The organism is Pseudomonas sp. 5.2 (genome assembly GCF_059025405.1).
Genome location: NZ_JBYBHH010000012.1, coordinates 166,831 through 216,162, shown reverse-complemented (window position 1 = coordinate 216,162; position 49,332 = coordinate 166,831). Strand labels below are relative to the sequence as shown.

The following is a 49,332-nucleotide window of genomic DNA, read 5'->3' as shown; positions in this document are numbered from 1 at the left end:
GCGATAGGGCCAGTTGGAATTGTTTGCGTTATAATCTCGCCCTTTAGCCGCCATCCGCCCACGAGGCCGTTGGCGCATCTCTACCGAAAGAAGAGGCTAATCCCTTGGCATTGACGATTCTTGGCCTGTCCGGCGCCCTTAGCCATGACCCTTCCGCGGCCCTGTACATTGACGGCAAGCTGATTGCCGCCGCCGAAGAAGAGCGCTTCGTGCGTGACAAGCATGCGAAGAACCGCATGCCCTACGAGTCGGCGAAGTTCTGCCTGGAGCAGGCAGGCATCAAGCCATCCGACGTCGACGTGGTAGCCATTCCGTTCGCCCCGATCAGCCTGTTCGGCAAGGCCCGCTGGCACTATGCCAAGCGCTACTGGTATGCCCCGGACCGCGCCCTCGACGCGATCCTGATGGGCAACCGTCGCTACAAGCGCTACCGCAAGAAGATCGTCTGGTGCCTGGAGCAACTGGGCTTCGACCCGAAAAAGGTCAAGATCGAACCGGTCGAGCACCACCTGGCTCACGCCTCCAGCGCCTACCACTGCTCGGGTTTCAAGGAAAAGACCGCGATCCTGGGTATTGACGGTAAGGGCGAGTACGCCACGACCTTCTTCGGCTATGGCGAAAACGGCAAGATCCACAAGATCAAGGAATTCTTCGACCCGGACTCCCTGGGCGGCCTGTATGGAGCGATCACCGAGTTCCTCGGTTTCGAAATGCTCGACGGCGAGTTCAAGGTCATGGGCATGGCGCCGTACGGCGATGCCAGCAAATATGACTTCTCGCGCCTGGCCAGCTTCGAGAACGGCGAACTGGTGATCAACACCGAATACGCCAACGTCATCGGCCTGCGCCGCTATAAAGAGAAGGGCAAGGGTTTCTACTTCTCGCCGAAGCTGATCGAGTGGCTGGGCCCTAAGCGCGAAGGCGACATCGCCGACGAGCCGTACATCCACTACGCCGCCAGCATGCAGGCGCTGTTCGAGAAGCTGGCCCTGCAGATGATCGACCATTACCTGGGCGATACCTTGAAGCAGACCGGCAAGCTGGCCTTCGCCGGCGGCTGCGCGCTGAACGTCAAGCTCAACCAGAAGATCATCGCTCGCCCGGATGTGAAGGAGCTGTTCGTTCAGCCTGCTTCCGGTGATGCCGGTACTGCGGTGGGTGCCGCGGCCTATGTGTCCCATGCCCGCGGCGTGCCGGTCGAGAAGATGGAACACGTCTACCTCGGCCCGTCGTACTCCAACGAGGACGTGATCGCCGCCTGTGCCCGTCACCCGGACCAGCCGAAGTGGCGCAAGCTCGACAACATGCCCGAGCAGATCGCCAAGATCATGGTCGACGGCAACCCGGTGGCCTGGTTCCAGGGCCGCATGGAATTCGGCCCGCGCGCCCTGGGTGGTCGTTCGATCATCGGCTGCCCGAGCGTAGAAGGCGTGGCTGACCGCATCAACCACCAGATCAAGTTCCGCGAGCGCTGGAGACCTTTCTGCCCGTCGATGCTCGACACCGTCGCCCCGCAGATGATCAAGGTCGATCACCCGGCGCCGTTCATGACCTTCACCTTCGAAGTGGCTGAAGAGTGGAAAACCCGCGTACCGGAGGTGGTCCACGAGGACGGCACTTCGCGTGCCCAGGTGCTCAAGCGCGAATACAACCCGCGTTACTACGACATGATGAAGGCGCTGGAAAACCTGACCGGCAACGGCGTGTCGCTGAACACCTCGCTGAACCGCCGGGGTGAACCGATGATCTGCTCGCCGACCGATGCCCTGAACATGTTCTTCGGCTCGGACCTGCAGTACCTGATCATGGAAGACATCCTGGTAGTGAAGGACGGCGCGGCCGCGTATGACCAGCCGCTCTGAACCGCGCATCCTGCAGTTCTGCCATGGCTATGACGGGCCGTTTCTGGACTGTGCCCGTCAGTACGCTAGCCTGTTTCAGGGGCGTGGCTACCAGGTCACCACGGTGTTTCTCACCGGCGCCGCCGACCCGCAGGTCGCGGCCGGCTGCGCGTCGGACGAGGTGCTGTTCCTGGAGTTCAGCTCCAAGGCCGTGCGTGGGCTGAAGCTTGGCGCCATCCGTGCTTTGCGGCGGATTGCGGCTGAGCGCCATTTCAGTTTCTGCATCGCCCACCGGTTCAAGCCGATCTATGTCGCCTTGTTGGGCACTGGCCTGCCGGTGATCGGTGTGCACCACGCCTTTGGCGACTATCAGCGCAAAGGGCGGCGGCTGTTTGCCAACCTGTTCAGCAAGCGCCTGAGCCTGCTCGGCGTTTCCGATGCGGTGCGGGACGACATGCGCCGCTGCCTGCCCGCATGGCCGGCTGAACGTATCCAGACCCTGTACAACCGTATCGACATCGAGGCCCTGCAGGCTGCATTGGTGCCTCGGGACGCAGCGCGCGAGGCACTTGGCCTCGACCCTCAGGCGTGGATCGTCGGCAACGTCGGCCGCCTGCACCCGGACAAAGACCAGGCCACGCTGTTGCGCGGTTTTGCCCAAGCGCTGCCGGGGCTGCCTGCTGGCGCGCGCCTGGCGATACTGGGCAAAGGCCGCCTGGAAGCCGAGCTCAAGGCACTGGCTGCCGAGCTGGGTATCGCCGCGCAAGTGGACTTCCTCGGCCAGGTGCCGGATGCCCGCCGTTATTTCACCGCGTTCGATGTGTTCGCTTTGAGTTCGGACCACGAGCCGTTCGGCATGGTCCTGCTTGAAGCCATGGTGGCGGGCGTACCGGTGCTGGCCACGGCCTGCGGCGGTGCCCGCGAAGTGGTCGAAGGTGTGGGTGTGCTGTTCCCGCTCGGTGACGCTGGGCAGCTGGCCCAAGGCCTGAAGCACATGGCCACGCTGGATGAGCAGCAGCGCGAAGCGTGCGCCGAGCACATGCTGCAACGCCTGCGCCAGCGCTTTTCTGACCCGGCGGTGCGCGAGGCCTTCTGGCAGTTGCCGCAGGTGCGTGCCCTGGTGGCGCAGGCGTGATGCTCAATCATATCCAAGCCTTCCGCGAACGCGGCTGGCAAGTCATCGACGCCAACGCGTATGCCGAAGCCTGGGCACGATTTGGCGGCAGCGTGGCCACGCACCCGCTGGTGGTCGAGCAGTTGGCCGAGCTGGCGCAAATTCCCGTGCGCTACTTGGGTTGGCTGCAAGGCGGCGAGCTGAAGGCAGCGATCCCGACGTGGGGGCGCCACCTGGCGCTGTCCAAGGACGTGCTCAAGCGTGCGGGCAAGAAAGGCCTGTTCGACCTCGGCAACGCCGAGATCATCCTGCCGGCCGCCGCCGATGCTGGCGCGCCACTGCGCCATGCCGCGCGTTACCTGTCCGAGCTGAACCAGGGCCGCTTCACCGGGCTCAAGGCGCAGACCGAGCAGTTGGCCATGGCCCGTGCCCACGAGGACCTGTCGAAAAAGTTTCGCTACAACCAGCGCCGCGAGTTGCGTTTGCTGGAAGAGGCGGGCGGGGTGGTGCGGCCGATCAGTGACTTTGACGCCGGCCAGATTGCCGCCATGTACCGTGACCTGTTCCAGCGTCGCTGGGGCTTCCCGGCCACCGGTGCCGAGCGCATTGACGAGGTGCTCGAGCGTTTGCGCGAGTTGTTGATTGGTTCGGTGCTGTTGCTCGACGACAAGCCCATCGCGATTCAGTTGGTGTATCGCGTCGAGGCGCCCGAGTGGATCAGCGTCGAGTACGTCAATGGCGGTGTCGACCCGGAAACCAAGGCGTTCAGCCCCGGGAGCGTGCTGAGCTTCCTGAATACCCAGGCGGCCTGGGAAGACGCCCGGGCGCGTAACAAACCCCTGCGGTTCTCGTTCGGTCGCGCCGACCGCGAGTACAAGGACCGCTGGTGCAATCCCGTGCCGGTGTTTCAGGCGTGAGCCGCAAGCAGCAGTTGCTCAAGCGCCACCGGCGCAACAAGCGCCTGGGCCTGCTTGCAGGCCTGCTCGTGCTGATCGGGCTGGGTGTATTCAGCTGGTGGTGGCTGCCGCTGTTGTTGCTGCCGCTGGTGTGGGCCGCCCACGAGGCCTGGTTCGCGGACCACCTGTTCTACGCGCCCACCGAGGACTATGCCTACAACTTCGGTGAGCAGGCCCGCGCAGCCTCGGCCAGCCTGCAAAACGGCCTGTTGAAGGCCGACGCAGCGCTGCAAGGCGACGAAACCCTGGTCCTGGAGCTGCGGGTAAAGAGCACCTGGTTGGGGCGGTTTCTCGACCCGCGGGTGGAGCTGTTGGCGGATGAGCTGACGGACCGGCAGGCGTTCGAGCGCGGTGTCGACGGGGTTCGCTTCCTCAACCTGACCGGCCTGGCCGCGCCGCTCCAGGCCGGTACGCTGCGTATGCATGGCCGCCATTGCCGGCTGCAGGGCGAACCGCGCCTGTGGATAACCCCCAGCGTCGAGTTGCAGCGCCGTCGCGTGATGGTCATTGCGCCCCATGCCGATGACGCTGAGCTGGCAGCTTATGGCCTGTACAGCCAAGCCGACGAAACCTGGGTGGTCACCCTGACTGCCGGCGAAATCGAAGCCGAGCACTATCAACAGATGGGCTTGGGCAAAGCCGAGGCGGCGCGCCTCAAAGGCCGTTTGCGTGCCTGGGACAGCATTGCCGTGCCGCGCTGGGCGGGCGTGCCGGAATCGCGCTGTGTGCAGTTGGGCTACTTCTGCCTGCAACTGCCGGCCATGCAGGCCGCGCCGGATGTGCCGGCCGCTTCACGCGAAGCCGACATGGCCGATATCCGCCCGTTCCGCCAGTTCAACCCCTTCGCGCTGCCCGCCGACAGTGATGGTGCGCCGACCTGGCACAACCTGCTGGCCGACCTGCGCGCGTTGCTGGCCATGGCCAAGCCCGAAGTGCTGGTCATGCCGCACCCGCAACTCGACCCGCACCCTGACCATATCTGTGCCCAGGCGGCCGTGCTGGAAGCCTTGCAGGGCCTGGAGTGGCAGCCGCAAACGCTGCTGTGCTACGCCAACCACCTGCATGACAACGACCGCTGGCCGATGGGTGACAGTGGCGACGGTGTGGCCTTGCCGCCGCAACTGAGTGCCGACCAGCCGTGGGCGCCGTGCGCGCTGGTGCTGGGCCTGCCGACCCAACACGACAAGGCCATGGCCCTGGGCATGATGCACGACCTGCAGCCCCCAGCGCCGTTCAAGCGCCGCCTGCGCCGCCTGTTGCAACGCTGGCTGGCCGGGCGCCGGCCGTCGCCCTACGGCGAGAACGAATTCTTCCGCAAGGCCGTGCGCCGACATGAACTGTTCTGGCGGCGTGAGCTGTAGGCGCGCCCCCTGGTTGACCGCGATGGCGCTGAGCGCCCAAGGAACGCAATGAAAGTCTTATTTCTGGTGCAGAAGGAACAGCGGGCGATCCTCGACCGCCTGTACGATGGCGTCGCGGCCAACTGCGAATGTGACCTGCGCTGGCTGACCAGTGAAGACCAGCGTAACCTGCGCCGCTACTTCAAACGTGAAGTGCAGGTGGAGCGTTATGACCGCATCGTGTTCTTCCTGCGCTTCAAGCAGGAGATCCGCCAAGTGGCGTTCATCCAGACGGTGCCTAACCTGGTCATCCTCGAGCACGACGCCTACCAGAACTACATCCCCTGCAAGTACACCGGCAAGTTCAGCGCGCATTACCGCAAGCTGCCGTGGGCGCGGGTGATCAGTTCGGGCTACATGGTCAGTGAGCGCCTGCGCCAGGAAGGCTTCGACGCGGTATTCGTGCCCAAAGGCTACGATGAGCACCTGCTGACCGACCAAGGGCGTGAGCGCGACATCGAACTGGCGTTCGTGGGCAGCACCAACAGCGTTGCCTACAGTGGGCGCAAGGCGCTGCTGGACGAGCTGGGGCGGGTCGAGAACCTGGTAGTGACCCGTACCAAGTCGGGCGAGGACTACTGCAACACGCTCAACCGTATTCGTTACTTCGTCAGTGCCGACGTCGGCATGGGCGAGTACATGATCAAGAACTTCGAAGCCATGGCCTGTGGCTGTGTGTTGCTGGCGTTCGACCAGGGCGCGGAAGAAAACCGCGCCCTGGGCCTGCAAGACATGCACAACGTGGTGTTCTACGACAGCATTCCGACCCTCCAGGAAAAGCTTGGCCGTTTGCGGGCCGACCCTGCGCTGGCACAGCGGATTGCAGAAAATGGCCGCCATCTGGCGGTTTCCCGTTTCAGTTTCGGTGAAGTTGGACGTAGCATCGTCGACCACATGCGCCCTGCGCTCAGGCCTCATCCGCCGTTGTCTGCCTGGCAGCGGCTACGCCTGAAGCTGGGTATTTAAAAAGAGCTTTCGTGCCTACGGAGCGGGCGCTGGAAGTCGATTGTCGCAATGCGGAGGGAGTCCGGTGCGCTTTTCAAATGAGAGTGACGTCACGCTGGTCGTGACAAGTTGTGGGCGGTTCGATCTGCTCAAAGATACCCTTGAGAGTTTCGATCGCTACAACACCGCGCCCATTCGCGAAGTCTTCATCACCGAAGATTCAGGTGACGAGGCCGTGCATGGGGCAGTGCCGGAGCACTGGAAACCGCACTGCACGGTGTTCGTCAACCGGCCAAAACTGGGCCAGCTGCCGTCGATCGACCTGGCTTATAGCCACGTCAAGACGCCCTACATCTTCCACTGCGAGGATGACTGGCATTTCTATCGGCAGGGCTTTGTCGAAGATTCCCGGGCCATCCTGGAGGTCAGCCCCAACCTGCTGCAGGTCTGGCTGCGCAGCCATGCCCACGACCTGGCCGTGCACAGCCCCTACATCCACCTGGGCGATCGCCAGGTGATCGCGGGCGTGCCGTGCTACCCATTGCTGTCCGAGAAGGCCGACTGGCAAGCGTTTTCGCTCAACCCCGGCCTGCGTCGACTGAGCGATTATCAGCGCTGTGCGCCATTTGCCGCCTATGCTGGAGAAAAGGCGCTTTCCCGTCGCTATTCAGAGTTAAATCTGACAGCGGTCACCTTGGAGGGTGATGCAGTATTGCACACAGGATTTGGTAATCACGTGACCTTGCCGGTAGAAGTAGAGCGCAAGGCCAAACGTCGTCAACGTGATCGAATAAAGCTGGCATTGACGCTGGTGGCGGGTGCCGTAATCGGCATGGGTATCACCATTTTTGTTCAATGAAGTCGCAGTCCCACCTGACTTGAGCGGGAGAGGGGCGCTAACCCCATGAACATCGTCAATATGATGTGGGCAGGCGGTTCGCCGTACATGTCCATCCACAAGGTTCATCGACAGGTGCTGTCTCATGCGGGCCCCGATGCCAGGATCAGCAACTGGCTGCTATTAGGCAGCGGGCTTTGCTGTGGGCTCGGTTCGACCCGGGAGTGGCACATGCCACCGCGTGCGCTCAAGGGCCGGAACCTGTGGCGCCTGCTGCGCCCGTGGCTGCGCATGCGGCTGCGCAAGGCGCTGGCCGAGGCCCAGGCCGAAATCGTGCTGCTCGATGGTGTCGGCGTCGCCCGGCTGGTGCTGCCGCTGTTGCAGCAGATTCCCAACGTACGCGCCAAGGTGCTGTTCCATGGCAAGACACGGCTGACGGCAAGCGACATCCGCTTGTTGCGCACGCTGCCCGCCGAGCGCCTGAGCATTGCGGCGGTTTCCCATACGCTTGCCGAAGCCCTTGAACGTGATCTCGGCAGGCCCGTACAGACCCTGCGCATGGCGCTGGACCCACGGGCGTTCGTCGAGCCGCTGTTGAGCCGCGAGCAGGCCCGGCAAGCGCTGGCGTTGCAGCCCGGCAATGGGCAGGTGTTGGGTGCAGTGGGGCGGCTGGTCGAAAGCAAAGGCTTTGAAATGCTGATCGAGGCGTTTGCCAAGGCCGCTATCCACAAGCCTGATCTGCAACTCGCCATCATCGGTGAAGGCCCCTTGCATGCCGTGCTGCAAGCGCGCATCGACGAGTTGGGCCTGGCCGGGCGTGTGCACCTGTGCGGTCACCGTGAAGACCTACAGCAGCTCTACCGCGCGTTTGACTGGCTACTGGTGCCTTCGCGGTCAGAAGGCTTGGGGTTGGTCGTGCAAGAGGCGGTGATGGCCGATGTGCCGGTGGTCTGCAGCGACCTGTTGGTCTTCCGTGAGCAGTTGCTGGACACCGGTGGCTACCTGCCAATTGCTGACCAATCAGCCTGGGCCGCGGCGATAGAGCGCTGCAGCGTGCCCGGCGCCACAGCGCTGGCTGCCCGGCAACGCCAGGCATTGGCGCCGGAGCAGGCCTGGCAGGCTTTCCAGAACGGTTCGCAAAGCCTGCTGCGCGGTTAAGTGTTAGCGGGCCAGCAGGGCGGCCTCGAAGTCGGCGAGGGGGAACCGGTCACCCAGGTTCTCCCGCTGAATGTAGTTCACCATGTGCTGCACGTTGCGCCGAATCATGCGTGCAGACAGCGGCGGGCGCAGGAAGCGCATGTCGGCCACGTCGATCAAGCCCAGGCGCTGGTCGGGGGTGACCACGACATTGCCCAGGTGCAACGAGCGGAAGTAGACACCGCTGCGGTGCAGTTGGCGGATCAACTCGATCAACCGCGGCAGGTAAGTGTCCCAGCTGAAGTCAGCGTCGCGCGACATCTGCAGCAGCGTGCGCCCAGGCAGCGGGCGGTACAGCACCGCCGTTCTGCCGGGCAAGTCAAGCTTGTGCTGGCTGATCACCTCAAGGGTAGGAATGCCCAATTGCGCCAGGCGCGCGGCGTTGTCGACGAAGCGCTGGGAATAGGGGCGCAGCAGCGCAGATGAAATCAGTCGCTTGCGACGAAAAACCTTGAGGAAATTACCATTCTCGAGCAGGTAGACTTTGGCGCCATGGCTGTCTGCCTCTAGCACCTGTGCGCCTAGTGTCAGCTGATCGAATTCGACCTGGGTGAGCCGGGAGCATTGCATGAATAGGGCCTTGTCGTCTGGCGAGCAAAATGACCGGCAATAATGCCGAAAATAATGCGGTAGCACCATGGATGGTGTCTTTGATTCATCGGGGGAAAGGATGTTGTATGAAAAAAACTGGGCGCGCGCCTGGTTAGGATTGGGTCTGGTCTGGTTCTTGGCGGCGATTGCGCTGGCGCCCAGCAATAAGCTGTACCAGCAAGGGCTGGTGCTGTTCTTGTGGTTGCCGACGTTGCTGTTGGCGTGGTCTGCCCGGCAGGTGCTGGCTGAGGCTTGGCGGCGCCAGCCGGCGTTGTGGGCGAGCGTGCTGCTGTTGCTGGCCTGGAGCGGGATCAGTTTGGCCTGGTCGCCGTCAGAGGAACCCGGGCGCGAAATCAAGCGGCTGATTTATATCCTGGTGTTTCTGATGGCATTCCCGCTGTTGGCGCAGCGTGGTCAGCGGCGAATTCGCCACTTGTTGGCGTTTGGCAGCGGCTTGCTGGGCCTCGCCGCGCTGATCTCGATCATCAACTTCTATGGTGTGCAGGGCAACCCGCTGCCGGTACGGCTGGGGGGGATCGGCGAGATTTCGCACCCGATCCTGGGCGCTTATGTGATTGGCGCTGCCGCGCTGATGCTGCTTTACCAACCGCCGCGTCATCGCGGCCTGCAGTTGGCCTGGCTGGTGGCGCTGGCCTGCCTGGGGGCCTTCGCGGTGCTTAGCCAGAGCCGTGGCGCGGTGCTGGCCCTGGTCATCACTGTGGTGCTGGCGCCGCTGTGGTTCCGCGACCGCCACAGCCGGCTGTTCGCCATCCTCGCCATGATCGCCACCGCTGCGGCCTTCTACACCCTGTTCAGCCTGATCGCCGAGCGCGGCTCATCGTACCGCCCGGAGATTTTCCATGCGGTGCTGAACATGATCGCCGCCCACCCTTGGACTGGGCTGGGGCTGGGCGCGGCGTACGATGTGAACGCCGTTGGCCTGCACTTCGACCATACCCACAACATGTTCACCCACGTTGCCGTGGAAATGGGCCTGCCCGGCATGCTGCTGTGGGTGGCCGTGTGGCTGTACACCCTGGCTGAAATTGTCCGGGCACGCGGCACGCTGTTCGGCAAGATCCTGCTGTGCTTCTGGGTTTACTCGACCCTGGCCATGCAGTTCGATGCCGCCAGCCTCACCGGTACGCCGCGTGCAGAGTGGTTCATCAGCTGGCTGCCGGTCGGCCTGGCCATGATGTTGCCTTGGGGGCGTGCCGAAAATGACGCCTGTGGTAAAATTTCCGGTTCAACCTGAACAGCGAGCTCGATGATGGCCGAAACACCGCGAACCGCGGAGCATACCTCCAGCCTGAAGATCTACTTCCGGCTGCTGAGCTACGTGAAACCCTATGCCGGCATTTTCCTGCTGAGCATCGTCGGTTTCGTGATCTTCGCCTCGACCCAGCCGATGCTGGCCGGGATCCTCAAGTATTTCGTCGATGGCCTGAGCAATCCGCAAGCGGTGTTGTTCCCTACCGTGCCTTACCTGCGCGACCTGCAGCTGCTGCAGGCGGTGCCGCTGCTGATCATCCTGATCGCGGCCTGGCAGGGGTTGGGCTCGTTTCTGGGCAACTACTTCCTGGCCAAGGTTTCCCTGTGCCTGGTGCATGACCTGCGTGTGGAGTTGTTCAACAAGTTGCTGGTGTTGCCCAACCGCTACTTCGACAACCACAACTCGGGGCACCTGATCTCGCGCATCACCTTCAACGTGACCATGGTCACCGGCGCTGCGACCGACGCGATCAAGGTCGTGATCCGCGAAGGCCTGACGGTGGTCTTCCTGTTCGCCTACCTGCTGTGGATGAACTGGCACCTGACCTTGGTGATGGTTGCCATCCTGCCGGTGATTGCGGTGATGGTCAGCGTTGCCAGCAAGAAATTCCGCAAGCAGAGCAAGAAGATCCAGGTGGCCATGGGCGATGTGACCCACGTCGCCTCCGAGACCATCCAGGGCTATCGCGTGGTGCGCAGCTTCGGCGGCGAGGCTTACGAACAGCAGCGTTTTGGCCGCGCGAGCCAAAGCAACACCGACAAGCAACTGCGCATGACCAAGACCGGCTCGCTGTACACGCCGATGCTGCAGTTGGTGATCTACACCGCCATGGCGGCCTTGATGTTCCTGGTGCTGTACCTCCGTGGTGACTCGACCGCCGGTGACCTGGTGGCCTACATCACCGCGGCTGGTCTGCTGCCGAAACCGATCCGCCAGCTGTCCGAAGTCAGCTCGACCATCCAGAAGGGCCTCGCCGGCGCAGAAAGCATCTTCGAACAGCTCGACGAAGAGCCCGAGGTAGACACGGGCACCCTTGAGAAGGCGCAGGTAGAAGGCCGTCTGGAAGTGCGTAACCTCAGCTTCACCTACCCCGGCACCGACCGTGAGGTGCTGAGCGATATCAGCTTTGTTGCTGAACCGGGGCAGATGATTGCCTTGGTAGGCCGCTCCGGCAGCGGCAAGTCGACCCTGGCGGCGTTGATTCCGCGCTTCTATCACCACGACAAAGGGCAGATTCTGCTCGATGGCGAGGAGATCGAGAACTATCGCCTGCGCAATTTGCGTCGCCATGTGTCCCAGGTCACCCAGCACGTCACCTTGTTCAACGACACGGTCGCCAACAACATCGCCTACGGCGACCTGGCCGGTGCACCGCGCGAGGACATCGAGGCGGCGGCTGCCGATGCCTATGCCAAGGAGTTCGTCGACAAGCTGCCGAAAGGCTTCGATACCGAGGTTGGCGAGAACGGCGTGTTGCTGTCCGGCGGCCAGCGCCAGCGCCTGGCGATTGCCCGCGCGTTGCTCAAGGACGCGCCACTGCTGATCCTCGACGAGGCGACCTCGGCGCTGGATACCGAGTCCGAGCGGCATATCCAGGCCGCACTGGATCACGTGATGGAAGGGCGGACCACCTTGGTCATCGCCCACCGCCTGTCGACCATCGAGAAGGCCGACCTGATTCTGGTGATGGACCAGGGCCGCTTAGTAGAGCGCGGTACCCATGCCGAGTTGCTTCAGGCGAATGGCCATTATGCCCGCCTGCATGCGATGGGCCTGGATGAGCCGGCCAAGGCCGATATCACCTGAACCTCGTTGATCGGGGCCTCGCCGGCCCCGATTGTCACCGGAATTTTCATGGGCCCGATCTGGCCATAAAGCCGTCGCTTACCCTGTGCTAATATCCTGCCCCTGTTCATTATTTTCATATGGGTTGCCCATGAAGTTGTCCATGCCGCGTTTCGATCAAGCCCCGGTACTGGTGGTCGGCGATGTCATGCTCGACCGCTACTGGCATGGCGGTACTTCGCGTATCTCGCCTGAAGCGCCAGTCCCGGTGGTCAAGGTCGATCAGATCGAGGATCGCCCCGGCGGCGCGGCCAACGTTGCCTTGAACATCGCCGCCCTGGGCGCACCGGCGTCGCTGATCGGTGTCACCGGCCAGGACGAGGCCGCCGACAGCCTGGCCAACAGCCTGCAAGCTGCAGGCGTGCGCTCGGTGTTCCAACGCATCGCGCACCAGCCGACCATCGTCAAGTTGCGGGTCATGAGCCGCCACCAGCAGCTGCTGCGTATCGACTTCGAAGAACCGTTCGCCACCGATCCGCTGTCGTTGGGCGCGGAGGTCGACAGCCTGCTCGATGGCGTCAAGGTGCTGGTGTTGTCCGACTACGGCAAAGGTGCGTTGAAAAACCACCAGAGCCTGATCCAGGCCGCACGCGCCAAGGGTATTCCGGTGTTGGCCGACCCCAAGGGCAAGGATTTTTCCATCTACCGCGGTGCCAGCCTGATTACCCCGAACCTCAGCGAGTTCGAAGCCATCGTCGGCCGTTGCGCCGATGAGGCGGAGCTGGTCGCCAAGGGCCTGCAGCTGCTGCTGGACCTCGACCTGGGCGCCTTGCTGGTCACCCGTGGCGAGCATGGCATGACCCTGCTGCGTACCGGCCAACCCGCATTGCACTTGCCGGCCCGGGCGCGTGAAGTGTTCGATGTGACCGGTGCCGGCGATACCGTGATCTCTACCCTGGCGGCAGCCATCGCGGCCGGTGAAGAACTGCCACACGCGGTTGCCTTGGCCAATCTGGCTGCGGGCATCGTGGTGGGCAAACTGGGCACGGCGGCAATCAGCGCGCCTGAGCTGCGCCGGGCGATCCAGCGCGAAGAAGGTTCCGAGCGCGGTGTGCTGGGCCTGGAGCAACTGTTGCTGGCGATTGATGATGCGCGTGCGCACAACGAGAAAATCGTCTTCACCAACGGCTGCTTCGATATTCTGCATGCCGGCCACGTCACCTACCTGGAGCAGGCGCGGGCCCAGGGCGATCGGCTGATCGTCGCGGTCAACGACGATGCGTCGGTCAGCCGCCTTAAAGGCCCAGGCCGCCCGATCAACAGCGTCGACCGCCGCATGGCGGTACTGGCGGGGCTAGGGGCGGTGGATTGGGTGATCAGCTTCCCGGAAGGTACGCCGGAAAACCTGCTGAGCCAGGTGAAGCCGGATGTGCTGGTCAAAGGCGGCGACTATGGTATCGACCAGGTGGTCGGCGCCGATATCGTCAAGGCCTATGGCGGGACCGTGAAGGTGCTCGGGCTGGTTGAAAACAGCTCGACCACGGCGATTGTCGAGAAGATCCGCAAGCATTGATGTACCTGCGCACTGCGCGCTTGTTGTACCTGCACAATGCGCGGTCATTGTAGGAGCAGCCTTGTGCTGCGAAGAGGCCGGTGACAGCACCCTCAATCTATGGTGCTTTCACCGGCCTCTTTGCAGCACAAGGCTGCTCCTACAGGGCGCGCGCGTGAATTTATTTGTTCAGCGAGGTCCGCGCCCGCGCTAGCAGCGCCCGTGCCTTGTCGCCAAACCGCTGCAGGTGTGAAGCCCGACCTGGCTTGGCCTCCACCAAGCCCTGCTGCTTCACCCAATCCCGCCAGCGAATTCGCTCATCGGTGACCACCCAGCCTTCTTGCCGGGCAAAGCTCTCTGCCAGGTAAAGCCCGCGTGTGCTCGCCGGCACCAGCTCGTCCTTTTTCAGCGTATAGAGCTCGGCCAACGGTCGGCCTTCTTCCAATGGCATCAGGTACAGGTCTGGGCGCTTGCGATTCAGCCGGGCCACCAATTGGTCACCTTCCAGGCGTTCGTCGACATGGAACAAGCTGAGTTTTTTGGCGTCCTTGGGTACCTGCAGGCGCATGTCATAGATCAGCTGCAACGAGGCGGTCGGCAGGTGCACGTAAGCCCGCGGCCGCTCCAGCAGCATCAGCTTGCCGCAATGCACCGGCCGTGCCGCGCCAGACTCCGGCGTCAGCACAAAAGGCAGCGCTTCGCGGTAGTGCAGTGCGGCGGCGTAGGGCGCCGGTAGCCAGGTGTCGTTGAAGCGCCCGCCCAGCCAGCCTTCCGGTGTTTCCAGCAAGCACTCCTCGGCCACTTCCTGGACGGCGGTGTGCAGCGGCAAGTTGAGCTCTTGAGCGGGGACGTAGCCTGAAATCAGCTTCAGCACCACGTCGCCACGGTCCTGGCGCCGCTGGCGCACCAGTACCCAGTAATCACGGTTTTGCCAATGCAGGGTCAGGCGTACCGAAACGCCCAGGTTGGCCAGCTCGGCCACGAAACGCTGAGTGTCGGGCAATTGGATGGCCCTGCGCCGCTGTTGGGTCTGGGCGAAGTTCAGCGGCATGCCGATGCTCTGGTAGACCAGGCCTTCGGCAGTTGCCTCGACATGCAGCGGCAGTGTCTTGAAGTTGCTCGGGTTCTTGCGGATCAGCGTACGCGGCACGAGGTTCCTCCTCCTGTCGGACGCCCGCGAGGGCGGCTCAATGCTGGCCCAGAATTCGGGCCACGGTGGCCACGTTATGGGCCAGGTGCAAGGGATTGATGGTGCCGACGATAGCACTGCTGACCCCCGGGTGGGAGAACAGCAGCTCGAAACTGGCCTGCACCGGGTCAACCCCAGGCGCCAGGCAGATATGCCCGCTGGCCAAGGCTTTTTTAACCAGAATCGCCTTGCCGTGCTCGGCAGCGTAGTCCAGCACCGGGCGTTCTGCCTGCTCGTTCAGGTTGTAGGTGACCATGGCGCAGTCGCCCTGTTCCAGGGCTTTGAGGCCGCCAGCGACGGTCTTGCCGGACAGCCCGTAGCCGAGGATCTTGCCTTCCTGCTTGAGGGCGGCCAGTGTCTGGTAGACCTCTTGCTGTTCGAGGATGGCCAAGTCATTGCCGTCGGAATGCACCAACACCAGTTCGATGTGGTCGGTTTCCAGCAGGCGCAGGCTGCGTTCGACCGAGCGGCGGGTATGGGCGGCGCTGAAGTCGAAGTGGGAGAGCCCGTTGTCGAATTCTTCGCCGACCTTGCTGACGATCACCCACTCATCACGCTGGCCGCGCAGCAGCGGGCCAAGGCGCTCTTCGCTGCGGCCATAGGCCGGGGCGGTGTCGATCAGGTTGATCCCCAGTTCGCGCGCCTGGGCCAGCAGCATGCGGGCCTCGTCATCGCCGGGGATGGTGAAACCGGTCGGGTACTTCACGCCTTGGTCGCGGCCCAACTTGACCGTGCCCAGGCCCAGGGGCGAAACGGTGAGGCCGGTGCTGCCCAGGGGGCGATGGAAGTCGTGCAGGGTCGGCAGGCTCATGGCAGCAGTTGCTCCCAAGCAGGTACGCCCAGCGCAGGGCGTGGCAGGCCAGAGAGATCGGCTTGGGCACTGGGGCGTATGCCATCGCGCTCAAGCTTGGCGATTACCCGGTCGCTGAAGTCCGGGGCCAGCGCCAACTTGGTCGGCCAGCCCACCAGCAGGCGTTGCTGGTCGGCAATAAACGCGTTGTCCGGGCGTACCAGGCCCGACTGTGCCGGTTCGGCGCGGTCGACGCGCAATGTCGCCCAGCGAATCTGGCTTTGGTCGACCCACGGCAGCAGGTTGCCGATTTCCTTTTGCGCCGCGGCAATCTGCGCGGCAGGCTCACGCGCTACGCCATCGGCCTCGGCCAGGTCGCCGCCGAGGTACCAGACCCACTGGCCATCCGCCGCCGGGTGGGTGGTAATGGTGACCCGTGGCTTGGGCCCGCCGCCCAGGCAGTGTGCATACAGTGGCTTGAGGTTCGGCCCCTTGGCCATGACCATGTGCAACGGGCGACGTTGCATGGCCGGCTGGCTCAGGCCCAAGGCGTGCAGCACGTCTTCGGTGCCGGCGCCGGCGCTGAGCACGATACGTTGCGCACGGATTTCACGGTCGTCCACGCGCAGGCCAACCAGCTCGTCGCCTTCACGCAGGGGTTCGATGCGTTCGCCGGCGAGCAGGCTGTCGCCGGCCAGTTCGGCCAGGTTGGCCAGCAGGCTGGGCACGTCGATGACCAGCTCGGCCAGGCGATAGACCTTGCCCTTGAAGTCGCGGTCCTGCAGGGCAGGCGGCAGTTGCTCACCCTTGACCTGATCGACGCGGCCGCGCACGGCCTTGCTGGCGAAGAAGCTGGTGAGGTTACCGGCCAGGGTGCCGGGGGACCAGAGGTAGTGCGCGTCGGACAGCAGGCGCGTCTTGCCTAGCGGCAGCTCGCCATCGCCCGCCAAGGCCTCGCGCCAGCGTCGCGGCATGTCGGCGATCGCTTCCGAGGCGCCGGTCAGGGCGCCGTGCAGGGCGTACTTGGTGCCGCCGTGGATGATGCCCTGGGACTTGATGGTCTGCTCGCCACCCAGGCTGGCGCGTTCCACCAGCACGGTCGAATAGCCCTGGCGGCGCAACCGGGCATTGAGCCAGAGGCCTGCGACCCCGGCGCCGACGATCAGCACGTCAGTGGAAATGGCGGTTGGCATGGCGGTACCTCGAAGACTGGGACAGCTGGCAAGTATACAGCCCGCATCAATGCCCGGCAGTTTTCGAAAACAGCTGAATCACAACCACCCCGCCAACGATCATCGCCATGCCCAGCATTGCGGGCACATCCAGCTTCTGCCCGTAGATCACCAGCGCTGCCACACTGATCAGCACAATCCCCAGCCCCGACCAGATGGCATAAGCGATACCCACCGGAATGCTGCGCACCACCAGGGTCAGCATCCAGAAGGCAATGCCATAACCGACCACCATCAACAGCAATGGCAACGGCGTGCTCAGGCCCTTCACTGCTTTCATGGAGGCAGTGGCGATGACTTCGGCGCAGATGGCAATAGCGAGGTAGGTGTAGGCGTTCATGGCAATTCTCCTGTGACTGGTCGGGCATTCTAGACGCCGCCTGGATGCGGTAAAGTCATTACCCATCACCATGGGAGATAGGTTGATGGCGGATCACTGGAACCTCGACCAACTGCGCACCTTCGTCCGCGTCGTCGAGCTGCGCTCGTTCTCCGCCGTTGCCCGTGAGCAGCGCAAGGCGCAGTCGGCAATCAGCACTGCAATCGCCATGCTTGAAGCCGACCTGGGCGTGACCCTGTTCGACCGCAGCAGCGGCCGCCAGCCTAAGTTGACCGAAAACGGTACCGCGCTGTTGGAGGACGCCCGCGAGCTGCTGCGCCAATGCGAGCGCCTCGACGGCCGTGCCCTGGCCCTGATGCGTGGGCAGGAAGCCCTGCTGCGTGTCGCCCAGGACGAGGCCATGCCCTATCAACCGGTGATCGACAGCCTCGATGAACTGGCCAGCCGCTACCCGTACCTGGAAGTGCAACTGGCCAGCGGCGCCCAGGGCGATGTGGCGCGCAAGTTGGTGGAGCGGCGTGCTGACCTTGGCCTGTTCTTTCATCACGAAAGCATGCCTGCATCGCTGGAGCGTCGTGCCTTGGGCAGTGTGGAAATGGTCACGGTGTGCGCGGTCGGCCATCCACTGGCGCAGCAGGCCAAGGTCAACCGCCAGCAATTGGCGCGCCATCGCCAGCTATTGATCGCCCCGCAACAGAGTGGCTACCCCGGGGGCGAGGCGATCAGCCCGCAGATCTGGCGTGCCGACAGCTTCTACGCCATGGCCGAGCTGCTGATGCGTGGCCTGGGCTGGGCGTGGTTGCCCCGGCACGTGGTGCAGTACCCCACTTACCAGGCGCACATGGTCGAGCTCGCCAGCGAGTGGCGGCCACCGGCACTGGTCGTAGAACTGGCTTGGCGCCGTGACGAGCCACTGGGGCCTGCCGCGCAATGGCTGGCCGAGCGCTTTGCGGTGCACCTGCGCGCGATCGGGTAAACTTCGCCGCCATGAACAGAACTCTTTATACCTTGCTGTTTCACCTGGGCCTGCCACTGGTTGCGCTGCGCCTGTTCCTGCGGGCGCGCAAGGCACCGGCCTACGGCCAGCGCATCGGCGAGCGCTTTGCCTTCGGCCTACCGCCCATGCGCCAGGGCGGCATCTGGGTGCATGCGGTGTCGGTGGGCGAAAGCATTGCCGCCGCGCCCATGGTGCGGGCGCTGCTGAAGGCCTACCCAGGCCTGCCGATCACGCTTACCTGCATGACCCCGACCGGCTCGGAGCGCATTCGTGCGATGTTCGCCGATGAACCGCGTGTGCAGCATTGCTACCTGCCCTACGACCTGCCGTGGGCGGCCGGGCGTTTTCTCGACCATGTGCAGCCGAAGCTGGGCATCATCATGGAAACCGAACTGTGGCCTAACCACATTCACCAGTGTGCCAAGCGTGGCATCCCGGTGGCGCTGGCCAATGCGCGGTTGTCCGAGCGCTCGGCCCGTGGTTATGGGCGTTTTGCCAAGTTGACCCGGCCGATGCTCGCCGAGATGAACCTGATCGCGGTACAGACCGAAACCGAAGCGCAGCGCTTTCGCGACCTGGGCGCGCGCCCTGAATGCGTGCAGGTGACCGGTTCGATCAAGTTCGACCTGAAGGTCGATGACCAGTTGCTGCCGCGCGCCAAGGCGCTGCGCGAGCAATGGGGCGCCAGCCAGCGCCCGGTATGGATTGCCGCCAGCACCCATGAAGGTGAAGACGCGCTGATCCTGCAGGCACATCAGAAGCTGCTGCAGGTGCACGGCGATGCGCTGCTGATCCTGGTGCCACGCCACCCGGAGCGGTTCGATGCAGTGCATGCCCAGTGCAGCGAACAGTTCACCACCGTGCGCCGCTCTGCCGGCACCCCGGTCGATGACCAGGCCCGCGTGCTGCTTGGCGACACCATGGGCGAGTTGCTGTTCCTCTACGCCCTGGCCGACATCGCCTTCGTCGGCGGCAGCCTGGTCGCCACTGGCGGCCACAACCCGCTCGAGCCCGCAGCACTGGCTTTGCCGGTGCTCATGGGGCCGCATGTGTTCAACTTCCTGGAGATCAGCGCGATGCTGAAGGACGCCGGGGCGTTGCAGCAGATCGAAGATGCCGACGGGCTGGCCGAGGCGGTGCGGCGGTTGATCGAGTTGCCGCAGGATCGCCAGCGCATGGGCGAGGCGGGCAGGGCGGTGATGCGGGCAAACCAGGGCGCCTTGCAGCGGTTGCTGGATGGTCTTGGTGCGATTATCCGCTGAGATAGGCGATTGCTTTTTCGCGGGTAAACCCGCTCCCACAGGGTTGGTGCTTTCCTTGCGAGCTGCACGAAACCTGTGGGAGCGGGTTTACCCGCGAATGGCGCGACATCTATCTCAGGGCCTGCGCTCGAAGTTCTTCGCCGCCGCCGCCGCCAGGTCCGGTGGCAGGAAGTCCTTGTCCGGGTTGTAGTCCGGCTTCAGGTAGCGCCCGAGGTCTTGCAGGTCTTGCGGGCTCAGGGTTCCCGCCGCCTGCTTCAGGCTCAGGTTGTCGAGAATGTAGTCATAGCGGCTGTTGTTGTAATCACGCACCGAGGTGTACAGCTGGCGCTGGGCGTCGAGCACGTCGACGATGTTGCGGGTACCGACCTGGTAGCCGATTTCGGTGGCTTCGAGCGCGCTCTGGTTGGAAATGATCGACTGTTTGCGTGCCTGCACCTGTTCCACATCGGTGTTCACCGCGCGGTGCAGGTTGCGGGTGTTTTCCACCACCTGGCGGCGCAGGCTTTCGCGCTGTTGCTCGCTCTGGCTCAGGCGCTGGTAGGCCTCGCGCACTTGCGAGCTGGTCAGGCCGCCACTGTAGATGGGGATGTTCAGTTGCAGGCCGATACTGGTCTGTTCCACATCGCTGCCATAACGCACGTTTGGCTGCGCGGGCGAGTTGGTGAAGCCCAGGCTGTCGTTATCGCCTTTCTGGTATTTGGCGACCGCATCCACGGTTGGGGCATGGCCGGCCTTGCGCTGGCGCAGGGTTTCTTCGGCGGCATCGACGGCATAGTTGGTCGCCAGCAGGTTGAGATTCTGGCGGGCGGCGGTTTCTACCCAGGACTTGGCGTCATTGGGCGTAGGCACCTGGATCGGCAAGGTGTGGACCACACCCTGGATCGACGAGTACTCGCGGTTGGTCAACGTCACCAGCGCCTCGAAGGCATCCTGCACCTGGCGTTCGGCGATGATCCGGTTGGCCCGGGCCGTGTCGTAGCTGGCCTGGGACTGCAAGACGTCGGTCTTGTCGGAAAGGCCCACGTCGAAACGTTCGTTGGACTGATCGAGCTGGCGCTTGAAGGCGGATTCCTCGGCCTTGGTCGCGGCCAGGTTGTCCTGGGCCCGGAGCACCGCAAAGTAGCTTTGCGCGGTCTGCAGGATCAGGTTCTGCTCAGTGGCAGACAATTCCAGCGCCGCCTGTTCGTTGACCGCCTCGGCCGCCTGCAACTGGAACCAGCGGTCGGCACGGAACACCGGCTGCGCCAGGGTGGCGCTCCAGGAGTTGCCGCTGCGGTTGGCGGTGAGGGACGGCTCGTCGAGCTTGGTGCGGGTGTTCATCATCTCGGCACCGGCCGACAGGTTCGGCAGCAGGCCGGCGCGGGCCTGTGGGACGACTTCGCGGCGGGCGCCATAATCGGCGCGGGCTGCCGCAAGATCGGCGTTGTTGTCGACCGCTTCCTGGTAGACGCTGACCAGGTCGGTTTTAACCGTCATGGGCATTTCTGCTGCCCAGGCCATTCCGTTGGACGCACAAGACACGGCTATCGCCAGTGAGAGTTTGCGCAGCATAGAGGCAATCCTTGTACGAAATATAATTACTGAACTGTTGAGTATCGAGCGATGGGCCAGTGTAGTGCCATGCGCCCCCGGCAACAATCGCCCAGTGCGCCTTTCATCATCACCCGTATTTACCCGCTTGGCTTTGCCGACCACTCCAGTCTAGACTGCGCATGTTCTTGTCGGGGTGCCTTGAAGCAAAGGCTGAGATCGCAAAGTTGCGGATCCCGTTGAACCTGATCAGGTTAGCGCCTGCGTAGGGAACAAGATTGCTCGCCTTCCCGGGGAGCCTCTTGTGCCAGGTCCGGGAATGTCTCAGCTGCAAGCAGCTTACGGCACCCCCATGTATCTGGCACTGCACACCCGTAAAGGGGTGCGTCCGCGTCTTTCAGGTTCTCCCCGACATTCCATCCGCTAGGAAGCTGTCTGGAGAGCCCGTGATGAGCAAACAAGAAAAAACGATCAACCTCAGCGAATCGGCACAAGTCGATCAGCAGTCCGTGCAACCGTTCCCCCGTTCGCGCAAGGTCTATGTCGAAGGCTCCCGCCCGGACATCCGCGTGCCCATGCGCGAAATCAGCCTGCACGACACCCCTACCGATTTCGGCGGCGAGACCAACGCCCCGGTGCTGGTCTACGACACTTCCGGCCCCTACACCGACCCTAACGTCATCATCGACGTGCGCAAAGGCCTGACCGACGTGCGTTCGGCCTGGATCGACGCGCGTGGCGACACCGAGCGCCTGGGCGGCTTGAGTTCCGACTTCGGCCAACAGCGGCTTAACGATGCAGAGCTGGCCAAGCTGCGCTTCAACCACGTGCGCAACCCGCGCCGCGCCAAGGCGGGCGTCAACGTCTCGCAGATGCACTATGCCCGCCAGGGCATCATCACCGCCGAGATGGAATACGTTGCCATCCGCGAGAACATGAAGCTGCAGGAAGCCCGCGCCGCAGGCCTGCTTGACCAGCAGCACGCGGGCCACAGCTTCGGCGCCAACATCCCGAAAGAAATCACCCCCGAGTTCGTCCGCGAAGAAATCGCCCGCGGCCGCGCGATCATCCCTGCCAACATCAACCACACCGAGTTGGAGCCGATGATCATCGGCCGCAACTTCCTGGTGAAGATCAACGGCAACATCGGCAACAGCGCCCTGGGCTCCTCGATCGAGGAAGAAGTGGCCAAGCTGACCTGGGGGATTCGCTGGGGTTCGGACACGGTCATGGACCTGTCCACCGGCAAGCACATTCACGAAACCCGCGAGTGGATCATCCGTAACTCGCCCGTGCCGATCGGTACCGTGCCGATCTACCAGGCCCTGGAAAAAGTCGGCGGTGTCGCTGAAGACCTGACCTGGGAGCTGTTCCGCGACACCCTGATCGAGCAGGCCGAGCAGGGCGTGGACTACTTCACCATCCACGCCGGTGTGCTGCTGCGCTATGTGCCGCTGACCGCCAAGCGCGTTACCGGCATCGTCAGCCGGGGCGGTTCGATCATGGCCAAGTGGTGCCTGGCGCATCACCAGGAAAACTTCCTGTACACCCACTTCGACGAAATCTGCGAAATCATGAAGGCCTACGACGTCAGCTTCTCGCTGGGCGACGGCCTGCGTCCGGGCTCGATTGCCGACGCCAACGATGCTGCGCAGTTCGGTGAGCTGGAAACCCTCGGCGAGCTGACCAAGATCGCCTGGAAGCACGACGTGCAGTGCATGATCGAAGGCCCGGGCCATGTGCCGATGCAATTGATCAAGGAGAACATGGACAAGCAGCTCGAATGCTGCGACGAGGCGCCGTTCTACACCCTTGGCCCGCTGACCACCGACATTGCGCCGGGTTACGACCACATCACCTCCGGTATCGGCGCGGCGATGATCGGCTGGTTCGGGTGCGCCATGCTGTGCTACGTGACGCCCAAGGAACACCTGGGCCTGCCGAACAAGGATGACGTCAAGACCGGCATCATCACCTACAAGATCGCCGCCCATGCCGCCGACCTTGCCAAAGGCCACCCGGGCGCGCAGGTTCGTGACAACGCCTTGTCCAAGGCGCGTTTCGAGTTCCGCTGGGAAGACCAGTTCAACCTTGGCCTCGACCCGGACACCGCCCGCGCGTACCACGACGAAACCTTGCCTAAGGAATCGGCCAAGGTCGCGCACTTCTGCTCGATGTGCGGGCCGAAGTTCTGCTCGATGAAAATCACCCAGGAAGTGCGTGAGTACGCCGCCAAGATCGAAGCCGTGGACGTGACGGTTGAAGAAGGCATGCGTGAGCAGGCCGAGCGGTTCCGCCAGGAAGGCAGCCAGTTGTACAAAAAAGTGTAAGGCAATCCGTCACCACCGTGGGAGCGGGCTTGCCCCGCGAAAGCGTCAGCTGGGCCAGCGCGATTGGCAGGCCAGACGCCTTCGCGGGGCAAGCCCGCTCCCACCGTTGGATGCCTGTTCATCCCAATCTTTGCGGCGATCACAACAATGACTACCCCCAGCCATTTTTCCCCGGACCACCCGGTCCCCACCAGCCAACGCATCTTCGGCTTCGGCGACCTGTTCTCTCTGTGGTTCTCCCTCGGCATCGGCTTGATGGTGCTGCAGGTCGGCGCCATGCTCGCCCCAGGCATGGGCCTTGCCAGCGCGGTGCTGGCCATCGCCCTTGGCACCGGTGTGGGCGTGCTGTTACTCGGGGCGGCGGGTGTCATCGGCAGCGACACCGGCCTGTCGGCCATGGGCACCCTGCGGCTCAGCCTGGGCAGCCATGGCGCCCGCTTGCCGGCAGTGCTCAACCTGCTGCAACTGGTGGGTTGGGGGGCGTTCGAGATCATTGTCATGCGCGACGCGGCCAGCCTGCTCGGCGCGCGTACCTTCGGTGAAGGCAGTGCGTGGAACAGCCCTATGCTCTGGACCCTGTGCTTCGGCGCCCTGGCGACCCTGCTTGCAGTCAGCGGGCCGCTGGCGTTCGTGCGCAAGGTGTTGCGCACGTGGGGCATCTGGGTGCTGTTGGGCGCATGCCTGTGGCTGACCTGGAACCTGTTCGCCAAAGCCGACCTGGCCGACCTGTGGCAGCGCGCCGGTGACGGCTCGATGTCGCTGGCCGTCGGCTTCGACATCGTCATCGCCATGCCGCTGTCGTGGTTGCCGCTGATCGCCGACTACTCGCGGTTCGCCCGCAGCGGCAAGCGTGTGTTCGGCGGTACCGTGCTGGGCTACTTCATCGGCAATACCTGGCTGATGAGCCTGGGCGTCGCTTACACCCTGGCCTTTGCCCCCAGCGGCGAAGCCAATGCCTTGCTGCTGGCCCTGGCAGGTGCTGGGCTGGGTATCCCGTTGCTGTTGATTCTGCTGGACGAGTCGGAAAAAGCCTTTGCCGACATCCATTCGGCCGCCGTTTCCACCGGCGTGCTGGTACGCCTGAAAGTCGAGCACCTGGCGTTGGCCATTGGTGTGCTGTGCACCCTGATCGCGCTGTTCGCGCCACTGGCCCAGTACGAAAACTTCTTGCTGCTGATCGGTTCGGTATTTGCGCCGCTGTTCGGCGTGGTGCTGATGGACCACTACGTGATCCGTCACCGCCGCCTGCCGTCACAGGTCGATGGCTTGCACTGGCAGGCGTTGCTGGCCTGGGCCGTGGGTGTGGCGGCTTATCACCTGATTGCCGCGCAAGCACCGGACCTGGGCGCAACCCTGCCGGCGCTAGTGCTAGCAGGTGTGCTGCATGCGCTACTGAGCTTCAGCCGCGGCCGGGAAACAGCTCGGGCTTGATCACGCCGTTCAGGCGCGGGTAGGGGATCTTCAGCTCGACGTGGCCCATGGAGTAGGGCGCGATGGCATAGACCTCATACTTGACCACCACCGCGCCGTACGTCAGGGCGATGTGCGGCGACCGCTTGAAGGGCCAGGTCTTGACGAAGTCGGCGTCCTTGTCCATGCCGACGCTGATCATCCACGCGCGGTGCGACTCTTCGACGGTTTTCCAGAAGGTCTCTTCCTGGCCGGGCACCAGCATGTCTTGCAGGGTCAGTACCTTGTCCAGCTTGCGCGAATAGTTGATGAAGCCGCGCCCTGGCATGCCATGGGCGCCACCGCTGTCCAGGTAGCTGGACAGTTCGATGATCACCAGCCCGTCATGCTGTTCGCGTACCTTGGCTTGCAAGTAGCTGCTGTTGCGCTTGTCGGCGCTGGCCAGGTACTGCTGCTCATAAGCCTGCAGGGTGGTTGGCGCGGCGCCGTGCTGGTTGTCTTCGGTCAGCTGCAGCAGGCGCTGTTCGACGATGGCGTCGAGCTTGGGCTGGGCCGGGAAGTGAATGGTGTCGATGTTTACCAGCGGGCAGTCGCTTTCGCTGCAGCCGGGTTTGACGTGCTCCCAGGCGTCACGCTTGACCTCGAGCGGGGCCCGGTAATTGGGCGTGAACAGGCTCTGGCAGGCACCCAGGGCCAGTGCCAGCACAGCCACGGAAGTCAGTTTGACAAGTGTCATGATGATCCTTGCAGAACAGGGAAAAGTCGGCCTTTGACCGTCGGCGCGACCGTCAGTTCGCCACTAAGCTAACAGACAGAAGGCGCGCTGTCCCGACTGCGCGAACGGTTGCCGGAAAGGGGTGAAACGCGCCAAAGTGCGGAGTAGGATGGCGCGATGCAGTATTTGAGGCCATGAGGATTTCCATGTCAGACGCGTTGAATTCAGTGCCCAAGGGCTTCGAGATCATCGAGCGGGCCAATTGCTTCCAGGGCTTTTATAAGCTCGACAAGCTTCGCCTGCGCCATGAACTGTTCGCCGGGGGCATGGGCCGCGAGATCAGCCGCGAACTGTTCGTGCGCCACGATGCGGTTTGTGTATTGCCCTACGATCCACAGCGTGACGAGGTGGTGCTGATCGAGCAGTTTCGTGTCGGTGCGCTCGACAAGGTCGCCAACCCTTGGCTGATCGAGATGGTCGCCGGGCTGATCGACAAGGACGAGCAACCTGAAGAGGTCGCACACCGTGAGGCCGAAGAAGAGGCCGGGCTTACGTTCAGCGCTTTGTGGCCAATGACCCGCTACTTCCCATCGCCCGGTGGCAGTGACGAATTCGTCCACTTGTTCCTGGGGCGCTGCACCAGCGAGGGCGCGGGCGGCCTGCATGGCCTGGAAGAAGAGGGCGAAGACATTCGCGTGCGTGTGTGGTCGTTCGAGGATGCCTTGCAGGCCGTGCGTGATGGCCGTATCTGCAACGCCGCGACGATCATCGGCCTGCAATGGCTGGCGCTTAACAGAGACGAAGTTCGAGGTATGTGGAAGTGAACCTGCTGCGCGAGCGATATCGGGTTGACCTGGTCGGGCTGCAAGCAGCCTGCGAGGCCAATTACGCCCGGCTGATGCGTTTGTTACCAGACATGCGCACTACCCAGAGCTCGCGTCGCATCGGCATGACCCAGGGCGATCAGATGCTCGGTGTGCTGGTGCTCGATGTGGTGCTGGCCTGCCCTTATACCACCACCCTGCACGTGCGCCAGGAGCACAGCTTGCCGTGGCTGCCGGTGCCGCACCTTGAGGTGCAGGTGTACCACGATGCACGCATGGCCGAGGTGGTCAGCGCCGAGCATGCCCGGCGCTTGCGCAGCATTTACCCTTATCCGAATGCGGGTATGCACCAGCCGGACGAAAAAGCGCAGCTCAACCTGTTCCTCGGTGAATGGCTGAGCCACTGCCTGGCCTGCGGTCATGAACTGGCAAGTGTTCGCTGAAATGTGATGTGCGTCGGTTTCGGGTGTTTGCTCGCAACCGTTGCGCAGCCATAATTCGTGCTGAATCCGTTCGAGGAGACGGCCGTTGCCGCACCTAGACCCAACCCGCCCCGTGCATGTGGTGCAACTCACCGATGCCCACCTGTTCGCCGACCCGGCCGGTACCCTGCTTGGCCTGAACACCCGTGACAGCCTGCGCCATGTGGTCGCCCAAGTGCGCCGCGAGCAGCCGCCCATCGATTTGCTGCTGTGCACCGGCGATCTGTCCCAGGATGCCAGCGTGGCTTCCTATGAGGCGTTCCGTGAGCTGACCGCACCGTTTGCCGTGCCCACCCGCTGGTTGCCGGGTAACCATGACGAGGCGCAGGTAATGGCGCACGTGGCGCCGGAGCTGGTGCAGGCGGTAACCGACATTGGCGCATGGCGCGTCGTCATGCTCAACACGGCCGTGCACGGTGCTACCCACGGTTTTCTGGAAGACGACCAACTGGCCGCGCTGGAATCAGCCTTGAAACAGGCCGGTGAGCGCCATTGCCTGGTGTGCTTCCACCATCAGCCGGTGGACATCGGCTGCGCCTGGATCGCACCTATCGGGCTGCGCAATGCCCAGGCATTGTTTGCCATCGTCGAACGTTATCCACAGGTGCGCGGACTGCTCTGGGGGCATATCCACCAGACGTGGGATGAACTGCGCGAGGGGTTGCGCTTGATGGCCACGCCGTCGACCTGCATTCAGTTCGCGGCGCAAAGCGAGGACTTCAAGGTGAGCGAAGAGCAGCCTGGCTATCGCTGGTTGCGCTTGCATGCCGACGGGCGGCTGGAGAGCGGCGTGGAGCGGGCACGGGACTTCGAGGTGAAACTGGACTTCGACAGCCCGGGGTATTGAGCTTCAGGCAATACATCTTCCTTGTAGGAGCAGCCTTGTGCTGCGAAGGGGCCAGCTGCAAAAACGCCGATCTTGATCCCTTGCCACCGGCCTCTTCGCAGCACAAGGCTGCTCCTACACGGAAAGCGCCCCTTGAATGCCCGGAAGTGCCTGAAGAAAGTGTTGCGAAATCCCCCTCACTGCGTCAAAACCCGGCGAACGCGCTACACTGCGCGTCCCTGCGCCCGCAACAAGGGCGCGAAGCCGCAGATTCCGGGGGCAGCATGTCGGGTTCCATCCTCTATATCCATGGCTTCAACAGCTCGCCGCTGTCCAAGAAGGCGCGCCAGCTCGAGGCAGTCATGCAGCAGTTGGGCTTGTCCGACCAATTGCGTGTGCCGGCGTTGCACCATCACCCACGCCAGGCCATCGCCCAATTGCAGGGCGCCATCGCCGAACTGGGTGCGCCCTTGCTGGTCGGCAGTTCGCTCGGCGGCTACTATGCCACCTATCTGGCAGAGCGCCACGGCCTCAAGGCCTTGCTGATCAACCCAGCGGTGGCACCCCACCGGTTGTTCGATGGCTACCTGGGCACCCAGCGCAACCTCTACACCGATGAGGCCTGGGAGCTGACCCACGATCACGTGCAGGCCCTGGCCGAGCTGGAAGTGCCAGCCCCCGAGGATGCCAACCGCTACCAAGTGTGGTTGCAGACCGCTGACGAAACCCTGGATTATCGCCACGCCGAGCGCTATTACCGAGCGTGTGCATTGCGCATCCAGGCCGGCGGCGACCACAGCTTCCAGGGCTTTGTCGAGCGCCTGCCGGCACTGCTGGCCTTTGCCGGGATTGCCCCGGGCGCGTATGCGGCGCTCGACTTTTCCGTGCTCTGAGCTTTGTACCCAGCACTTTTGCATTCACCTGACTGACGACGAGACCCCATGGCCAATCCCAGCGCTAGCGCCTATAACGCAGACGCCATCGAAGTCCTCTCGGGCCTTGATCCGGTCCGCAAGCGACCGGGCATGTACACCGACACCAGCCGACCGAACCACTTGGCCCAGGAAGTCATCGACAACAGTGTCGACGAAGCCCTGGCCGGTCACGCCCGTTCGGTGCAGGTCATCCTTCACGCCGACCACTCGCTGGAAGTCAGCGACGATGGCCGCGGCATGCCGGTGGACATCCACCCCGAAGAAGGCGTGTCCGGTGTCGAGCTGATCCTGACCAAGCTGCACGCCGGCGGCAAGTTCTCCAACAAGAACTACCAGTTCTCCGGTGGCCTGCACGGCGTGGGTATTTCGGTGGTCAACGCCCTGTCGACCCAGGTGCGCGTGCGCGTCAAGCGTGACGGCAACGAGTACCAGATGACTTTCGCCGATGGCTTCAAGGCCAGCGAGCTGGAAGTGGTGGGCTCGGTCGGCAAGCGCAACACCGGCACCAGCGTGTACTTCAGCCCCGACCCGAAGTACTTCGATTCGCCAAAATTCTCCATCAGCCGCCTCAAGCACGTGCTCAAGGCCAAGGCCGTGCTGTGCCCGGGCCTGCTGGTCAGCTTCGAGGACAAAGGCAGCGGCGAGAAGGTCGAGTGGCACTACGAGGATGGCCTGCGTTCCTACCTGGTCGACTCGGTCAGCGAGTACCTGCGCCTGCCCGACGAGCCGTTCTGCGGCAGCCTGGCCGGTAACAAGGAGGCCGTGGACTGGGCCTTGCTGTGGCTGCCTGAAGGCGGCGACAGCGTTCAGGAAAGCTACGTCAACCTGATCCCCACCGCCCAGGGCGGCACCCATGTCAACGGCCTGCGCCAAGGCCTGCTGGATGCCATGCGCGAGTTCTGCGAGTTCCGCAACTTGCTGCCCCGCGGGGTCAAGCTGGCGCCTGAAGACGTCTGGGAACGCATCACCTTCGTGCTGTCGATGAAGATGCAGGAGCCGCAGTTCTCCGGGCAGACCAAAGAGCGCCTGTCGTCCCGTGAGGCGGCCGCCTTCGTTTCCGGCGTGGTCAAGGACGCATTCAGCCTGTGGCTCAACGCCCACCCCGAGCTGGGCATGCAACTGGCTGAGCTGGCCATCAGCAACGCCGGCCGTCGTCTCAAGGCCAGCAAGAAGGTCGAACGCAAGCGCATCACCCAAGGCCCGGCGCTGCCGGGCAAACTGGCGGATTGCGCAGGCCAAGACCCGATGCGCGCCGAGCTGTTCCTGGTCGAGGGTGACTCTGCCGGTGGTTCGGCCAAGCAGGCGCGAGACAAAGAGTTCCAGGCGATCCTGCCGCTGCGCGGGAAGATCCTCAACACCTGGGAAGTGGACGGTGGCGAAGTCCTGGCCAGCCAGGAAGTGCACAACATTGCTGTGGCCATCGGCGTCGACCCGGGGGCTGCCGACCTCTCTCAGCTGCGCTACGGCAAAATCTGCATTCTCGCCGACGCCGACTCCGACGGCTTGCACATTGCCACGTTGCTGTGCGCACTGTTCGTGCAGCATTTCCGCCCACTGGTGGAGGCCGGCCATGTCTACGTGGCAATGCCGCCGCTGTACCGCATCGACCTCGGCAAGGAAATTTACTACGCCCTGGACGAAGCCGAGCGCGACGGCATCCTCGATCGCCTCGTAGCCGAGAAGAAGCGCGGCAAGCCGCAAGTCACGCGATTCAAGGGGCTGGGTGAAATGAACCCGCCACAGCTGCGCGAAACCACCATGGACCCGAACACCCGGCGCCTGGTGCAGCTGACGCTGGACGATGTGCAAGCCACCTGCGAGTTGATGGACAAACTGCTGGCCAAGAAGCGCGCTGGCGACCGCAAGAGCTGGCTGGAAACCAAAGGTAACCTTGCCGAGGTCATGGTTTGATTCGGCTGTTTCTCGCCGCTTGCCTTGCCCTGGTTGCCTTGCCGAGTGTGGCGGGCGACTGGCCGCAGTTGAAGATGACTGCCGAATACCCCGTCGAGGGTATGCGCGGCGGCAACTTGTCTGGGTTGGTGCAGTGCCGGGGGGCGTTGTGGGGTGTATCCGACCGTGACGATGACCGGGTCTATCGCTTCGATCAGCAAAACGCGGTGTGGCGTGCGCAACCGCTGACCTTCACCCCGCCGCCCGTACCCGAGAGCGGCTTGCCGTGGGGGCTGAAGTCGCGCAACTGGGCGGCGTCCTATGTGCGCGGTGGCGAGCTGGATTTTGAAGGCATCACCTGTGACCAGGCCGGTAGCCTCTACCTGGTCAGCGAGGCGCATGCCGGCGTGTTGCGCATCCCGCTCAAGGGTGAGCCGGACTGGTTGAAGATCGACCCGGCCATGGTTCGGCAGGCGCGGGCCAGTGGCATGCTGCTTAACTTCAATGCCTTGTTCGAAGGCCTGGCGATCAACCCGGCGGGTGACCGCATCTGGCTGGCCGCCGAGCGCGAGCGCCGGGGGTTGGTGGCGATCGAGCGTCAGCAGTCGGTGTGGACCTGCGGGCGCAGTTGCGTGCTGCTGAGCGAGGCTGGCGTCGAGATGCAGCCGCCGCAGATGCCCAACCCCCGGGCGCTGTCGCGTGATTTTGCCGACCTGGCCTGGTTCGAGGGCAAGCTGTACACCCTTGAGCGTAACGCCTACCGCATTTGTCGCCGCGACGCAGACAGCGGCGTGGTCGAGCGTTGCTGGTCGTTCGCCGCCGATGCGTTGGTGGAATCGCGCCGGTACGATCAGCCGTACGGCCTGGCAGAAGCCCTGGTCATCGATGCCAAAGGCGCCTGGATTGGCCTGGACAACAACAATGGCGTGCGCGCCGATGGCGAGGCACGCCCGATCGTCTGGCGCTTCGACGCGCCCGCCGGCGGCTGGAGCGCCAAGCCATGAGCCAGGCTCCGGGCAAGCGTGCCGGCAAGCTACTGATGATCGTCGCCTGGGCGGCGGCGTTGTTCCTTGCCACGCGTTTCTTCGGCCAATGGGAAGACAGCCAGCGCAACCCTAATGCCCAGGTGCAGTCTTCACGTGGCGAAGGCTTTATCGAGGTGCGCCTGCTGAGCAATGGCCAGGGGCACTTCGTGGTGGATGGCGCGATCAATGGCCAGGCCGTGCATTTCATGCTCGACACCGGGGCGACCGACGTGGCGATACCTGAGGCCTTGGCCCACACGCTGGCGCTTGCGCGCGGCAGCCCGGTGCTGCTCAGTACCGCAAACGGCCGCACCGAAGGCTACCGCACGCGGCTGAATACCCTGCAGCTGGGTGATATCCGCCTGCAGGACGTGCGAGCCACCGTGGTGCCAGGCCTGGACGGGCAGACCGTGCTGCTCGGCATGAGCGCCCTGAAACAACTTGAATTTACCCAGCGCGGCGGCACCATGCTGCTGCGCCAGAACCTGAAATGACGAGGCCCGCATGAGCGACTCACTGGAACTCAGCCTCGACGGCGTCGAACGCCGCTCGCTGGCGGACTTCACCGAACAGGCCTACCTCAACTACTCCATGTACGTGATCATGGACCGGGCCCTGCCGCACATCGGCGACGGCCTGAAGCCGGTGCAGCGACGCATCGTCTACGCCATGAGCGAGTTGGGGCTCGATGCCGATGCCAAGCACAAGAAGTCGGCGCGTACCGTCGGCGACGTGCTCGGCAAGTTCCACCCCCACGGCGACTCGGCCTGCTACGAAGCCATGGTGTTGATGGCGCAGCCGTTCAGCTACCGCTACACCCTGGTCGATGGCCAGGGCAACTGGGGTGCGCCCGACGATCCGAAGTCGTTCGCCGCCATGCGTTACACCGAAGCACGGCTGTCGCGCTACGCCGAAGTGCTGCTCAACGAAGTGGGCCAAGGCACCGTGGATTGGGTGCCGAACTTCGACGGTACCCTGCAGGAGCCCGCGGTATTGCCAGCGCGCCTGCCCAACATCCTGCTCAACGGCACCACCGGTATCGCCGTGGGCATGGCCACCGACGTGCCGCCGCACAACCTGCGTGAAGTGGCCAGTGCCTGCGTCCGTTTGCTCGACGAGCCCAAGGCCACGATCGAGCAGCTGTGCGAGCACATTCAGGGCCCGGACTACCCGACCGAAGCAGAGATCATCACCCCGCGCGCCGAGATCCTGAAGATCTACGAAACCGGCCGCGGCTCGATCCGCATGCGCGCCGTTTATCGTGTCGAAGATGGCGATGTGGTGGTCACCGCACTGCCGCACCAGGTCTCCGGGGCCAAGGTACTGGAGCAGATCGCCGCCCAGATGCAGGCCAAGAAGCTGCCGATGGTGGCCGACCTGCGTGACGAGTCGGACCACGAGAACCCGTGCCGCATCGTCATCATCCCGCGCTCCAACCGGGTGGATGCCGACGAACTGATGCAGCATTTGTTCGCCACCACCGACCTGGAAAGCAGCTACCGGGTCAACGTCAACATCATTGGCCTCGACGGCCGGCCGCAGCTGAAGAACCTGCGCGCCCTGTTGCTGGAGTGGCTGGAGTTCCGTACCACTACCGTCCGTCGCCGGCTGCAACACCGTCTGGACAAGGTTGAGCGTCGCCTGCACCTGCTTGAGGGCTTGTTGACGGCCTTCCTTAACCTGGATGAAGTGATTCACATCATCCGCACCGAGGAGCATCCCAAGCAGGCGTTGATCGACCGCTTCCAACTGACTGAAATCCAGGCCGACTACATCCTCGAGACCCGCCTGCGGCAGCTGGCGCGCCTTGAAGAAATGAAGATTCGCGGCGAGCAGGACGAACTGCTCAAAGAGCAGGCCAAGCTGCTGGCCTTGCTCGGCAGCGACGCCAAGCTGCGCAAGCTGGTGCGCACCGAGCTGATCAAGGATGCCGAAACCTATGGCGATGACCGCCGTTCGCCAATCGTCGAGCGTGCCGAGGCCAAGGCGCTGTCGGAAAACGAGCTGATGCCGACCGAACCGGTCACCGTCGTACTGTCGGAAAAGGGCTGGGTGCGTTGCGCCAAGGGCCACGACATCGATGCCACCGGCCTCTCGTACAAGGCGGGCGATGGCTTCAAGGCCGCCGCTGCCGGGCGCTCCAACCAGTTTGCAGTGCTGATCGACTCTACGGGCCGCAGCTATTCGGTGGCCGCGCATACCCTGCCGTCGGCGCGGGGGCAGGGCGAGCCGCTGACCGGCCGCCTGACACCGCCACCTGGGGCAACCTTCGAGTGTGTGCTGTTGCCTGACGATGACGCCCTGTATGTGGTGGCGTCGGACGCGGGCTACGGGTTCGTGGTCAAGGGCGAAGACCTGCAGGCCAAGAACAAGGCCGGCAAGGGCCTGCTCAGCCTGCCCAACGGGGCAAAAGTGATGACGCCACGCCCGGTGGCCAACCGCGAGCAGGATTGGCTGGCGGCGGTGACCACCGAGGGCCGGCTGCTGGTGTTCAAGGTCAGCGACTTGCCGCAACTGGGTAAAGGCAAGGGCAACAAGATCATCGGCGTGCCCGGTGATCGGGTGGCCAGCCGTGAAGAATTTGTCACCGATCTGGCGGTGATGGCCGAAGGGGCGACCCTTGTATTGCAAGCCGGCAAGCGTACGCTATCTCTGAAAGCGGACGACCTGGAGCACTACAAGGGCGAACGGGGCCGGCGCGGCAGCAAGCTGCCACGCGGCTTCCAGCGTGTCGATGGGTTGCAGGTGGAAGGTCCGGCGTAACCCGGTGAAATGTCTGGAACGGCAATTTCAGCGCCGTTCCAGGCAGAAATGCTGGAGTCGGACAGCTATTTCGCGGATGATATGGCCCCTGCGGTGCCGGCGTAGCCGTGTGCCCGATTGAATCTACATGAGTATCACTGCGGTCTGCCTGGGGCGACCGCCTGGATGGGATGATGAAACTTCTGCGCCTTCCATTTGCGCTGTTGATGACGGGCCTTTTGGGGCTGGGCGGATGCAGCATGCATCAGCCGGTTGCCTTGTACCAGCTCGACAGCGGTGATCCTGGCCAGCCGTCGCAAAGCGCGGGCATGGCCGTGGTGCTCGGCCCGGTGTCGGTTGCCGATTACCTGCAACGCGAGACGTTCCTGCAGCGTCAGGCCGATGGCAGCCTGAGTTCGGCGACCGACGGTCGTTGGGCGGGCAGCCTCTCGTCGGACATTGACCAGTTGCTGGTTCGCCAGCTGGCCTGGCGCCTGGACAGCCAGCGCGTGGTCCTGGCACCGGCAACCGCTGGCTTCAGCCCGGACGTGCAAGTCTTGCTGTCGATTACCCGCCTGGATTCTGGCAAGGACCAGCCGGCGATTCTCGATGCCCAATGGCGTCTGCTCGACCGTCGTGGCCATGTGCGCGACAACCGCATCGTTCACCTCGAGCAGCAGCACGAGGGTAGCGAGGCGTCGCAGGTGCAGGCCCAAGGGCAATTGCTGCAAAAGCTGGCTGAACAATTGAGCACGGCGGTCAAACCGTTGGCCAATCAGCCTGCCATTGCCGAAGAGGCGCCGAAAAAGCCAGCTGCACCGGTACAGGTGAAGAAGGCGCCGGAGAAATCCAAGATCCCGATGGCTTCGCCAATCCGTACCGATATGGAAGTCTATCGGTTCTGATGGTTCCGCCAGATACGAAAAAGCCCGCACATGTGCGGGCTTTTTCATATCTGCTACGTGACCTCTGTAGGAGCAGCCTTGCGCTGCGAAGAGGCCAGGGCTGGCAATGCATCTCTGTTGCTAGGGCCGGCCTCTTCGCAGCACAAGGCTGCTCCTACAACTGGCCTCTTCGCAGCACAAGGCTGCTCCTACAACTGGCCTCTTCGCAGCACAAGGCTGCTCCTACAACTGGCCTCTTCGCAGCACAAGGCTGCTCCTACAACCGGCCTCTTCGCAGCACAAGGCTGGTCGTACAATCAGGCTCGACGCTCGTGCATTCGCGCCAGTTGCCGTTCCAGCATCGACGGGTAAGGCTCCATCAGCCGTTCCACGCAGCACGCGCCTTCTGGGCTGGCAATCGGGCGGATCCGCGCGCGCTGACGAATCAGTGCGTCGTCGCTGATCTGACGCTCCACCAGCAACAGGTTGCGGCTGTGCTGCGACAGCGCCAGGGCATCCTGGGCTTTTTCAGCCATCAGCAGGTCGACCAGCTCCAGCCCGTGCAGGTCGTTACCCAGGGCCAGGCCCAGCTGCAGTTGCAGGGTAATGCCACTGTCCGCGACTTCGATCTGCAAGGCATGGCCCAGTGCGCGCAGCAGCTCGCCACAGCAGATCGCATTGGTCAGGTAGTCCTCGCCACAGTCGCGGCTGTGGAACAGCACCAGAGTACTGCCGTCGTTGAGCGTGTGGGTTTCGCCCTCATACAGCGAGGCGGCATGCTCCAGGCAGTCGCGGTAGCGCTCCAGCAACTCGGTCAGGCGCGTGCGCGGCAGGCGGCGCAGTTGCTCTTGCGAGCCGAGCTGCACGGCCAGCACAGCACTGTTTTGCGGCTCGTCAGACTCGAACGGCACCGCCTTCGGGGCGCTGTCCTCGTTGTCGAGCAACCCGGCGAAGGCTTCATCGTCCTCGTCGTCTGCCTGGGCGACAACCTTGGCGCGCGGTGCAGCCTTGGGGGCCGGTGGGGCTTCGTGCAGGTGCTCGAAGGTGTCTTCGTCGTCCTCGTCTTCCGGCTCTGGCTCGGGTTCAGGCGGTGGCGGCGGGGCCAGGCGAGTGTGCAACTGGCGGGCGATGTCACCGATCTCGTCCTGACGGTCGGTGGCCGGGGTGTAGGGGTGCGGGTCGCGCAGCCAGACACGCAGCTGCAGCAGCGGCAGGGTGATATGGCGGGCCTGGCGCAGGCTCAGGCTCAGTGCCAGGGCCAGCAGGATGGCGGCGAGAATGCCCATGCTTTGCAGGCTGATCAGCATCGGCTGCTGGAACTGGCCCATGTCCAAGCTGATGCGCAGCTGCCCGGCGGTAACGTCCTGGAAGGTGATCTTGGTCTGGTACAGGCCTTCGGCCTCGCCCAGCAGGCTGTTGCGCGGGCGCTGGCCAGCTTCGGCGAGGATGCGGTTGTCCACGCTGTAGATCGCCGCATGGGCCACCAAGGGGTTTTTCACCAGGTTACCCAGCAGCACGTTGAGGCTGAGGATGTCGTTGGACACCAGCAGCTCCGTGGCCGACGTGGCCGTCTGCGTGGTCAGGCTCTGGCCGAGCGCATCCGCCTGCTCGTGCATGGCCTGCTTGAACTGCAGGCCCATCACGCAGGCATAGATGACCAGCGCCAGCGCCACCAGGAAAATGTTGGTGAAGGCGATGCGCAGCGCCAGAGGGACGCGACGTTGACTCAGGGCACGATAGATCATCAGGAAGAAGTTGTCTGGCTTGACGGGGGTGGGCCGGTTCACAGAGCTCGGCTCTTAATGGCATAAAAGTGAGGGGCAGTATAGCGACCCCGGTTTTTTCGGCAAAGTATCGTTCGTGCCCGATGGTCACGGAAAATCGGTAGAATGCGCATTTTTCATCGAAGTCGGAGTCCGGTCTTGCGCGAAATCGTCCTGATCAACATCACAGGTGAAGACCGTCCCGGTCTCACCGCGGCCATCACCGGCGTCCTGCTGCAGGGTGGTGTGAACATCCTCGACATCGGCCTGGCGGTCATGCATGGCACCTTGTCGTTCGGCATTTTGGTCGATATCCCGGACAACGAAGTGGCCACCAACCTGCTGCAAAGCGTGCAGGCCAAGGCCCATGAGCTCAATCTGCAGGCACGTTACACGCCGATTTCCGAGGCCGATTACCAGCATTGGGCCGATGGCCACGGTGAGGCGCGTCATATCGTCACCCTGCTCAGCCGCAAGATCACCCCAGAGCAGCTGCAACGGGTCAGTGCGGTCATCAGCCAGTACGGCCTGACCATCGAGCGCATCGAGCGCCTGTCTGCCCGGGTGGGCCTGGATGCCGACACCGAGAAGGGCAAGGCGGCCGTCGAGATTTCCGTGCGCGGCGAGCCGAGCGATGCCCAGGCCTTGCGTGCAGACTTCTTTGCCCTGGCCGAAGCGCTGAGCATCGACATCGCCTTCCAGAAGGACGACCTGTTCCGTCGCAACCGCCGCCTGGCGGTGTTCGACATGGACTCGACGCTGATCGAGGCCGAGGTCATCGACGAACTGGCCAAGGCTGCCGGCGTCGGCGAGCAAGTGGCTGCGATCACCGAGCGGGCCATGCGCGGCGAGCTGGACTTCCGCGCCAGCTTCAAAGAGCGCATGGCGTTGCTCAAGGGCCTGGACGTGGGCGTGCTGGATGAGATCGGTGCCTCGCTGCGCCTGACCGAAGGTGCCGAGAACCTGTTCGCCGAGCTCAAGCGCCTGGGCTACAAGACTGCGATCCTGTCGGGTGGCTTTACGTATTTCGCCCGTCAGGTGCAGGCGCGCCTGGGCATTGATTACGTGTTCGCCAACGAGCTGGAAGTGGTCGACGGCAAGGTGACTGGCGTGGCCGTTGAGCCTATCGTCGATGCGCAGCGCAAAGCTGAGCTGCTGCAGCAGTTGGCCCGCGAAGAGGGCTTGCAACTGGACCAGACGATCGCCGTGGGTGATGGCGCCAATGACCTGCCGATGCTGTCGTTGGCGGGCCTGGGCGTGGCGTTCCGCGCCAAGCCGCTGGTACGTCAATCGGCCAAGCAGGCGATTTCGACCCTGGGGCTGGACGGTGTGCTGTACCTGCTGGGGCTGCGAGACCGCGACGCGCGCGGCTGATTCGAGATTTTGGGGCTGGTTTGCAGCCCTGATCTCTGTACAAGGAGCAGCCTTGCGCTGCGAAGAGGCCGGTGAAGCGGCGAAGATTTAGCTGTCTTCGCTGGCCTCTTCGCAGCACAAGGCTGCTCCTACAGGGGCATGTGTACCTGCTGGCCTCAGGCTTCGGCAGGCGCTGCCAGTAGCTGCCCCATGCGCACCGCCGAACCGGCACCCAGGCTTTCTGCCCATTTCACCTGCTCTGGCCCGAACAGCACGATGGCGGTCGAACCCAGTTTGAAGCGGCCCAGTTCGGCGCCTTTTTCCAAGTGGATCGGCGCGCGGCTGCCTTCGTCGTAACGGAAGGTCTTCAGCTCACGCTTGGGCGGGGTTACCAAGCCGGCCCAGACCGTCTCGATCGAGGCGACGATCATCGCACCCACCAGCACCACGGCCATCGGCCCACGCTCGGTGTCGAACAGGCACACCACACGCTCGTTACGGGCAAACAGCTCGGGGACGTTTTCTGCAGTGGTCTGGTTCACCGAGAACAGGCGGCCCGGCACATACACCATCTCGCGCAGGGTGCCGGCCAGCGGCATGTGCACACGGTGGTAGTCCTTCGGCGACAGGTAGATGGTGGCAAACTCACCGCCCATGAACGGCGCAGCCATGGCTGGATCGCCGCCCAGCAGCTCTTGCGCGCTGAAGCCGTGGCCCTTGGCCTGGAAGATACGGCCGTGTTCGATCGGGCCAAGCTGGCTGACCGCGCCGTCGGCCGGGCACAGGATGGCACCGGGGGTTTCGTCCAGCGGACGGGCGCCGGGCTTCAGGGCGCGGGTGAAGAAGGCGTTGAAGTGTTCGTAAGCGCTCAGGTCTTCGACCAGGGCCTCGGACATGTTCACCTGGTAGCGCTTGGCAAACCAGGCGGTGAAGGCGTTTTTGAACCAGCGTGCACGGCACTCGGCAATGCAGCCGGCCAGCCGCGACAGCAGGTGGTGCGGCAGCAGGTACTGGCTGATGATGAACAAACGGGATTTCATGCAGGTTCCTTAGACTTCTACAGGCGTGTCCGGGTGGTTGCCCCATTCGCTCCACGAGCCGGCGTAGGCCTTGACGCGTGGGTAGCCGAGGGATTTGGCCACCAGGTAGGTGAAACCGGAGCGGCGGTGGGTCTGGCAGTGGGTGATCACTTCCTTGTCGGGGGTGATGCCCAGCTTTTCGAGGACGTCGGCGATGTCCTGGCGGATGCGCAGGTGGTCATTGAGGTCCATGCCGGCGGTCCACTCGAAGTTGATCGCGCCGGGGATATGACCACCTTTGGCCGCCAGAACCTTTTCGCCGCTGTATTCCTGCGGGCCGCGGGCGTCCCAGATGACCAGGTCATCGGCGCCCAGGCGGCTTTGCAGGTATTCGCGGGTGGCGGTTGGCTCGCCATGCACGTGCAAGCGTACGGGCGTGTTGGCCGGCGCCGGTACGTCGGTCACCAGCGTGTCTGCCGGCCAGGCCTGGATACCACCATTGAGGTAGTGGTAAGCCTTGTGGCCGATCACGTCGAGCAACCAGATGAAGCGCCCGGCCCAGCCGCCGCCTTCATCGTCATACACCACATAGACGGCGTCGTCGCGGTGGCCGAGTTCGCTGAACAGTTTTTCCAGATCGCCCAAGGCCGGCAGCAGGCCGGGCGCAGGAGGCTGGCCCAGCTGGGTGCGCTTGCCCTCGACGAAGCGTGCGCCGGGGATATGGCCGCTGACGTAGCGGTTGGCGCTGCTCAGGTCGACCAGGATCAGCTGTGGCGAATCCAGGCGCGGCAGCAGGTCTGCGGCTTCGATCACCAGGGGCAGGCCGGAAAAGTCAGTCATCCACGGTCTCCAGTGTGGAAAGAGGGGCGATTGTAGCGCAAGGCTCAGCCCTTGCGGTTGGCAAACACCGACAGCGCGCGCTCGATGCATTGCGCGGTTTTACCAAAGGCTTGCACGCTGATATCGGCCAATGGCCGGCAGCCCTGGTCGGCCACCATCAGCATCAGCACCTGATCGTTTACCGCCAGCGAGCGCAGCAGCACGTGCTCGCTGCGGAACAGGGCACGCAGCGGGGCGGGCAGCAGGGCCGAGAACTGGCTGTGGTTTTCCGGGGTGATGCGCAACTGTCCGGCCTGGGCCATCAGCTTTTGCAGCAGTTTGTTTTGCGACACCTGCAGGGCCAGGGCTCCGGCCTCTTTGGGCAAGCCGGCGGCCTGCTGCACGCGCAGGTAGTCGCTGGCCTTGTCCAGGCTCAGCAGCAGGATGCGTTGCATGCCGCAGGCCAGCAGGGCTTCGCGGGCCTGGGTGGCCAGGTGCACGGTATTGGTGAACGGGCTGGGCTGGGCCAACAGGTCCTGGCACAGCTTGCGCCAGCGCGCCAGGTCGTCGCTATTGGGCGGTGGTGGGGCCAGCATGTCCGGGTGCGGGCGGCGCTGGTGCCAGGGCCAGATCAGTGCTTCCGCCGGGTGGAACAGGGCATGCCTGGCGTGGCGGCGGGCGCTGGCCGCGGCCTGCTGGTGCACTTGCTGCTGCACGTCTTCCAGCGAGGTTTGCAGGTAGAGCGCAGTCAGCAGCTGCCAGCGCAGCAGGTGCGGGTTGTCCCAGCCCACCTGCGCCGCCAGCGCAAGGTTGTTGGCCAGCAGCACGGTGTTGGCCGGCTGGTTGAACCAGCGGCGCAGGCCCGGCTCGGCATCCATGCGGTGTTGCTGGCTGAGCAGGTCTTCGTCGCGGGCGATGCTCAGCACCTGGGCCAGTTGTTCGCGTTCTTCCAGCAGTAAGCGGTAACCCTGGGTTACCCACTGCGGCAGGCGCCAGTACTCCGCCATGGTCCGGCACAGCGCCATGATGCGCACGCCAAACAGCTCTTCTTCTACCTGGGCGGCGTCCTCGCCCTTGTGGATAACCCGCAGCTCCCAGGTGTCGAGCAGCTTGGGGTAGGCCAGTGCCAGCGGCCACAGGGGTGACAGGAACAGCAGGCTGCCCCAGTGAATTTCCTGCCACAGCCGTGCCAGGCGGCTGGCGAACAGGCCGCTGGCCTGCTGCGAAGCGTGCTGGCTGATCAGCTGGAATTGGCTGAGCACTGGCGGGATTTCTTCGACGGGCACGGAGGGCAGGCGCTTGAGCAACTGCTCGGTGCGGGCAAGGCCCAGCCGGTTAAGGGCGATTTCCAGGCTCTCGGCAGGCTCGGCCTGGCTGGCGTTGGTCGGGTGATTGGCCTCACGCAGCACGGAAAGCACCAATGCCGGGCTGTCCTGCATCAGTTCGGCGATGTCGCGCAGCGAGCGGCGGCTGTCATTGATGGCAGCGATTACCCGGTCGTGACTGTGCTTCGGCACGGGGATGCGGACACTCTCCAGCAGCTTTACCCAAGCCTCTAACGTACGCGGCGGCTGAGCGGGCACCTTGGTTTCAATTGGCATTTTGACATCAGTCCGAACTGGCTTTTCGCTTTGAGTGGCTATAGTCTGGCGCAGTTCTGCCGATAAGTAGAAGAAGAGTTTTAAAGCTCCCAGTCTCATACCCCGACCACGACAGCAAGTGCTTTGAACCTATGGCTAAAATTATCGGCATCATCGTCGTATTCGCGAGCGTGCTCGGCGGATACGTGCTCTCCCACGGCAAGATTGCGGCGCTGATCCAGCCGTTCGAAGTACTGATCATCGGCGGTGCGGCCTTCGGTGCATTCTTGCAGGCCAACCCTGGCCACATGACCATGCACGTCATCAAGAAGTCGATGAAGATGTTCGGCTCGCGCTTCTCCCATGCCTTCTACCTGGAAGTGCTGGGCCTAGTGTACGAGATCCTCAACAAGAGCCGTCGTGAAGGCATGATGGCCATCGAGAGTGATATCGAGGACGCCGCAGCCAGCCCGATCTTCGCCAAGTACCCCACCGTGCTGGCGGATGAGCGCATGACGGCGTTCGTCTGTGACTACTTGCGCATCATGTCCACCGGCAACATGGCCCCGCACGAGCTCGAAGGCTTGTTCGACATGGAGCTGCTGAGCATGAAGGAAGAGCTCGAACACCCCTCCCACGCGGTGACCGGCATTGCCGACGGCATGCCCGGCTTCGGTATCGTTGCGGCGGTACTGGGTATCGTGGTGACCATGGCTTCGCTTGGCGACGGCGACCAGGCGGCTATCGGCATGCACGTCGGTGCGGCGTTGGTCGGTACGTTCTTCGGTATCTTGGCGGCCTATGGCTTCTTCGGCCCCTTGGCCAAGTGCCTGGAGCACGATGCCAAGGAAGAGCTCAACCTTTATGAGTCGATCAAGGCCTCGCTGGTCGCGTCGGCCTCGGGCATGCCGCCGTCCCTGGCTGTGGAATTCGGGCGCAAGGTGCTCTACCCGAAACACCGCCCAAGTTTTGCCGAGCTGGAACAAGCGGTTCGCGGTCGCTGAGTCATGGAAAACAATCAGCCGATCATCATCAAGCGCGTCAAGCGCTTCGGCGGCGGCCATCATGGCGGCGCCTGGAAAATCGCCTTTGCCGACTTCGCCACGGCGATGATGGCGTTTTTCCTGGTGCTGTGGCTGTTATCCACAGCCACCCCCGAGCAGAAAATCGCCATTGCCGGTTACTTCCAGGACCCGATCGGCTTCTCCGAGAGTGGCACGCCCTACGTGATTGACCTGGGCGGCTCGCCCGAGATGGCGCCGGAAAAGACCATCAACCCTGAGGTGAAGACCGAGCCGACACAGGAGTCCACGGTTCAGCTGAACAAGGACCAGGTCGAGACCATGGCCGAACAGGTCGAGCGCGAGCGCCTTGAGCTGTTGCTGCAGGAGCTGCAGAACAAGGTCGAAGAAAACCCGCAACTGCAGAAGTTCAAGGACCAGATCCTGTTCGAGATCACCCAGGACGGCTTGCGTATCCAGATCATGGATGCCGAGAACCGGCCGATGTTCGACCTCGGCAGTGCGCGTTTGCAGCCGTATTTCGAAGACATCCTGCTGGCCATGGCCGACACCATCAAGGCGGTGCCGAACAAGATCAGCGTCAGCGGCCACACCGATGCCAAGCCGTTCGCCGGCACTGGTGAGTTCGGCAACTGGGAGTTGTCGGCCAACCGTGCCAACGCGGCGCGGCGTGCGTTGGTTGCCGGTGGCTATCCGGATGGGCAAGTGGCCCGGGTGGTGGGTTATGCGTCGTCGTCGTTGTTCGACCGCAAGAACCCGTTCAACCCGGTCAACCGGCGTATCGACATCATCGTGCTGACCAAGAAGGCCCAGCGTGATATCGAAGGTGAGCAGGCCGCGCCCGAAACGCCGCCGGCCCAGCCAGCACCGCCTGCCGGCGCCGCGCCGGGGGCTTCTTCGGCCCCTGCTGTACCGGGTGGTGAGCAAGCACCGATGCAGCCACGGGAGTTGCGCCAGAAGCTGAACATCTTCGAGGATGGCACGCTGAAGATGGACGAAGCCAAGGAGCAGTAAGTGACTGGGGCCGCTCTGCGGCCCATCGCTGGCAAGCCAGCCCACCCGAACTATGTAGCCTCCAAGTCAAGCGCCGCACCTGTGGGAGCTGGCTTGCCAGCGATGAGGCCGGAACAAGCACCACAAGACAGTTGCTCCCACAGGGGTTGTGCGAAGCTCAGGCCCACACTCTATCTGTGGGAGCTGGCTTGCCGGCGATGGGGCGCGTAGCGGCCCCAATGCATTCAGAACCCCCGGCGGATCTTGGCCTTGAGGTCGGCATGAAAGTAGTCGGCATTATCCCGGTCAGCCCCTAACCCTCGCCCTGGCGGCAATGACATGGCCCGTTCGAACGTGCGTTCATCGTGATACGCACGCACGAACAGGTCGATGTGCGGGCGCTCGCGCATGATCGGCCATCTGCCCAGGCACTCAGGCAGTGTGCCTGGCCCTTTGCAATAGAAACTCACCCGGCGGCAGCCCATTGCCGCGGCCCCCAGCAGCCAGGCAGTCCACCATTGTTCACCGACGCTGGCCGGCAACACGCCGACCCAATGGGTGGCATCGCTCATCTGCTGGCAAAAACTGCCATAGAGGTCATCGCGGGTCTGCCCATCGCTGTCGTATTGCACCAGCTGGGTGGGGATGCCTTCGAGCAGCAGGCGCTCATTGAGGATGAACGCGTCGAGCCGCTCTTCGTGGCGGTAGCTGATAAGAACCGGCATGGCGGTTGCCCTCCCTGATAGAAGCCATGACCATCAGCGAAAGCAGGAGAAGGGGCAATAGATGACGCTAAAACCGGAGCGGTCTTACGCGCTCCGGTAATATTTCCTACAAATCAGGCGGGTTAGTAGCTGTCTTCCGGCAGGCTGGCGATGATCGAGCGGTAGCTGTTCATGCGTTGCTGCTTGATCCGGCCTTCTTCCAGTGCCTTGAGCAGCGCACAGCCCGGCTCGCGGTCATGCTTGCAGTCGCGGAAGCGGCAGGTGCCGAACAGGTCGCGGAACTCGATGAACCCCCCTTCCACGTCATCGCGGCTGACATGGCCCAAGCCGAATTCGCGAATACCCGGCGAGTCGATCAGGTCGCCGCCGTTGGGGAAGTGGTACAGGCGCGCGGTGGTGGTGGTGTGCGTGCCTTGGCCCGACCATTCGGACAGGTCGCCGACGCGGGTGTCGGCAGCGGGCAGCAGGCTGTTGACCAGCGACGACTTGCCCACGCCCGACTGGCCGACGAACACGCTGATGTGCCCGTCCAGCATCTGCTGCAGGCGTTGCATGCCGTCACCCTGGTGGGCCGAAACCTCCAGCAGCGGGTAGCCGAGGTCGCGGTAGACCTCGAGTAGCGCCTGCAACGCCGGGGCGTTCTCGTCGTTGATCAGGTCGGCCTTGTTCAGCAGCAGCAACGGGCGGATGCCGGCGTGTTCGGCGGCTACCAAGTAGCGGTCGATCAGGTTCGGGTGGGGCTCGGGGGCTGGCGCGAAGACGATCACGATCAGGTCGACGTTGGCCGCCACCGGCTTGAGCTGGCCGTGGTTGTTTGGCCGGCACAGCTCGGTGCTGCGCGGCATCTGCGCGACGATAACGCCGATGCCCTGGTTGCCCGCCCGCCAGACCACGCGGTCGCCGGTGACCAGCGCAGGCAGGTTGGCCCGCAGGTGGCAGCGGAAGATCTGCCCAGCTACGTCGCCGTCCTGGGCTTCGACCTCGACCTGCACGCCAAAGTGCGCGATCACCAGGCCCAGTTGCTCTGGCCCCAGGTCGCCGCCTTCCAGCTCTTGCAGCGTGTGCTGCTCGCGTTTGGCGGCGCGAGCGGCGCGCTCGTTCTGGATTTTTTCGATACGCCAGTTTTGGCGACGATTGAGCTGGCGTTTGGCCATGAAGATTCCGTGCTGGGACAGATTGAAAACGGCAGGCAGTTTAGCACGCCGGGCGCTCGACCATTCTGCTTACCTTTGCACCGCGCGCCGCACATGCGCCCGCCGCACTCGCTAGGCTACTATGACGGCCTATACGAGGAGCCCCTGCATGCAAAACCCACAGAACCTGATCTGGATCGACCTGGAAATGACCGGCCTGGATCCGGACAGCGACGTCATCATCGAGATGGCCACGATTGTCACCGATAGCGATCTGAACACCCTGGCCGAAGGCCCGGTGATCGCCATTCACCACAGTGACGAAGTGCTGGCGCGCATGGACGAATGGAATACCCGTACCCACGGCGGCTCGGGCCTGACCCAGCGCGTGCGCGAGAGCAAGGTCAGCATGGCCGAGGCCGAGGCCCAGACCATCGCCTTCCTCGAGCAATGGGTGCCCAAGGGCAAGTCGCCGATCTGCGGCAACAGCATCTGCCAGGACCGCCGGTTCCTGTATCGCCACATGCGCAACCTGGAAAACTACTTCCACTACCGCAACCTCGACGTCTCGACCCTCAAAGAGCTGGCCGCACGCTGGGCGCCGAATGTGCGCGACAGTTTCAAGAAGGGCGGCACCCACCTGGCGCTGGACGATATCCGCGAGTCGATTGCCGAACTGCGCCATTACCGCGAGCACTTCATCAAGGTGTGAAGCGTGAGGGCGCAGATATTGTGTCTGTGCCCTCTTTTGGTGCCCTGGGCAACTGGTTAGACTGCGCGCCTTTCTCGCACGGACTCGCACCATGTTGTTGATGCTCTACCTCATTGCCATCACCGCTGAAGCCATGACCGGCGCGTTGTCTGCCGGCCGCCGCGGCATGGACTGGTTCGGCGTGGTGCTGATTGCCTGCGTCACGGCCCTGGGTGGCGGTTCGGTGCGCGACGTGCTGCTCGGGCATTACCCGCTGACCTGGGTCAAGCACCCCGAGTACCTGGTGCTGACCAGTTGCGCGGCACTGCTGACGATTTTCATCGCCCCCATGATGCGCCGCTTGCGCTCGATGTTCCTGGTGCTAGACGCCCTGGGGTTGGTGGCCTTTACCTTGATCGGTTGCATGACGGCGCTGGAGATGGGGCAGGGCATGCTGGTGGCGTCGATCAGCGGCGTGATCACCGGGGTATTTGGGGGGATCTTGCGCGATATCTTCTGTAACGACATCCCGCTGGTGTTCCGTCGCGAGCTGTATGCCAGTGTGTCGTTCGCGGCGGCGTGGTTCTATCTGGGGTGTGTGCACTTCCAGTTGCCAGCGGAGCAGGCCATGTTGCTGACCTTGTTCGGCGGGTTTCTGCTGCGCTTGCTGGCGATCCGGTTCCACTGGGAAATGCCCAAGTTCCACTACAACGACCAGCAATAGAGCTGCCTTCAGGTGGAACGCGGTCACTGTGGGAGCGGGTTTACCCGCGAAGCAGGCACCGCGGTGTAGGGCACCGGCTCCGCCGGTGTTCGCGGGTGAACCCGCTCCCACAGGGATGGCGTGGCTACTGGATACCGTGCCGTTCCAGCGCCCACTCCACATGCTCGCGCACCAGTGCCGAGGCATCCTCGCGCCGTGCCTTCAGGGCCTCGATCACCGGGATCGTCGAAGGCGCATTGCCCAACCCCACGGCCAGGTTACGCAACCAGCGCTCATAACCCGCGCGCCGCAATGGCCCGCCTTCGGTCTTGCGCAGGAAGGTCTTCTCGTCCCACAAGAACATCTCGGCCAGCTCGGCATTTTCCAACCCATGGCGCGGCTGGAAGTCATGCTCCTGCGTGGGCCGGGCAAAGCGGTTCCATGGGCAGACGATCTGGCAGTCGTCGCAACCAAACACCCGGTTGCCCATCATCGAGCGCAACTCGACGGGGATCGCCCCCTTGAGTTCGATGGTCAGGTAGGAAATGCAGCGCCGGGCATCCAGCACATAAGGCCCGACGAAGGCTTTGGTCGGGCAGATGTCCAGGCACGCCTCGCAACGCCCGCAGTGCTCGCTGGTGTGCGCGTCGTCCACCGGCAACGGCAGGTCGACGAACAGCTCGGCCAAAAAGAAGTAGCTGCCGGCCTTGCGATTGAGCAGCAGGGTGTTCTTGCCGATCCAGCCCAACCCGGCTTGCTCGGCAATCGCCTTTTCCAGCACCGGGGCGCTGTCGACGAAGGCCCGGTAGCCGAACGGGCCGATGGCTTCCTGGATGCGATCGGCCAGGTGCTGCACGCGCTTGCGCACCAGCTTGTGGTAGTCGCGGCCAAGGGCGTAACGCGACACGTAGGCCTTTTCCGGCTGGGCCAGGCGTTGCGCCATTTGCGTGTCGCCGGGCAAGTAATCCATGCGCAGCGAGACCACCCTTACCGTGCCGGGGATCAACTGGTCGGGGTGTGCGCGTTTGCCATCGTGAGCGGCCAGGTATTCCATCTCGCCCTGATAGCCGGCTTCTAGCCAGCGCTGCAGGTGCTTTTCGTGCTCGCCAAGGTCCACCCCGGCGATGCCGACATGGGCAAAACCGAGTTCTTGGCCCCAGATTTTGATGGATTGGGCCAGGGCGGGGAGGTCAAGTGTGCAAGCGGACATGGATGGGCAGGCAATACGGGCTCAGGTGCGTATAATTCTGCCAGACATTGGAGCCTTTGACCCCATGCCCCAGACCAAACAACCCGCGCATGCCCCGCAACTGCTCAGCAGAGTGACCGTCGCGCACCTGCCGGCGAGGCCTGCGCATGCCCATAAAAGTGACTTCGGCCATGTGCTGGTGGTTGGCGGCGACCTCGGTACGGGCGGTGCGGTGCTACTGAGTGCCGAAGCCGCGCTGCGCTGTGGTGCCGGGTTGGTCAGCGTGGCGACGCGTCCTGAACATGTCGGCGCAAGCCTGGCCCGCCTGCCGGAAGCCATGTGCCTGGGCGTGAGTTCGGCCAATCAGCTGATGGGCGTGCTGGAGCGTGCCTCGGTGCTGGTGGTCGGCCCGGGGTTGGGGCAGGCGGCGTGGGGCCGTAGCCTGTTGTCGGCAGTGGCCAACGCTGAGCAACCGCAGGTCTGGGATGCCGATGCCTTGAACCTGCTGGCGCGCACGCCCCTGGCCCTGCCCAGCGGCAGCATCCTCACCCCGCACCCGGGGGAGGCGGCGCGGTTGCTGGGGATTTCCACCGAGGCCGTGCAAGCTGACCGCCCAGGGGCTGCGCGCAAGCTTGCCCGCCGCTATGCCAGCGTCTGCGTGCTGAAGGGCGCCGGTACCCTGGTGGCCGACCCGAGCGGGCAGTTGGCGCGGTGTGACCGTGGGCACCCGGCCATGGCCGGCGCCGGCCTGGGCGATGTGTTGACCGGCGTGCTGGCGGCGCTGCTGGCTCAAGGCTTGGGGGCCTGGGAGGCCGCCTGCTTGGGGGCGTGGCTGCATGCCTGTGCGGGCGAGCGCCTGGGCGTCAAAGGTAGAGGCCTGGCAGCCAGTGATCTGGCGCCGGTCATTCGTGAGTTGTTGGAGGAGCATTCTGCGTGTCTGGCTTAAACCTGTTTCTGGCCGATGAAGCGGCCATGGTCGCGTTTGGTGCGCGGCTTGCCGAAGTGACCGGCGGTCATGGCGTGATTTTTCTCGAAGGTGACCTGGGGGCGGGCAAGACCACGCTCTCGCGTGGCCTGATCCGTGGCTTGGGCCATACTGGTGCAGTCAAGAGCCCGACCTTTACCGTGGTCGAACCGTACGAGATTGGTGAGGTGCGTGCGTTCCATTTCGACCTGTATCGCCTGGTCGATCCGGAGGAGCTGGAGTACATGGGCATACGTGACTACTTCGAGGGCGATGCGCTGTGCCTGTTCGAGTGGCCACAAAAGGGTGCGGGCGTTTTGCCAAAGCCTGACCTGACCATTACCATAAGCCCCCAAGCGAGCGGACGCTCGCTGAACCTTTCACCGCAGGGGGCTCGCGGCGAGGCTTGGTGCGCTGCACTGGGCAAACACTAAAACTGTAAGTGGGGTAGGTATGCGCATACGCGCACTGGTCGCCATCGTT

The 49,332-nt window shown here is 63.7% G+C and carries 45 protein-coding genes and 1 riboswitch (1 of these 46 only partly in view); of the genes, 31 read left to right on the top strand and 14 right to left on the bottom strand.

Annotation, left to right across the window (positions count from 1 at the left end; genetic code table 11):
- The first annotated feature begins 104 nt into the window (after nt 1–104).
- The 7 genes from AC5PZ0_RS19285 to AC5PZ0_RS19255 all read left to right on the top strand — a co-directional run bounded on the left by AC5PZ0_RS19285 (nt 105) and on the right by AC5PZ0_RS19255 (nt 8,252).
- Nucleotides 105–1,862 (top strand): carbamoyltransferase family protein, encoded by a 1,758-nt coding sequence (locus AC5PZ0_RS19285; RefSeq protein ID WP_027592485.1) that lies wholly within the window; start codon nt 105–107, stop codon nt 1,860–1,862.
- On the top strand, nt 1,846–2,976 hold the full coding sequence (locus AC5PZ0_RS19280; protein ID WP_493855518.1) for a glycosyltransferase: 1,131 nt from the start codon (nt 1,846–1,848) through the stop codon (nt 2,974–2,976). Before AC5PZ0_RS19285 ends, AC5PZ0_RS19280 begins: the two co-directional genes overlap by 17 nt.
- Nucleotides 2,976–3,872, top strand: coding sequence for an antimicrobial resistance protein Mig-14 (locus AC5PZ0_RS19275; protein ID WP_027592487.1), 897 nt, complete (start codon nt 2,976–2,978; stop codon nt 3,870–3,872). The genes AC5PZ0_RS19280 and AC5PZ0_RS19275 overlap by 1 nt, the downstream gene beginning before the upstream one ends.
- The gene (locus AC5PZ0_RS19270) at nt 3,869–5,272 is read left to right on the top strand and encodes a PIG-L deacetylase family protein (RefSeq protein WP_493855520.1); all 1,404 of its coding nucleotides are present in this window, start codon (nt 3,869–3,871) and stop codon (nt 5,270–5,272) included. Before AC5PZ0_RS19275 ends, AC5PZ0_RS19270 begins: the two co-directional genes overlap by 4 nt.
- A gap of 48 nt (nt 5,273–5,320) precedes the next feature.
- A complete protein-coding gene (locus AC5PZ0_RS19265; RefSeq protein ID WP_493855517.1) occupies nt 5,321–6,277 on the top strand; it encodes a glycosyltransferase family protein in 957 nt (318 codons plus the stop codon).
- Between the two features lie 64 nt (nt 6,278–6,341).
- A complete protein-coding gene (locus AC5PZ0_RS19260) occupies nt 6,342–7,115 on the top strand; it encodes a glycosyltransferase family 2 protein (RefSeq protein WP_027592490.1) in 774 nt (257 codons plus the stop codon).
- 45 nt (nt 7,116–7,160) lie between these two features.
- Nucleotides 7,161–8,252, top strand: coding sequence for a glycosyltransferase (locus tag AC5PZ0_RS19255; RefSeq protein WP_493855516.1), 1,092 nt, complete (start codon nt 7,161–7,163; stop codon nt 8,250–8,252).
- 3 nt (nt 8,253–8,255) lie between these two features.
- Here AC5PZ0_RS19255 and AC5PZ0_RS19250 read toward each other — a convergent pair whose 3' ends face one another.
- Nucleotides 8,256–8,861, bottom strand: coding sequence for a hypothetical protein (locus AC5PZ0_RS19250; protein ID WP_027592492.1), 606 nt, complete (start codon nt 8,859–8,861; stop codon nt 8,256–8,258).
- 100 nt (nt 8,862–8,961) lie between these two features.
- On the opposite strand from AC5PZ0_RS19250, the gene AC5PZ0_RS19245 reads away from it, so the two are divergent.
- From AC5PZ0_RS19245 to hldE, 3 genes are all read left to right on the top strand, one after another.
- Nucleotides 8,962–10,137: an O-antigen ligase family protein gene (locus AC5PZ0_RS19245; RefSeq protein WP_493855515.1), complete on the top strand. Its 1,176-nt coding sequence runs from the start codon at nt 8,962–8,964 to the stop codon at nt 10,135–10,137.
- A gap of 15 nt (nt 10,138–10,152) precedes the next feature.
- Nucleotides 10,153–11,961: a lipid A export permease/ATP-binding protein MsbA gene (gene msbA, locus AC5PZ0_RS19240; RefSeq protein WP_027592494.1), complete on the top strand. Its 1,809-nt coding sequence runs from the start codon at nt 10,153–10,155 to the stop codon at nt 11,959–11,961.
- Between the two features lie 130 nt (nt 11,962–12,091).
- Nucleotides 12,092–13,513: a bifunctional D-glycero-beta-D-manno-heptose-7-phosphate kinase/D-glycero-beta-D-manno-heptose 1-phosphate adenylyltransferase HldE gene (gene hldE / locus AC5PZ0_RS19235; RefSeq protein WP_027592495.1), complete on the top strand. Its 1,422-nt coding sequence runs from the start codon at nt 12,092–12,094 to the stop codon at nt 13,511–13,513.
- A gap of 160 nt (nt 13,514–13,673) precedes the next feature.
- On the opposite strand, the gene AC5PZ0_RS19230 is transcribed toward hldE, so the two are convergent.
- Genes AC5PZ0_RS19230 through AC5PZ0_RS19215 form a run of 4 tightly spaced genes read right to left on the bottom strand, consistent with a single transcriptional unit; the run spans nt 13,674 to nt 17,043 of the window.
- A complete protein-coding gene (locus AC5PZ0_RS19230) occupies nt 13,674–14,642 on the bottom strand; it encodes a hypothetical protein (protein WP_027592496.1) in 969 nt (322 codons plus the stop codon).
- A gap of 37 nt (nt 14,643–14,679) precedes the next feature.
- Complete coding sequence (locus AC5PZ0_RS19225) at nt 14,680–15,492, bottom strand: aldo/keto reductase (RefSeq protein WP_085272294.1); 813 nt, start codon at nt 15,490–15,492, stop codon at nt 14,680–14,682.
- Nucleotides 15,489–16,664 carry an NAD(P)/FAD-dependent oxidoreductase gene (locus tag AC5PZ0_RS19220; RefSeq protein WP_493855514.1) on the bottom strand — a complete coding sequence of 392 codons (1,176 nt, stop codon included), beginning with the start codon at nt 16,662–16,664 and terminating at the stop codon, nt 15,489–15,491. Before AC5PZ0_RS19220 ends, AC5PZ0_RS19225 begins: the two co-directional genes overlap by 4 nt.
- Before the next feature lie 46 nt (nt 16,665–16,710).
- Nucleotides 16,711–17,043 carry a DMT family transporter gene (locus tag AC5PZ0_RS19215; RefSeq protein WP_008095055.1) on the bottom strand — a complete coding sequence of 111 codons (333 nt, stop codon included), beginning with the start codon at nt 17,041–17,043 and terminating at the stop codon, nt 16,711–16,713.
- 85 nt (nt 17,044–17,128) lie between these two features.
- Here AC5PZ0_RS19215 and AC5PZ0_RS19210 point away from each other — a divergent pair, with 85 nt between their 5' ends.
- A complete protein-coding gene (locus AC5PZ0_RS19210; RefSeq protein ID WP_493855513.1) occupies nt 17,129–18,019 on the top strand; it encodes a LysR family transcriptional regulator in 891 nt (296 codons plus the stop codon).
- 11 nt (nt 18,020–18,030) lie between these two features.
- Nucleotides 18,031–19,302: a lipid IV(A) 3-deoxy-D-manno-octulosonic acid transferase gene (gene waaA / locus AC5PZ0_RS19205; protein WP_099430595.1), complete on the top strand. Its 1,272-nt coding sequence runs from the start codon at nt 18,031–18,033 to the stop codon at nt 19,300–19,302.
- Between the two features lie 114 nt (nt 19,303–19,416).
- On the opposite strand, the gene AC5PZ0_RS19200 is transcribed toward waaA, so the two are convergent.
- Nucleotides 19,417–20,853: a TolC family outer membrane protein gene (locus tag AC5PZ0_RS19200; protein WP_274882988.1), complete on the bottom strand. Its 1,437-nt coding sequence runs from the start codon at nt 20,851–20,853 to the stop codon at nt 19,417–19,419.
- Nucleotides 20,854–21,014: 161 nt separating this feature from the next.
- Nucleotides 21,015–21,121, top strand: a riboswitch (TPP riboswitch).
- 160 nt (nt 21,122–21,281) lie between these two features.
- Between AC5PZ0_RS19200 and thiC the strand changes: the two genes are divergently transcribed.
- Nucleotides 21,282–23,162: a phosphomethylpyrimidine synthase ThiC gene (thiC, locus tag AC5PZ0_RS19195; protein WP_493855512.1), complete on the top strand. Its 1,881-nt coding sequence runs from the start codon at nt 21,282–21,284 to the stop codon at nt 23,160–23,162.
- A 147-nt stretch (nt 23,163–23,309) separates the two neighbouring features.
- On the top strand, nt 23,310–24,593 hold the full coding sequence (cytX, locus tag AC5PZ0_RS19190) for a putative hydroxymethylpyrimidine transporter CytX (protein WP_027592503.1): 1,284 nt from the start codon (nt 23,310–23,312) through the stop codon (nt 24,591–24,593).
- Here cytX and AC5PZ0_RS19185 read toward each other — a convergent pair.
- Complete coding sequence (locus tag AC5PZ0_RS19185; RefSeq protein WP_099430592.1) at nt 24,562–25,308, bottom strand: RsiV family protein; 747 nt, start codon at nt 25,306–25,308, stop codon at nt 24,562–24,564. The two genes, cytX and AC5PZ0_RS19185, sit on opposite strands and share 32 nt — an antisense overlap.
- A gap of 185 nt (nt 25,309–25,493) precedes the next feature.
- Between AC5PZ0_RS19185 and AC5PZ0_RS19180 the strand changes: the two genes are divergently transcribed.
- From AC5PZ0_RS19180 to AC5PZ0_RS19140, 9 genes are all read left to right on the top strand, one after another.
- Nucleotides 25,494–26,111 carry an NUDIX domain-containing protein gene (locus AC5PZ0_RS19180; RefSeq protein ID WP_099455506.1) on the top strand — a complete coding sequence of 206 codons (618 nt, stop codon included), beginning with the start codon at nt 25,494–25,496 and terminating at the stop codon, nt 26,109–26,111.
- On the top strand, nt 26,102–26,554 hold the full coding sequence (locus AC5PZ0_RS19175) for a DUF1249 domain-containing protein (protein WP_027592506.1): 453 nt from the start codon (nt 26,102–26,104) through the stop codon (nt 26,552–26,554). The genes AC5PZ0_RS19180 and AC5PZ0_RS19175 overlap by 10 nt, the downstream gene beginning before the upstream one ends.
- An 85-nt stretch (nt 26,555–26,639) precedes the next feature.
- On the top strand, nt 26,640–27,440 hold the full coding sequence (gene cpdA / locus AC5PZ0_RS19170; RefSeq protein WP_493855511.1) for a 3',5'-cyclic-AMP phosphodiesterase: 801 nt from the start codon (nt 26,640–26,642) through the stop codon (nt 27,438–27,440).
- A gap of 263 nt (nt 27,441–27,703) precedes the next feature.
- Nucleotides 27,704–28,312, top strand: coding sequence for a YqiA/YcfP family alpha/beta fold hydrolase (locus tag AC5PZ0_RS19165; protein ID WP_027592508.1), 609 nt, complete (start codon nt 27,704–27,706; stop codon nt 28,310–28,312).
- 48 nt (nt 28,313–28,360) lie between these two features.
- Complete coding sequence (parE, locus tag AC5PZ0_RS19160) at nt 28,361–30,265, top strand: DNA topoisomerase IV subunit B (RefSeq protein ID WP_027592509.1); 1,905 nt, start codon at nt 28,361–28,363, stop codon at nt 30,263–30,265.
- Entirely contained in the window at nt 30,262–31,248 is a 987-nt protein-coding gene (locus AC5PZ0_RS19155; RefSeq protein WP_099430590.1) for an esterase-like activity of phytase family protein, read from the top strand. The genes parE and AC5PZ0_RS19155 overlap by 4 nt, the downstream gene beginning before the upstream one ends.
- Nucleotides 31,245–31,763: a retropepsin-like aspartic protease family protein gene (locus AC5PZ0_RS19150; RefSeq protein ID WP_027592511.1), complete on the top strand. Its 519-nt coding sequence runs from the start codon at nt 31,245–31,247 to the stop codon at nt 31,761–31,763. Before AC5PZ0_RS19155 ends, AC5PZ0_RS19150 begins: the two co-directional genes overlap by 4 nt.
- Nucleotides 31,764–31,773: 10 nt before the next feature.
- Complete coding sequence (gene parC, locus AC5PZ0_RS19145; RefSeq protein WP_027592512.1) at nt 31,774–34,032, top strand: DNA topoisomerase IV subunit A; 2,259 nt, start codon at nt 31,774–31,776, stop codon at nt 34,030–34,032.
- Nucleotides 34,033–34,205: 173 nt separating this feature from the next.
- A complete protein-coding gene (locus AC5PZ0_RS19140; protein WP_027592513.1) occupies nt 34,206–34,916 on the top strand; it encodes a PqiC family protein in 711 nt (236 codons plus the stop codon).
- Nucleotides 34,917–35,212: 296 nt separating this feature from the next.
- On the opposite strand, the gene AC5PZ0_RS19135 is transcribed toward AC5PZ0_RS19140, so the two are convergent.
- On the bottom strand, nt 35,213–36,682 hold the full coding sequence (locus tag AC5PZ0_RS19135; RefSeq protein WP_265968234.1) for an AhpA/YtjB family protein: 1,470 nt from the start codon (nt 36,680–36,682) through the stop codon (nt 35,213–35,215).
- Between the two features lie 135 nt (nt 36,683–36,817).
- Here AC5PZ0_RS19135 and serB point away from each other — a divergent pair, with 135 nt between their 5' ends.
- Entirely contained in the window at nt 36,818–38,032 is a 1,215-nt protein-coding gene (serB, locus tag AC5PZ0_RS19130; RefSeq protein ID WP_027592515.1) for a phosphoserine phosphatase SerB, read from the top strand.
- A gap of 155 nt (nt 38,033–38,187) precedes the next feature.
- Here the strand turns inward: serB and asd are convergent, their stop codons facing one another.
- The 3 genes from asd to AC5PZ0_RS19115 are packed head-to-tail and all read right to left on the bottom strand — an operon-like array spanning nt 38,188 to nt 41,450.
- On the bottom strand, nt 38,188–39,051 hold the full coding sequence (asd, locus tag AC5PZ0_RS19125; protein WP_099430587.1) for an archaetidylserine decarboxylase: 864 nt from the start codon (nt 39,049–39,051) through the stop codon (nt 38,188–38,190).
- Nucleotides 39,052–39,060: 9 nt separating this feature from the next.
- Nucleotides 39,061–39,870, bottom strand: coding sequence for a rhodanese-like domain-containing protein (locus AC5PZ0_RS19120; protein WP_027592517.1), 810 nt, complete (start codon nt 39,868–39,870; stop codon nt 39,061–39,063).
- Between the two features lie 44 nt (nt 39,871–39,914).
- The gene (locus tag AC5PZ0_RS19115) at nt 39,915–41,450 is read right to left on the bottom strand and encodes an HDOD domain-containing protein (protein WP_493855510.1); all 1,536 of its coding nucleotides are present in this window, start codon (nt 41,448–41,450) and stop codon (nt 39,915–39,917) included.
- 131 nt (nt 41,451–41,581) lie between these two features.
- Between AC5PZ0_RS19115 and motA the strand changes: the two genes are divergently transcribed.
- Both motA and motB read left to right on the top strand, forming a co-directional pair.
- Nucleotides 41,582–42,433, top strand: coding sequence for a flagellar motor stator protein MotA (gene motA / locus AC5PZ0_RS19110; protein WP_027592519.1), 852 nt, complete (start codon nt 41,582–41,584; stop codon nt 42,431–42,433).
- Nucleotides 42,434–42,436: 3 nt separating this feature from the next.
- Nucleotides 42,437–43,465 (top strand): flagellar motor protein MotB, encoded by a 1,029-nt coding sequence (gene motB / locus AC5PZ0_RS19105; protein ID WP_493855509.1) that lies wholly within the window; start codon nt 42,437–42,439, stop codon nt 43,463–43,465.
- 224 nt (nt 43,466–43,689) lie between these two features.
- Here motB and AC5PZ0_RS19100 read toward each other — a convergent pair whose 3' ends face one another.
- Both AC5PZ0_RS19100 and rsgA read right to left on the bottom strand, forming a co-directional pair.
- Entirely contained in the window at nt 43,690–44,169 is a 480-nt protein-coding gene (locus AC5PZ0_RS19100) for a hypothetical protein (RefSeq protein ID WP_027592521.1), read from the bottom strand.
- A gap of 122 nt (nt 44,170–44,291) precedes the next feature.
- Nucleotides 44,292–45,323 carry a small ribosomal subunit biogenesis GTPase RsgA gene (rsgA, locus tag AC5PZ0_RS19095; RefSeq protein WP_099430585.1) on the bottom strand — a complete coding sequence of 344 codons (1,032 nt, stop codon included), beginning with the start codon at nt 45,321–45,323 and terminating at the stop codon, nt 44,292–44,294.
- Between the two features lie 148 nt (nt 45,324–45,471).
- Here rsgA and orn point away from each other — a divergent pair, with 148 nt between their 5' ends.
- The gene (gene orn / locus AC5PZ0_RS19090) at nt 45,472–46,014 is read left to right on the top strand and encodes an oligoribonuclease (RefSeq protein ID WP_085272301.1); all 543 of its coding nucleotides are present in this window, start codon (nt 45,472–45,474) and stop codon (nt 46,012–46,014) included.
- A gap of 91 nt (nt 46,015–46,105) precedes the next feature.
- Nucleotides 46,106–46,717, top strand: a complete 612-nt coding sequence (locus AC5PZ0_RS19085) for a trimeric intracellular cation channel family protein (protein WP_027592524.1) — start codon at nt 46,106–46,108, stop codon at nt 46,715–46,717.
- 124 nt (nt 46,718–46,841) lie between these two features.
- Here AC5PZ0_RS19085 and queG read toward each other — a convergent pair whose 3' ends face one another.
- Nucleotides 46,842–47,906 (bottom strand): tRNA epoxyqueuosine(34) reductase QueG, encoded by a 1,065-nt coding sequence (gene queG / locus AC5PZ0_RS19080; RefSeq protein ID WP_265968231.1) that lies wholly within the window; start codon nt 47,904–47,906, stop codon nt 46,842–46,844.
- Nucleotides 47,907–47,970: 64 nt separating this feature from the next.
- Here queG and AC5PZ0_RS19075 point away from each other — a divergent pair, with 64 nt between their 5' ends.
- The 3 genes in view from AC5PZ0_RS19075 to AC5PZ0_RS19065 are tightly spaced (at most 19 nt apart) and all read left to right on the top strand, a layout consistent with a single transcriptional unit that may run on beyond the window.
- Nucleotides 47,971–48,831: an NAD(P)H-hydrate dehydratase gene (locus tag AC5PZ0_RS19075; RefSeq protein ID WP_493855508.1), complete on the top strand. Its 861-nt coding sequence runs from the start codon at nt 47,971–47,973 to the stop codon at nt 48,829–48,831.
- Nucleotides 48,819–49,283 carry a tRNA (adenosine(37)-N6)-threonylcarbamoyltransferase complex ATPase subunit type 1 TsaE gene (gene tsaE, locus AC5PZ0_RS19070; protein WP_493855507.1) on the top strand — a complete coding sequence of 155 codons (465 nt, stop codon included), beginning with the start codon at nt 48,819–48,821 and terminating at the stop codon, nt 49,281–49,283. Before AC5PZ0_RS19075 ends, tsaE begins: the two co-directional genes overlap by 13 nt.
- Before the next feature lie 19 nt (nt 49,284–49,302).
- A protein-coding gene (locus AC5PZ0_RS19065) for an N-acetylmuramoyl-L-alanine amidase (protein WP_493855506.1) crosses the window boundary here: on the top strand, nt 49,303–49,332 show its 5' portion. 1,404 nt of this gene lie beyond the right edge of the window; the window shows 30 of its 1,434 coding nt (coding positions 1–30); the start codon lies at nt 49,303–49,305; the stop codon falls past the right edge of the window.

Excerpts from the sequence above, each read along its gene's own strand:
- AC5PZ0_RS19120 (WP_027592517.1), bottom strand. The coding sequence starts at position 39,870 with ATGACTGACTTTTCCGGCCTGCCCCTGGTGATCGAAGCCGCAGACCTG.
- parE (WP_027592509.1), top strand. The coding sequence starts at position 28,361 with ATGGCCAATCCCAGCGCTAGCGCCTATAACGCAGACGCCATCGAAGTC.
- AC5PZ0_RS19245 (WP_493855515.1), top strand. The coding sequence starts at position 8,962 with ATGTTGTATGAAAAAAACTGGGCGCGCGCCTGGTTAGGATTGGGTCTG.
- cytX (WP_027592503.1), top strand. The coding sequence starts at position 23,310 with ATGACTACCCCCAGCCATTTTTCCCCGGACCACCCGGTCCCCACCAGC.
- AC5PZ0_RS19265 (WP_493855517.1), top strand. The coding sequence starts at position 5,321 with ATGAAAGTCTTATTTCTGGTGCAGAAGGAACAGCGGGCGATCCTCGAC.
- AC5PZ0_RS19180 (WP_099455506.1), top strand. The coding sequence starts at position 25,494 with ATGTCAGACGCGTTGAATTCAGTGCCCAAGGGCTTCGAGATCATCGAG.
- parC (WP_027592512.1), top strand. The coding sequence starts at position 31,774 with ATGAGCGACTCACTGGAACTCAGCCTCGACGGCGTCGAACGCCGCTCG.
- AC5PZ0_RS19075 (WP_493855508.1), top strand. The coding sequence starts at position 47,971 with ATGCCCCAGACCAAACAACCCGCGCATGCCCCGCAACTGCTCAGCAGA.
- AC5PZ0_RS19150 (WP_027592511.1), top strand. The coding sequence starts at position 31,245 with ATGAGCCAGGCTCCGGGCAAGCGTGCCGGCAAGCTACTGATGATCGTC.
- AC5PZ0_RS19215 (WP_008095055.1), bottom strand. The coding sequence starts at position 17,043 with ATGAACGCCTACACCTACCTCGCTATTGCCATCTGCGCCGAAGTCATC.
- AC5PZ0_RS19085 (WP_027592524.1), top strand. The coding sequence starts at position 46,106 with ATGTTGTTGATGCTCTACCTCATTGCCATCACCGCTGAAGCCATGACC.
- AC5PZ0_RS19220 (WP_493855514.1), bottom strand. The coding sequence starts at position 16,664 with ATGCCAACCGCCATTTCCACTGACGTGCTGATCGTCGGCGCCGGGGTC.
- AC5PZ0_RS19250 (WP_027592492.1), bottom strand. The coding sequence starts at position 8,861 with ATGCAATGCTCCCGGCTCACCCAGGTCGAATTCGATCAGCTGACACTA.
- AC5PZ0_RS19280 (WP_493855518.1), top strand. The coding sequence starts at position 1,846 with ATGACCAGCCGCTCTGAACCGCGCATCCTGCAGTTCTGCCATGGCTAT.
- AC5PZ0_RS19255 (WP_493855516.1), top strand. The coding sequence starts at position 7,161 with ATGAACATCGTCAATATGATGTGGGCAGGCGGTTCGCCGTACATGTCC.
- AC5PZ0_RS19100 (WP_027592521.1), bottom strand. The coding sequence starts at position 44,169 with ATGCCGGTTCTTATCAGCTACCGCCACGAAGAGCGGCTCGACGCGTTC.
- AC5PZ0_RS19140 (WP_027592513.1), top strand. The coding sequence starts at position 34,206 with ATGAAACTTCTGCGCCTTCCATTTGCGCTGTTGATGACGGGCCTTTTG.
- waaA (WP_099430595.1), top strand. The coding sequence starts at position 18,031 with ATGAACAGAACTCTTTATACCTTGCTGTTTCACCTGGGCCTGCCACTG.
- AC5PZ0_RS19185 (WP_099430592.1), bottom strand. The coding sequence starts at position 25,308 with ATGACACTTGTCAAACTGACTTCCGTGGCTGTGCTGGCACTGGCCCTG.
- AC5PZ0_RS19210 (WP_493855513.1), top strand. The coding sequence starts at position 17,129 with ATGGCGGATCACTGGAACCTCGACCAACTGCGCACCTTCGTCCGCGTC.
- AC5PZ0_RS19275 (WP_027592487.1), top strand. The coding sequence starts at position 2,976 with ATGCTCAATCATATCCAAGCCTTCCGCGAACGCGGCTGGCAAGTCATC.
- motB (WP_493855509.1), top strand. The coding sequence starts at position 42,437 with ATGGAAAACAATCAGCCGATCATCATCAAGCGCGTCAAGCGCTTCGGC.
- AC5PZ0_RS19165 (WP_027592508.1), top strand. The coding sequence starts at position 27,704 with ATGTCGGGTTCCATCCTCTATATCCATGGCTTCAACAGCTCGCCGCTG.
- thiC (WP_493855512.1), top strand. The coding sequence starts at position 21,282 with ATGAGCAAACAAGAAAAAACGATCAACCTCAGCGAATCGGCACAAGTC.
- rsgA (WP_099430585.1), bottom strand. The coding sequence starts at position 45,323 with ATGGCCAAACGCCAGCTCAATCGTCGCCAAAACTGGCGTATCGAAAAA.
- queG (WP_265968231.1), bottom strand. The coding sequence starts at position 47,906 with ATGTCCGCTTGCACACTTGACCTCCCCGCCCTGGCCCAATCCATCAAA.
- motA (WP_027592519.1), top strand. The coding sequence starts at position 41,582 with ATGGCTAAAATTATCGGCATCATCGTCGTATTCGCGAGCGTGCTCGGC.
- AC5PZ0_RS19200 (WP_274882988.1), bottom strand. The coding sequence starts at position 20,853 with ATGCTGCGCAAACTCTCACTGGCGATAGCCGTGTCTTGTGCGTCCAAC.
- asd (WP_099430587.1), bottom strand. The coding sequence starts at position 39,051 with ATGAAATCCCGTTTGTTCATCATCAGCCAGTACCTGCTGCCGCACCAC.
- AC5PZ0_RS19225 (WP_085272294.1), bottom strand. The coding sequence starts at position 15,492 with ATGAGCCTGCCGACCCTGCACGACTTCCATCGCCCCCTGGGCAGCACC.
- hldE (WP_027592495.1), top strand. The coding sequence starts at position 12,092 with ATGAAGTTGTCCATGCCGCGTTTCGATCAAGCCCCGGTACTGGTGGTC.
- orn (WP_085272301.1), top strand. The coding sequence starts at position 45,472 with ATGCAAAACCCACAGAACCTGATCTGGATCGACCTGGAAATGACCGGC.
- AC5PZ0_RS19115 (WP_493855510.1), bottom strand. The coding sequence starts at position 41,450 with ATGCCAATTGAAACCAAGGTGCCCGCTCAGCCGCCGCGTACGTTAGAG.
- msbA (WP_027592494.1), top strand. The coding sequence starts at position 10,153 with ATGGCCGAAACACCGCGAACCGCGGAGCATACCTCCAGCCTGAAGATC.